Origin of the sequence: Marinobacterium ramblicola, assembly GCF_019084545.1 — a bacterium.
Classification (GTDB): Bacteria; Pseudomonadota; Gammaproteobacteria; order Pseudomonadales; family Balneatricaceae; genus Marinobacterium_D; species Marinobacterium_D ramblicola.
In genome coordinates this window covers 1-57,304 of the sequence record NZ_JAHREP010000016.1, presented here as the reverse complement: position 1 = coordinate 57,304, position 57,304 = coordinate 1, and the positions used below count along the sequence as shown (strand labels likewise).

The 57,304-nt window shown below is 60.0% G+C and carries 51 protein-coding genes (1 of these 51 cut by a window edge); 35 read left to right on the top strand and 16 right to left on the bottom strand.

Annotated features, from left to right (window positions below):
* The 6 genes from KQ940_RS13590 to phbB all read left to right on the top strand — a co-directional run.
* Positions 1-772, top strand: the 3' portion of a protein-coding gene (locus KQ940_RS13590; RefSeq protein WP_217414219.1) for a WD40/YVTN/BNR-like repeat-containing protein. It extends 221 nt beyond the left edge of the window; the window shows 772 of its 993 coding nt (coding positions 222-993); its start codon lies off the left edge, out of view; its stop codon occupies positions 770-772.
* A gap of 83 nt (positions 773-855) precedes the next feature.
* Positions 856-3,372: an efflux RND transporter permease subunit gene (locus tag KQ940_RS13585; protein WP_217414218.1), complete on the top strand. Its 2,517-nt coding sequence runs from the start codon at positions 856-858 to the stop codon at positions 3,370-3,372.
* A gap of 34 nt (positions 3,373-3,406) precedes the next feature.
* Entirely contained in the window at positions 3,407-5,074 is a 1,668-nt protein-coding gene (locus KQ940_RS13580) for a DUF1302 family protein (RefSeq protein WP_217414216.1), read from the top strand.
* 35 nt (positions 5,075-5,109) lie between these two features.
* Complete coding sequence (locus tag KQ940_RS13575; protein ID WP_217414215.1) at positions 5,110-6,426, top strand: DUF1329 domain-containing protein; 1,317 nt, start codon at positions 5,110-5,112, stop codon at positions 6,424-6,426.
* Positions 6,427-6,551: 125 nt separating this feature from the next.
* The gene (locus tag KQ940_RS13570; RefSeq protein WP_246590059.1) at positions 6,552-7,895 is read left to right on the top strand and encodes an MATE family efflux transporter; all 1,344 of its coding nucleotides are present in this window, start codon (positions 6,552-6,554) and stop codon (positions 7,893-7,895) included.
* Between the two features lie 179 nt (positions 7,896-8,074).
* Positions 8,075-8,824, top strand: a complete 750-nt coding sequence (gene phbB / locus KQ940_RS13565; protein ID WP_217414214.1) for an acetoacetyl-CoA reductase — start codon at positions 8,075-8,077, stop codon at positions 8,822-8,824.
* Positions 8,825-8,879: 55 nt separating this feature from the next.
* On the opposite strand, the gene KQ940_RS13560 is transcribed toward phbB, so the two are convergent.
* Positions 8,880-11,462, bottom strand: a complete 2,583-nt coding sequence (locus KQ940_RS13560; protein ID WP_217414213.1) for a DUF349 domain-containing protein — start codon at positions 11,460-11,462, stop codon at positions 8,880-8,882.
* A gap of 232 nt (positions 11,463-11,694) precedes the next feature.
* Positions 11,695-12,123, bottom strand: a complete 429-nt coding sequence (locus tag KQ940_RS13555; protein WP_217414212.1) for a YchJ family protein — start codon at positions 12,121-12,123, stop codon at positions 11,695-11,697.
* Between the two features lie 66 nt (positions 12,124-12,189).
* On the opposite strand from KQ940_RS13555, the gene sbcB reads away from it, so the two are divergent.
* Positions 12,190-13,644 (top strand): exodeoxyribonuclease I, encoded by a 1,455-nt coding sequence (gene sbcB / locus KQ940_RS13550; protein ID WP_217414211.1) that lies wholly within the window; start codon positions 12,190-12,192, stop codon positions 13,642-13,644.
* Positions 13,613-13,996 (top strand): hypothetical protein, encoded by a 384-nt coding sequence (locus KQ940_RS13545; RefSeq protein WP_217414210.1) that lies wholly within the window; start codon positions 13,613-13,615, stop codon positions 13,994-13,996. The genes sbcB and KQ940_RS13545 overlap by 32 nt, the downstream gene beginning before the upstream one ends.
* 17 nt (positions 13,997-14,013) lie before the next feature.
* Here the strand turns inward: KQ940_RS13545 and KQ940_RS13540 are convergent, their stop codons facing one another.
* On the bottom strand, positions 14,014-16,866 hold the full coding sequence (locus KQ940_RS13540; RefSeq protein ID WP_217414209.1) for an insulinase family protein: 2,853 nt from the start codon (positions 16,864-16,866) through the stop codon (positions 14,014-14,016).
* 195 nt (positions 16,867-17,061) lie between these two features.
* On the opposite strand from KQ940_RS13540, the gene KQ940_RS13535 reads away from it, so the two are divergent.
* Genes KQ940_RS13535 through KQ940_RS13520 form a run of 4 tightly spaced genes read left to right on the top strand, consistent with a single transcriptional unit; the run spans position 17,062 to position 20,966 of the window.
* Entirely contained in the window at positions 17,062-17,445 is a 384-nt protein-coding gene (locus KQ940_RS13535; protein WP_217414208.1) for a DUF6394 family protein, read from the top strand.
* Positions 17,446-17,449: 4 nt separating this feature from the next.
* Positions 17,450-19,147, top strand: a complete 1,698-nt coding sequence (locus KQ940_RS13530; protein ID WP_217414207.1) for a potassium channel family protein — start codon at positions 17,450-17,452, stop codon at positions 19,145-19,147.
* A complete protein-coding gene (locus KQ940_RS13525; protein ID WP_217414206.1) occupies positions 19,147-20,046 on the top strand; it encodes a DMT family transporter in 900 nt (299 codons plus the stop codon). The genes KQ940_RS13530 and KQ940_RS13525 overlap by 1 nt, the downstream gene beginning before the upstream one ends.
* A gap of 38 nt (positions 20,047-20,084) precedes the next feature.
* Positions 20,085-20,966: a Tim44 domain-containing protein gene (locus tag KQ940_RS13520; RefSeq protein WP_217414205.1), complete on the top strand. Its 882-nt coding sequence runs from the start codon at positions 20,085-20,087 to the stop codon at positions 20,964-20,966.
* 84 nt (positions 20,967-21,050) lie between these two features.
* Here the strand turns inward: KQ940_RS13520 and glpD are convergent, their stop codons facing one another.
* A complete protein-coding gene (gene glpD / locus KQ940_RS13515) occupies positions 21,051-22,589 on the bottom strand; it encodes a glycerol-3-phosphate dehydrogenase (protein WP_217414204.1) in 1,539 nt (512 codons plus the stop codon).
* A gap of 268 nt (positions 22,590-22,857) precedes the next feature.
* Positions 22,858-23,616 carry a DeoR/GlpR family transcriptional regulator gene (locus KQ940_RS13510; RefSeq protein WP_217414203.1) on the bottom strand — a complete coding sequence of 253 codons (759 nt, stop codon included), beginning with the start codon at positions 23,614-23,616 and terminating at the stop codon, positions 22,858-22,860.
* A gap of 265 nt (positions 23,617-23,881) precedes the next feature.
* Between KQ940_RS13510 and glpK the strand changes: the two genes are divergently transcribed.
* Positions 23,882-25,363 carry a glycerol kinase GlpK gene (glpK, locus tag KQ940_RS13505; RefSeq protein WP_217414202.1) on the top strand — a complete coding sequence of 494 codons (1,482 nt, stop codon included), beginning with the start codon at positions 23,882-23,884 and terminating at the stop codon, positions 25,361-25,363.
* 198 nt (positions 25,364-25,561) lie between these two features.
* Here glpK and KQ940_RS13500 read toward each other — a convergent pair whose 3' ends face one another.
* Complete coding sequence (locus KQ940_RS13500) at positions 25,562-27,466, bottom strand: sigma-54-dependent Fis family transcriptional regulator (RefSeq protein WP_217414201.1); 1,905 nt, start codon at positions 27,464-27,466, stop codon at positions 25,562-25,564.
* 335 nt (positions 27,467-27,801) lie between these two features.
* Here KQ940_RS13500 and KQ940_RS13495 point away from each other — a divergent pair, with 335 nt between their 5' ends.
* The 7 genes from KQ940_RS13495 (at position 27,802) to KQ940_RS13465 (ending at position 35,386) form a co-directional block, all read left to right on the top strand.
* A complete protein-coding gene (locus KQ940_RS13495; protein ID WP_217414200.1) occupies positions 27,802-28,890 on the top strand; it encodes an ABC transporter ATP-binding protein in 1,089 nt (362 codons plus the stop codon).
* Between the two features lie 6 nt (positions 28,891-28,896).
* The gene (locus KQ940_RS13490; RefSeq protein ID WP_217414199.1) at positions 28,897-29,994 is read left to right on the top strand and encodes an ABC transporter ATP-binding protein; all 1,098 of its coding nucleotides are present in this window, start codon (positions 28,897-28,899) and stop codon (positions 29,992-29,994) included.
* Positions 29,994-30,860 (top strand): carbohydrate ABC transporter permease, encoded by an 867-nt coding sequence (locus KQ940_RS13485; protein WP_217414198.1) that lies wholly within the window; start codon positions 29,994-29,996, stop codon positions 30,858-30,860. Before KQ940_RS13490 ends, KQ940_RS13485 begins: the two co-directional genes overlap by 1 nt.
* A gap of 10 nt (positions 30,861-30,870) precedes the next feature.
* Complete coding sequence (locus KQ940_RS13480) at positions 30,871-31,677, top strand: carbohydrate ABC transporter permease (RefSeq protein ID WP_425515639.1); 807 nt, start codon at positions 30,871-30,873, stop codon at positions 31,675-31,677.
* A 24-nt stretch (positions 31,678-31,701) separates the two neighbouring features.
* Positions 31,702-31,974 carry a DUF2160 domain-containing protein gene (locus tag KQ940_RS13475; protein ID WP_217414304.1) on the top strand — a complete coding sequence of 91 codons (273 nt, stop codon included), beginning with the start codon at positions 31,702-31,704 and terminating at the stop codon, positions 31,972-31,974.
* Positions 31,975-32,271: 297 nt separating this feature from the next.
* A complete protein-coding gene (locus tag KQ940_RS13470; protein WP_217414197.1) occupies positions 32,272-34,032 on the top strand; it encodes an ABC transporter substrate-binding protein in 1,761 nt (586 codons plus the stop codon).
* A 130-nt stretch (positions 34,033-34,162) separates the two neighbouring features.
* A complete protein-coding gene (locus tag KQ940_RS13465; RefSeq protein ID WP_217414196.1) occupies positions 34,163-35,386 on the top strand; it encodes an iron-containing alcohol dehydrogenase in 1,224 nt (407 codons plus the stop codon).
* 35 nt (positions 35,387-35,421) lie between these two features.
* Here the strand turns inward: KQ940_RS13465 and KQ940_RS13460 are convergent, their stop codons facing one another.
* Entirely contained in the window at positions 35,422-35,871 is a 450-nt protein-coding gene (locus KQ940_RS13460; RefSeq protein ID WP_217414195.1) for a group II truncated hemoglobin, read from the bottom strand.
* A 118-nt stretch (positions 35,872-35,989) separates the two neighbouring features.
* Here KQ940_RS13460 and KQ940_RS13455 point away from each other — a divergent pair, with 118 nt between their 5' ends.
* The 7 genes from KQ940_RS13455 to KQ940_RS13425 all read left to right on the top strand — a co-directional run bounded on the left by KQ940_RS13455 (position 35,990) and on the right by KQ940_RS13425 (position 40,125).
* The gene (locus KQ940_RS13455; RefSeq protein ID WP_217414194.1) at positions 35,990-36,820 is read left to right on the top strand and encodes a class I SAM-dependent methyltransferase; all 831 of its coding nucleotides are present in this window, start codon (positions 35,990-35,992) and stop codon (positions 36,818-36,820) included.
* Between the two features lie 63 nt (positions 36,821-36,883).
* Positions 36,884-37,444 carry a hypothetical protein gene (locus KQ940_RS13450; protein ID WP_217414193.1) on the top strand — a complete coding sequence of 187 codons (561 nt, stop codon included), beginning with the start codon at positions 36,884-36,886 and terminating at the stop codon, positions 37,442-37,444.
* A gap of 77 nt (positions 37,445-37,521) precedes the next feature.
* On the top strand, positions 37,522-37,920 hold the full coding sequence (locus KQ940_RS13445; protein WP_217414192.1) for a hypothetical protein: 399 nt from the start codon (positions 37,522-37,524) through the stop codon (positions 37,918-37,920).
* Positions 37,921-37,938: 18 nt separating this feature from the next.
* Positions 37,939-38,487, top strand: a complete 549-nt coding sequence (locus tag KQ940_RS13440; RefSeq protein ID WP_217414191.1) for a MerR family transcriptional regulator — start codon at positions 37,939-37,941, stop codon at positions 38,485-38,487.
* Between the two features lie 61 nt (positions 38,488-38,548).
* Entirely contained in the window at positions 38,549-39,091 is a 543-nt protein-coding gene (locus KQ940_RS13435; RefSeq protein ID WP_217414190.1) for an NADPH-dependent FMN reductase, read from the top strand.
* Between the two features lie 127 nt (positions 39,092-39,218).
* Positions 39,219-39,563, top strand: a complete 345-nt coding sequence (locus KQ940_RS13430; protein WP_343222660.1) for a YciI family protein — start codon at positions 39,219-39,221, stop codon at positions 39,561-39,563.
* A gap of 25 nt (positions 39,564-39,588) precedes the next feature.
* On the top strand, positions 39,589-40,125 hold the full coding sequence (locus KQ940_RS13425; protein WP_217414188.1) for a hypothetical protein: 537 nt from the start codon (positions 39,589-39,591) through the stop codon (positions 40,123-40,125).
* A 14-nt stretch (positions 40,126-40,139) separates the two neighbouring features.
* Here KQ940_RS13425 and KQ940_RS13420 read toward each other — a convergent pair whose 3' ends face one another.
* Complete coding sequence (locus KQ940_RS13420; protein WP_217414187.1) at positions 40,140-41,633, bottom strand: carboxypeptidase M32; 1,494 nt, start codon at positions 41,631-41,633, stop codon at positions 40,140-40,142.
* Between the two features lie 368 nt (positions 41,634-42,001).
* Between KQ940_RS13420 and KQ940_RS13415 the strand changes: the two genes are divergently transcribed.
* A complete protein-coding gene (locus KQ940_RS13415; RefSeq protein ID WP_217414186.1) occupies positions 42,002-42,853 on the top strand; it encodes a DMT family transporter in 852 nt (283 codons plus the stop codon).
* A gap of 40 nt (positions 42,854-42,893) precedes the next feature.
* On the opposite strand, the gene KQ940_RS13410 is transcribed toward KQ940_RS13415, so the two are convergent.
* On the bottom strand, positions 42,894-43,799 hold the full coding sequence (locus KQ940_RS13410) for a LysR family transcriptional regulator (protein WP_246590056.1): 906 nt from the start codon (positions 43,797-43,799) through the stop codon (positions 42,894-42,896).
* Positions 43,800-43,957: 158 nt separating this feature from the next.
* Here KQ940_RS13410 and KQ940_RS13405 point away from each other — a divergent pair, with 158 nt between their 5' ends.
* From KQ940_RS13405 to KQ940_RS13390, 4 genes are all read left to right on the top strand, one after another.
* A complete protein-coding gene (locus tag KQ940_RS13405; RefSeq protein WP_217414184.1) occupies positions 43,958-44,560 on the top strand; it encodes a nitroreductase family protein in 603 nt (200 codons plus the stop codon).
* A 141-nt stretch (positions 44,561-44,701) separates the two neighbouring features.
* A complete protein-coding gene (locus KQ940_RS13400) occupies positions 44,702-46,051 on the top strand; it encodes a vWA domain-containing protein (protein ID WP_217414183.1) in 1,350 nt (449 codons plus the stop codon).
* A gap of 78 nt (positions 46,052-46,129) precedes the next feature.
* Positions 46,130-47,941 carry a sensor histidine kinase gene (locus tag KQ940_RS13395; RefSeq protein ID WP_217414182.1) on the top strand — a complete coding sequence of 604 codons (1,812 nt, stop codon included), beginning with the start codon at positions 46,130-46,132 and terminating at the stop codon, positions 47,939-47,941.
* The gene (locus KQ940_RS13390) at positions 47,938-48,639 is read left to right on the top strand and encodes a response regulator transcription factor (protein ID WP_217414181.1); all 702 of its coding nucleotides are present in this window, start codon (positions 47,938-47,940) and stop codon (positions 48,637-48,639) included. Before KQ940_RS13395 ends, KQ940_RS13390 begins: the two co-directional genes overlap by 4 nt.
* 23 nt (positions 48,640-48,662) lie before the next feature.
* Here KQ940_RS13390 and KQ940_RS13385 read toward each other — a convergent pair whose 3' ends face one another.
* From KQ940_RS13385 to KQ940_RS13360, 6 genes are all read right to left on the bottom strand, one after another.
* Positions 48,663-49,076 (bottom strand): PilZ domain-containing protein, encoded by a 414-nt coding sequence (locus tag KQ940_RS13385; RefSeq protein WP_217414180.1) that lies wholly within the window; start codon positions 49,074-49,076, stop codon positions 48,663-48,665.
* Between the two features lie 552 nt (positions 49,077-49,628).
* On the bottom strand, positions 49,629-51,248 hold the full coding sequence (locus KQ940_RS22970) for a diguanylate cyclase domain-containing protein (protein ID WP_217414179.1): 1,620 nt from the start codon (positions 51,246-51,248) through the stop codon (positions 49,629-49,631).
* A gap of 230 nt (positions 51,249-51,478) precedes the next feature.
* Positions 51,479-52,078, bottom strand: a complete 600-nt coding sequence (locus KQ940_RS13375) for a LysE family translocator (protein WP_217414178.1) — start codon at positions 52,076-52,078, stop codon at positions 51,479-51,481.
* Between the two features lie 49 nt (positions 52,079-52,127).
* The gene (locus KQ940_RS13370) at positions 52,128-52,979 is read right to left on the bottom strand and encodes an AraC family transcriptional regulator (protein ID WP_217414177.1); all 852 of its coding nucleotides are present in this window, start codon (positions 52,977-52,979) and stop codon (positions 52,128-52,130) included.
* A gap of 166 nt (positions 52,980-53,145) precedes the next feature.
* The gene (locus KQ940_RS13365; protein WP_217414175.1) at positions 53,146-53,367 is read right to left on the bottom strand and encodes a DUF2798 domain-containing protein; all 222 of its coding nucleotides are present in this window, start codon (positions 53,365-53,367) and stop codon (positions 53,146-53,148) included.
* A 5-nt stretch (positions 53,368-53,372) separates the two neighbouring features.
* Positions 53,373-53,663, bottom strand: coding sequence for a putative quinol monooxygenase (locus tag KQ940_RS13360; protein WP_217414173.1), 291 nt, complete (start codon positions 53,661-53,663; stop codon positions 53,373-53,375).
* A gap of 100 nt (positions 53,664-53,763) precedes the next feature.
* Here KQ940_RS13360 and KQ940_RS13355 point away from each other — a divergent pair, with 100 nt between their 5' ends.
* Complete coding sequence (locus tag KQ940_RS13355; protein WP_217414171.1) at positions 53,764-54,657, top strand: LysR family transcriptional regulator; 894 nt, start codon at positions 53,764-53,766, stop codon at positions 54,655-54,657.
* 56 nt (positions 54,658-54,713) lie between these two features.
* Here KQ940_RS13355 and KQ940_RS13350 read toward each other — a convergent pair whose 3' ends face one another.
* Positions 54,714-55,502, bottom strand: coding sequence for an NAD(P)H-dependent oxidoreductase (locus KQ940_RS13350; protein ID WP_217414170.1), 789 nt, complete (start codon positions 55,500-55,502; stop codon positions 54,714-54,716).
* Positions 55,503-55,592: 90 nt separating this feature from the next.
* Between KQ940_RS13350 and KQ940_RS13345 the strand changes: the two genes are divergently transcribed.
* The gene (locus KQ940_RS13345) at positions 55,593-56,492 is read left to right on the top strand and encodes a LysR family transcriptional regulator (RefSeq protein ID WP_217414169.1); all 900 of its coding nucleotides are present in this window, start codon (positions 55,593-55,595) and stop codon (positions 56,490-56,492) included.
* 107 nt (positions 56,493-56,599) lie between these two features.
* Positions 56,600-57,175 (top strand): DUF2726 domain-containing protein, encoded by a 576-nt coding sequence (locus KQ940_RS13340; protein WP_217414168.1) that lies wholly within the window; start codon positions 56,600-56,602, stop codon positions 57,173-57,175.
* Positions 57,176-57,304: the final 129 nt, after the last annotated feature.

Below are 57,304 nucleotides of genomic sequence, written 5' to 3'. Positions count from 1 at the left end.
TTTGGTACTTACTCGGTCTGAAGAGCCCCGTGCCATCGGCCGCGAGGCCTGGCAGCGCCAGACCCTGCCCGGTGCCCCCGGCCTGATCGATGTCGAGGCTTGTGCCGATAACAGCCTGATCGCGCTGAGCTTTGACAAGCAGCTCTGGCGCAGCGACGACGATGGCGCGAGCTGGCAGGCGTTTGCTATCCCCACCCAGGAGAACCTGCTCGACCTGACCTGTGCCCCCGATGGCCGCTACTGGGCCGTGGGCAGCTTCTCCACGCTGATCTCCAGCGATGACCAGGGCCGGAACTGGTCCGAAGACTCCCTCAACGAAGACGCCATGCTCACCAGCATCCAGTTCATCGATGATTCCCTGGCCTATGCCAGCGGTGAGTTCGGGCTGGTTGCGCGCTCCACCGATGGTGGTGCCAGCTGGGAGGTGCTGCCGCCGATGCTGGATGAGTTCTATCCCCAGAGCACCCTGTTCATCGATGCCGCGTCCGGCTGGTCGGTGGGCCTGGATGGCACCGTGCTACACACCGCGGATGGCGGCGAGAGCTGGCAGCTGAGCCCGACCCCGGTGGCGGCGCCGCTCTATGGCCTGCTCGACACGGCCGACGGCCTCTACGTCCTGGGCGAAAACGCCACGCTGCTCAAGCATGAGGGCACGCAGTGGACGCCGGTGCCGGTGCCGGCCCGGCCGGTCTACCTGCGCGCGGCGCTGGCCACGGCCGAGGGGCTGCTGGTCGCCGGCGGTAACGGCACTCTGCTCAGCCTCAAGCGCTGATCGCGTTTCAGCTCCCGATCCTGGCAACCCTGTCCGGGCGACCCTGCCCGGGCGGCCGATAACAACAACTCGCGGATACGATCATGGATAAACACTCTGCCGAGGCCCACAAGGCCACGCACTGGCTGCACCGGTTCGAACAACGGGTGTTCGACTACCCCAAGACCATTCTCGGGCTGATCCTGCTGGCGACCCTGTTTTTTGCCGCCCAGGTGCCCAACCTGAAGGTCTACTCCGACTTTGCCGATCTGCTGCCGCAGACCCACCCCTATATCCAGCTGCACAACGAGATCAAGGAGTCGTTCGGTGGCGCCAATGTGATCATCGTCGGCGTCGAGTTCACCGAACACGACATCTTCGATAACGCCGCCCTGGCGCGGATCCACCGAATCACCCAGGCGGTGGACTCCCTGCCCGGGGTCAACCACAACCTGGTCGCCAGCGTCACCCACCGCAACTCGCGCAAGGTGTGGCTGACCCCTGAGGGTAACGTCAACTCCGAGTCCTACTACAACCCGGAACACACCGACCTCGGTACCGCACAGCTCGACCAGCTGCGCAAGGATGTGGTCGCCGATGCCCGCGTCTACGGCCCGCTGGTCAGCCCCGATATGCACATGGCGCTGGTCAAGGCGCAGTTGATCGAGGGCCAGCTCGACTACGCCGCCACCTTCGACAAGATCCAGCAGCTGCGTGAGGCGGAAGCCGCCCCCGGGGTCAAGATCCACGTCACCGGCCAGCCGATGCTGGTGGGCTGGGCCTACCAGTACCTGGACCAGATCCTGACCATTTTCCTGTTCACCGCGCTGATCATGGTCTCGCTGCTGATCTTCTACTTCCGCAAGGCCTACGGCATCTTGATCCCGCTGGCCGGGGTGATCGTCTCCTCGATCTGGGGTGTCGGCATCATCTCCCTGTTCGGCTACAACCTGGACCCGCTGAGCTTGGTGATTCCGTTCCTGATCTCGGCGCGGGCCATGTCCCACGGTATCCAGCTGGTCGAGCGCTACTACCAGGAGCTGGCCAGCCATGCCGACCACCACCTGGCCGCGCGGCTGACCTTCGAGAGCCTGTTCCGCCCGGGGAGTCTCGGCGTGGTCTCCGACGCCATCGGCCTGCTGCTGATCGCCATCGGCTCCATCCCGCTGAACACCAAGATGGCCCACTACGCGTCGATCTGGGCGCTATCGATCATCCTCACCGTGCTGCTGGCGGTGCCGCTGCTGCTCTCCATCCTGCCCAAGCCGCGCCGCATCGAGATCAGGCACAACCTGTTCCGCAACGTCGGCTATTTCTGTGCGGATCTGATCAGCGGTGAGCGCGCCGCCAAGCGCGCATTGGCGCTGGCCCTGGTCCTGCTGGCCGGCGGCTTCTACTTCTCCTCCCAGGTGGTGATCGGCGAGTCCGAACCCGGTTCGCCGATCCTGTACCAGGAGCACGACTACAACCTCTCCTCCAAGGCGGTCAACGATGCCTTTCCCGGCTCAGAGGAGATGTACATCGTCGCCGAGACGGCGGAGAAGGGCGGTATCAAGCGGCCTGACGTACTTAAGGCGCTGGCCGATCTGGAGCGCACCATGCTGCTTGACCCCGGTGTCGGCGGCGCCAAGGGCGCACCGGACCTGGTGATGCAGGTCAACCGCCTGCTGCACAACACCGACCCGCGCTGGCTGCAGATCCCGGATGACCAGCTCTACGTCGGCGGCCTGATGTACACCTACATGATGTCCAACCCGATCCCCGGCGCGTTGAACGAGTTCATCGACACTGACGAGCGGATCGCCAACCTGGTGTTCTACTACAAGGACCACCAGGGTGAGACCATCCGCCGCGCTATCCACACCGCCAAACAGTGGATTGCCGAGAACGAGGGCAAGGTCGAGGGCCTGACCATCCGCCTGGCCGGCGGCACCATCGGCGTCATCGCGTCGCAGAACGAGGCCGCATTCGAGACCAACCTCTGGGTGCTGCCGCTGGTGTTCCTGCTGATCTTCCTGTTCGTGACCCTGTTTTACTCCTCGCTGATGGCCGGGGCGATGATGTTCGGCGCCATGCTCTTTGCCACCACGCTGACCTACGCCTACATGGGCCTGGTGGGGATGGGGATCAACTCCAACACCGTGCCGATCATCGCCGTCGGTGTCGGCGTCGGCATCGACTACTCGATCTACATGATGGACCGCATCCGCGCCGAGATGACCAGCCTGGGCGACCTGGCCCAGGCGGTGCGCCGCGCCATCCGCACCACAGGCCTGGCGGTCAGCTTCACCGCCATCACCCTGATCGCCGGCATCGTCATGTGGGTGATCCTGTCCGACCTGCGCTTCCAGGCCGATGCGGCGCTGCTGCTGATCGTCATGGTGGTGCTCAACGGCGCTGCCGCCATGCTGCTGGTGCCGAGCTGGGTGCTGGTGTTCAGACCTAAGTTTATCTGCACCGCCTACGTCGATGAGGACGGCGTGATCCACGCCGACGACAGTCTCTCATCCGATGACGCAGAGGCCGCGCCCGTCGGGAAGGGCGAGCCGGCATACCAGGCGACCGAATCCATCTCTGATGCAACCGTTAAACCCTCGCTAGTCATGACCACCAAGGCATAAAACGCTTTTTAAAACACCAAAGAGGCCAAAAGATATGTCGAAAACAATAACAACGACATCCACCCCCCTGGCAGTGGCGGTCGCCGCCGCCCTGGCCGGAGGGCTCACCGCGCAGCACGTCGCTGCCGCCGATACCACCTGGGCCGGGTTCGTGGAGAACGCCACCTACCACCGCAAGGATGTGGGGATCTCCAAGTTCCGCAACACCGCCCAGGCTGAGTTCGAGACTAAGTTCGACTCCGACAGTTTCCGTTCGCTACGTCTGAACGGTGTGCTGCGCGGCACCTACGACGGGGTCTACGACCTCAACGACGACGAGTTCGGCAAGGATGCGCAGCAGGACTACCTGGGTCAGGACTGGCACTCAGCGGGGACGGCCACGACCACCATCCCCGGCCCCAATGTGCCGATTCTCTCCGCCGGGGTGCCTTTCCCGTGCGAGAACGATCCGACTCTGTGCGACAACCTGGACGGCTACATGGACCAGAAGGAGCGTGACGCCAGGTTCCCCGAGTTCAACGACCGGCTGGACTTCATCCGCGAGCTGTATGTCAGCGCCGACAAGGAGCTGACCAACGGCGACGTACTCAGCTTCCGTCTCGGCAAGCAGCAGGTGGTCTGGGGCAAGACCGACCTGTTCCGTGTGCTCGACGTGATCAACCCGGTGGACTACTCGCGCCACAACATCTACGACGAGCTGGAAGATATCCGTATCCCGCAGTGGATGCTGACCGCCGAGTGGCGGATGGGGCCGAACCAGGTGCTGGACGACTCCAACCTGTCGCTGGTGTGGAACTTCGACAAGTTCCGCCCGAGCAACCTGGGCACCTGCGGCCAGTCCTACAAGATCCTCGATGCCGGTTGCTTCTTCAGCTCCTACATCAACGTCGACAAGCTGGTGGGCGGCCCCTACACGGCACCGGTGCCGATCATCCACGACGTGGAGGAGCCGGAGTGGAGCCTGGCCAACACCCAGTTGGGCATGAAGTGGGAGGGCGTCTACGGCGATGCCACCTTCTCCGTCAACGCGCTGACCTACCGCCAGCAGCTGCCGTCATTGCATTTCCGTGAGCTGGCCCCGGGCACCGGCGCTCCGGCTACCGACGGCGTGTTCGACATCAAGTTCCCGCGGGTCAACCTGCTCGGCGGTGCCATCGACTACTACTCCATGGACATGGATGCGGTCTGGCGCGTGGAGCTGGCCTACACCGAGGGCGAAGAGCTGCCGCGTGACCTGGACGGTCACAAGGAGACCGACATGCTGCGTTACGTGATCGGTCTGGACAAGAACCTGGTGATCCCGGCGCTGGGTACCTCCAGTGCGTTCCTGATCTCCGGTCAGCTGTTCGGAGAACACATCCTCGACCACGAAGCGGACATGCCCAACGACGAGGACAACTGGATCGCCACCGGTCTGTTCAAGGGCTGGTACATGAACAACCGTCTGAGCCCGCAGATCATCGTCGCCCATGACTTCGCCGCCAAGGCGACCGCAGTGGCGCCGAGCATCTCCTGGACCCCGGATAACCACTGGATGTTCAACCTGGGGCTGAACGTGAAGTTCGGCGGTGACGAGCAGTTCCCCTGGTCGGTGGCCGGTTTTGCGGACACCTACGAGCCGCTGGCGCGCTTCACCAACGGCCCGATCGGTGTCGCCAACCAGGAAGACGAAATTCAATTCACCATTCGCTACAGCTTCTGACCCTGAGTGGATAACAAGAATCAAAGGTGTTAACTATGTTGAAGAAAACCTTTCTAGCTCTGTCGCTGAGTGCTGCCCTGGCCGGCGGGGTGCAGGCTGCTGCGGTCTCCGAAGAGGTGATCCAGAACTCCTTTTTTCCGTACAAGAACGGTATGCCTGGTTTTTCCGGGCTTAGCGCAGGATTGACCATCAACCAGGCCAACGTGGAGCAGTTCAGGGAGGTGTTGGATCCCGGTCTGTACATGTTCATCAAGAATGGCGCTACCGAGATCAAGGTCGGCGAAACCACCGATTTCGCGCTGCACCAGAGCTATATCGATGCCACCCGCCAGTACTCGGGCGACGTCACCCTGGGCGAGGGCTATGGCGAGCTGTCCAAGACCGTGGCCGGTCGTCCCTTCCCGCAGGAGCCGTCGATGGAAGACCCGCGTGCCGGCGAGAAGCTGGCGTGGAACTACAAGTACGGTTACAACTGGGGCGACTCCGCCACCATCTCACCGTTCTACTGGACCATGCGCGATATGGAGAGCGGCAAGAAGGAGCGGACGATCAAGTTCGACTTCAACTTCCTGAACTTCACCCACCGTACCCAGCAGACGCCGTTCCCGGAGATCACGCCGAACCCGTCGGAGCTGTTCCGCGGTATTTACGTGAAGGTGTTGGAGCCGTTCGACGTCAAGAACACCCAGTTGCTGATCCACCGCTTCGAGGACGACACCAAGGTGGATAACGCTTATCTCTACCTCGGCTTCCAGCGTCGCGTGCGCCGTCTCTCCTCCGGGCAGACCACCGATGCGTTCCTCGGCACCGATGTCATGATCGAGGACTTCGAGGGTTACAACGGCCGTATCTCCGATATGAAGTGGGTGTATAAAGGCACGCGCAATATGCTGATGCCGTTCTATAACCACAACGAGATGGTGCTGGACAGCGAAACTCACCAGGATGAGGATGGTTATCAGGTCGTCGCGTTCGGTGGCAAGGGTGGCTGTTTCCCCAACATCACCTGGCAGCTGCGCAAGGTGTATGAGGTGGAGTCGATACCTCAGGATGAAAACCACCCGATCAGCAAGCGTACCCATTTCATGGATGCTCAGACCTTCACCATCCCGCGTACTGTGGTGTACGACCGCAAGGGCGATATGTGGAAGAACTGGATCATCGGTCAGGCCCATCCCGACCACCACCTGCCGGTGAACAAGGGCACCGGGGTGTCGATCGACGATGCCTTCAGCATGATCGATATCCAGGCGCAGCACTGTACTACCGGACAGTTCAAGGGAATCGTCGATCCGTCGAGGAGTCCGGCGGACAAGTTCACGGTGCAGAACATGCGCGCATCGGGTAACTGATACCCGCGCGGCCCCTTCCGCGATTTGCCCGGGCAGAGCCCGGGCTTTTTCGTATCCCGGTTGTGCGTTAACCCGGCCTCAGGTGGTGTGGTACACTGCCGCTCCGTTTGTGAACCGGCCCTGGCATGTCCCAATCTCTCGATATTCTGGCTGCACCCATCAGATCGACTCTGGTGCGCATGACGCTGCCGATGATGCTCGGGATCATCAGCCTGATGCTGTTCAATATCGTCGACATCTGGTTTGTCGGGCAGTTGGGTACCGAGCCGATGGCAGCGCTGGCCTTCACCTTCCCGGTCACTTTTTCCATCACCAGCCTGGCGATCGGGCTGGGGGTCGGCAGTTCGGCCACCCTGGCGCGTCTGATCGGTGCCGGCAGTCCAACCGATGCTGCGCGTATGGCCACCGATAACCTGATCATGACGGTGCTGTTGATGGTGATCATCGGCAGTGCCGGACACCTGATTATCGACCCCGTGTTCTCGCTGATGGGCGCCGAAGCCCACCTGATGCCCTATATCCATGACTACATGTCGGTCTGGTTCTCGGGTTCGGTGTTCCTGGTGCTGAACATGGTCTGCAACAGCATCTTCAGGGCGGCGGGGGATACCCGCTTTTCCGCGGCGATCATGCTGGTTTCGTCGCTGATCAACCTGCTACTCGATCCGCTGCTGATCTTCGGCATAGGTCCTTTTCCACAGTTGGGCATTCAAGGGGCGGCATTGGCCAGTGTGCTGGCCTGGGCGACGACCACGGCGATGGCGCTCTACCTGCTGCAGCGGCGACAGATGCTGCTGTTGAGCCGACCGGAGCCGAGGCAGATGATTGAGCACTGGCGTACGGTGCTGAAGATCTCCCTGCCGGCGGCACTCTCCAACATGATGACGCCGCTGGCGAACGGTGTGTTGACCGCTGTGGTTGCACGGCATGGCGCCGAAGCGGTAGCGGCCTATGGTGTGGGCAACAGGGTAGAGTCGCTCTCCCTGCTGGTCTGTCTGGCGCTGTCGATGACACTGCCGCCGTTCATCAGTCAGAACTATGGCGCGGGGCAGATGGAGCGTGTGCGCCACGCCTATATCGGTGCTGCACGTTTCGCGTTGATCTGGCAGGGGCTGATATTCCTTGCCCTGTTCGTATTCTCTGGCACCCTGTCGACGCTGTTCAGCGATGATGCGGAGGTGTCGCGCTGGTTGGGGCTATGGATGGTGCTGGTGCCTGCCGGCTTCGGCTTCCAGGCGATCACCTTCCTCAGCGCCTCCTCGTTCAATGCCCTGCATCAGCCGATGCGTGCCATGCGTATCAGCCTGTTCCGTCTATTCATCATGTATGTGCCCCTGGGCTGGCTGGGCAGTGAACTGTTCGGCTTGCCGGGCATGTTCGCTGCGCTGGTGCTGGCCAACGGCATCACCGCATTTATCGCCTACTCCTGGATGAACGGCTATCTGCGACGCCTCTGTGCCCGCGTGTAACCTGTACGTCAAATCTATCTCTTAACCTGTCCTCAGCAAAAACGACCCTGGCGGTTGTGGTCCCTGCGCGCATCGTACTATGATCAAGCGATAGGGATAGACGCACGAATTTAATCAAAGAATTAAAAAAAGCCGGTGTTTTGCCGGTATTCAAATGGAAACCAGAGGGGTGCGATATTATGAGTCAGAAAGTAGCAATGGTGACTGGCGGTACCGGTGGTTTGGGTACAGCGATCTGCCGCAAACTGGCGGATGCCGGTTACAAGGTGGTTGCCGGGTATAACAGCGGCGGTAATCACGAGAAGGCCAAGGCCTGGCAGGCGGAGCAGAAAGCCGACGGTTACGAGATCGAAGTGGCGTATGGCGATGTGACCGATGCCGAATCCTGTGCCAAGTGCGTGGCGACCGTTAAAGAGCTGACCGGCAGCGAGATCAGCGTACTGGTCAACAACGCCGGTATCACCCGCGACGGTACCTTCAAGAAGATGAGCTGGGAACAGTGGGATGAGGTACTGAGTGCCAACCTGGATTCGATGTTCCATATGACCCGCCTGGTGATCAACCCGATGCTGGAACAGGGCTTCGGACGCGTTATCAACATCTCCTCCATCAACGCGCAGAAAGGTCAGTTCGGTCAGTGCAACTACTCCGCTGCCAAGGCCGGTATCCACGGCTTCACCAAGGCGCTGGCACAGGAGGTCGCATCCAAGGGCGTCACCGTCAACACCGTATCGCCGGGTTACATCATGACCGCGATGGTAGCGAAGATCGATCAGGCCGTGCTGGACAAGATCGCCTCCAACATCCCGGTTGGACGTCTGGGTACACCGGATGAGATCGGCCGCATCGTGGCTTTCCTGGCCGATGAAGAGTCCGGTTACATCACCGGCGCTGACTTCTCCATCAACGGTGGTCAGCACATGCACTGATCCTTTCGGGGACAAAAAAAACCGGCGCGCGCGCCGGTTTTTTTGTCGTTTCCGTTTAGCAGCCTGTGCGTTGTTTCAGCTGGTCAAAGCGTTGGCGCAACTCGGGGAATACACCGCTGTAAGGCTGTGTTTTCCACTCCAGGTCGAGTTCGATCACATCGCCGGTGGCCGGATTCTGGTTCTGCTCGGCAAGGGCTTGTTGCAGGCGGCGCATCTGATACTCCATACGCTTGGCCTGGTCTTCGTCCGGTGTCGGTTGTCCGAGCAGGATCTCTAGACGGATACAGAGTTCACGCAGCTGCTGCTCGCTGTCGGCCAGCTGCAGCTCGAGTTCATCGGTCGACTCGAAAGTGCGCTCGATGATGTCGATACGTTGCAACAGTGCCGCACGCCAGGGGTTTGACAGCGACTTGACCGAGCTGCGCACGGTTTCCAGCATCCTGTCGAGCGGGTCGGTCTCGCCGTCCAGTACCGCGGACTCCGCTTTGCTCAGCATCTCGGCGCAGGAGTGGAACTGGCTCAGCTCGGCCTCCTTCATCGGCGCCGGTGTTTCATCGAGCTGGATCTGGGGCGCCGGTGCTGAGTGCTCTTTCAGCCGCTCGAAGATGGTATCGCAGTGGCTACGGAACTCCTGCCAGAGCGCGCGCTCCTCGCTGCGGAAGGCAGGTCCTATCGCTTTCCACTGGCGTTGCAGGCCCTTGGCTTCATCGGCCGCCGCTCGGAAATCCTCGGCTTCGGCCAGCTCCGCTGCCCGTGAAATCAGTTGCCGCTTGGCTTCGGCACACTGTTGATGCCAGTTACGCAGGCGCTGGTCCAGGTTGCGAATCAACTGGTTGAAGCTGTTTTGAACCGCTTTTCCGGGCGCACGGTCGACCGGGGAGAACAGCTTCCATTCCCGTTTTGCCGTGTGGCAGATATTCTCGATGGCGGGCCAGTCGGCCTTGTCCCAGTCGATGCTGTCGAGTAACTGACTCAGTTGACGGCAGATCTCTTCGCGCTGCTTGAGGTTCTGCTCGCGCAGCTGGCGTTGCGCGGAAAAGTGTGCGTCACAGGGGCTGTACGCGGTCTCGGCCGCACTGCGGAAGCGTTGCCACAGCTTGTGCGAATGTACACTGGCGCCGGCATCCAGGGATTTCCACTCCTGTTGCAGCGTGCGGATCTGGTCGGCAAGTTGCTGGGGCGGGATCTCGGCATCGATCAGCGCTTCCATACGCTCGCACAGCTCCTCCTTCTTGCCGTTAATGGCAAAACCCTGCCAGTCCTTCATCTCCTGGAGTTGCGCGATCAGAGACTTGTAGCGCTTCTCCAACTGCGGGTTGGCCGTGCCGTTGAGGCGTTGCAGTTGATCCTGAGCCTGATCCTGATAGCGCACGGCGATGCGGATCTCGCCTTGGGAGATCGCCTGTTCCAGTGAGTTGAGATTCAGCTCCAGTTGGGAGGCGATCTTCTCGGAGTGCTCGCGCTTCTCCTGTTTACGTTTGTCGATCGCTTTCAGCAGTTGCTCTGCCTGAGTGAGCAGGCTGGGCTTGGCCAGGGTTCCCGGCCAGCGGATCGCAGCAAGCAGCTTCTCGATCGGGCCTTTTTCAACCTGTTCCAGCGGTTGTTCCAGCAGTGACAGAAGTTGATCCCGGTGCAGTTCCAGCTGCTCCAGCGCGGATCGGCTCTGCTGTGCCTGCTTGAATCGCTTGCTGAGGCTGTCGCTCAGGCTAGCCTGCTGTGCCAGCTCATGGATCCGGTCGCAAAGTGACTGCAGAGCATCGAGCTGGATATCTTGCGCGAACAGGTCGTCGGCCTCCTGTTCCAGCAACCGGCAGGCCTCTCGATGTGCTTCAGCGGCGCGGGTTTCGGCCTCCTGCTGCTCACGTTCAGCCTGTTGTTGGGCGATGAAGGCGCGCGCGCGTTGGGTCAGGGTTTGAAACTCGGACTCAAGGGTCGCGCTGCGTGGAAGCTGTTCCCACTCGCGGCTGATGACATCGAAGCGGGCCTGGAAATACTGATGGTCCAAGCCATTGACCAAGCTATCCAAGGTAGCGAGCAGCTCCCGCTGTTTCTGCTCCAGCGCCTGCTGTTCCCGCTCTCGATCCTTGTAGGCCTGGAGCATATCGCGGGCAATACGGTGTACCGTCTTGTCGCTGCCGCGACTTTCTCGGCAGAGGGTATCGAGCAACTCGAGCCGGGTGATGCGCTCCGCTGCCGTTCGCCGCAGCTGGGCGGTGGAGCCGCGCAGCGCCAGGGAGAGCAGGGTGGTCTGATCCTCGATCAGGGACAGCGCCAGATGCTGAATCTGCCTACCCGCATCGCAGAGTACCAGTGCGGCAAGCCCGGTGGTTTCCGGCAGCCGTTCCAGCCAGCTGCGTTGCTGCGGTTCGGGCAGCGGGTCCAGGTGCCTGGCGATCACAGTGGCAGCATGGATGCGCAGCTCCTGATCCTGCTCGGAGACCAGTGCCTGAATCAGCAGCTCGGGATCGTCGACACGATCCAGTGCGGCGCGACGAACTTCGCTGCTGTTGTCGTCCAGCAGTAGCCGGCGCAGGATGTCGATGTGACCGGGACGGTCAGCGCGCAGACGAGCAACGGCATTAGCACGGACGCTTGCACTGGAGTGACGCCACTTGGGTTTGAACAGATTTACAAACATCAATCACCACAGACCGGCGCTTTGCGCTCGGTTACTCAATCGGAGAACCAGACAGCAGAGAGGGCGTAACTGCCTACTTACCATGTGCTTACCATGCGCGTAGGCGGCTCCTTGCTCCGGCGTACTGACAATATCAGCGTGTCCCTGTTAGGCGGGTCGCTATTCTACCGGGCTCGGGTCGCACAGGAAAAGCCTTGACAAGGCGCTTAAAAGCGGGCGCTCACTTTGTCACTCAGACTCGCTTCAGTTGAACATCACCATCCACATAGAGCCAGCGGCCGTTTTCCCGTCGGAAACGGGAGCGCTCATGCAGCACTCCATGATCGGGGCCTGAGTCGAAGCGTGCCTCGAACTCGACCACACCGATGCTATCTTGCGGTCCGCCGGCCTGAGTATCGAGAATCGTCAAGCCGGTCCAGGTGGTGACCTGGGTCTGCTCGGCCAGCAGCTCGGCCTCGCCCGGCTGACGCTTTTCCGGGGCCAGTGTGTCGATCAGGTAATCCACAGCACCCAGAGCGAAAGCGCTGTAGCGCGAGCGCATCAGCGCTTCCGCCGTGGCGGCAGGTGTTACGCCGCTCAAGGCCGGTTCGCAGCAGGCGTTGAACGTACGGCCTGAGCCACAGGGGCAGGGCTGGTCACTGTTCAGTGTATCGTGAAGCATGCGTGCGATCCCTTTCGATGGTAGTGTGTGCGGCTAGTATACATGAAGCACCGAAACGGATCCGAGATGGCAGCCAACGCTACCGAAACCTTTTTCTGGCACGACTACGAAACCTTCGGCACCGACCCCAAGCGCGATCGGCCTGTCCAGTTCGCCGGTGTGCGTACCGACGCCGAGTTCAACATCATCGAAGAGCCGCTGGTGATCTACGCCGCGCCGTCCGAGGATCTGCTGCCGCACCCTCAGGCCTGTCTGATCACCGGTATCACACCACAGAAGGCGCTGGAGGAGGGAGTGTGCGAGGCGGAGTTCATCCGCGCCATCCACGCCGAGCTGTCGCGTCCCGGTACCTGTGCCGTCGGCTACAACAGCATCCGCTTCGACGACGAGGTGACGCGCTATACCCTCTACCGCAACTTCTACGATCCCTATGCTCGCGAGTGGCAGAACGGTTGCTCGCGCTGGGACATCATCGACATGCTGCGCCTGACCCGCGCACTGCGCCCAGAGGGGATCAACTGGCCCGAGTATGAGGATGGCACGCCGAGCCTGCGTCTGGAGGACCTGAGCCGGGCCAATGGCCTGTCTCACGAACAGGCGCACGATGCCCTGTCCGATGTCTACGCCACCATCGAGGTGGCCAAGCTGGTGCGCGATCGTCAGCCCAAGCTGTTCAGCTATGTGTTGAACAATCGCGGCAAGCGCGCAATACAGGCGCTGCTCGATGTGCCGGCGATGAAGCCGGTGCTGCACATCTCCTCCAAGTATCCGGTGCAGTGGGGTAACGCCGCGGTGGTGGCACCGCTGTGCTGGCACCCGGTCAATCGCAACGCGGCGGTGGTCTGGGATCTGCGCGTGGATCCGACACCGCTGTTCGAGCTCAGCGTCGAGCAGATCCGCGAGCTGCTCTATACCCGGCATGACCAGCGTCCGGCGGGTGCGCCGGAGATCGCACTGAAACTGCTGCACAGCAACCGTTGCCCGATCGTCGCGCCTGCCGGTATGCTGAACGCTGCCGAGGCCGCCCGGCTCAATATCGACGGCGATACCTGTCGTCGCCATCTGGCGCTGCTGCGCGCGGAGCCTGGCCTGCAGGCGAAACTGGCGGCGCTGTATACCGAGGATCATCCACCGGCGGATGGAGATCCGGACCATATGCTCTACAGTGGCGGCTTTTTCAGCGACAGCGACCGTGGGCTGATGGAGCAGGTGCGCAGTGCCGCGCCCGAGGAGCTGGGTATGCTGGAACTGCCGTTCCAGGATCCGCGTCTGGAGGAGATGCTGCTGCGTTACAAGGCACGCAACTACCCGCAGGCGCTGCATGAAGAGGAGCATCAGCGTTGGGAGGAGTACCGCTCACGCAAGCTGCTTGATGAGGACAACAACGGTTACCTGACCATTCCGAAGTTCTATGACGAGCTCAACCGTCTGGCGCAGCTGCCGACAACTTCGGAACGGGACCGGCAGATACTGGAAGAACTGGCTTACTATGCTGAATCGATCTACCCGATGGAGTTTTAGCCTCGCAGCGCTGCTTTGTGCTGTAACCACGTCGGGCATGGTGCAGGCGGCGGGGCAACAACCGTCGTCAAAGTATTCAGAGGAACTGGATTACCTGGTGATCGAGGTGGGGGCCCCTGCGCCACTGCCCGAGGTCACCGTCATCGAGCCCTCCGCGCCACTGCCGGTTCATGAGATCGTCGTGGAGCCGGTCAAGGTTAAGCCGCTGACCGGTGAAGACCTGGTATTCGCTCAGATCGAGCGCGACGCCAAACTGCCGACCGAGCTTGATCTCCTGCCGGAGGGGGCGCCGGGTCCGGAACTGACCCCGCCGCCGCCTTTCGGTACCCATCGTAACGTAATCGAGCTTTAACCCACCCTTACCTTCGATCAGGGCAGTGCCGCGCTGCCTGGTACATAGCGCTGGTCAGCCTTGAGCGTGTCCAGCAGCGCGCGATCGTCGCTGCCGCTATCCCCATGATTGTTTTCATTGCCGAAGCTGCGCACCGCCAGCTGGCGAGAGCGAAGCTGTTTCAACCGCTCGCCAAGCTGCTCCCGCGTCACCTGCTGCACCGCCGCGATCATCTTTTCCGGGGTGTCGAACGCGGTGTTCTCTCGATCCAGTTCGCGCCAGAAGCGAGAGGTGCGCTCCTTCAACGAGTTGTCACGCTGATCGATGCGGGAGATCAGGCTGCGACGGAACCCCTCCAGTGCCTGCTCGGGTAGCTCGGCGAGCGCGCTCTGCATCTGTTCGAGGAACAGGTTGTAGGCTCGCTCCAGCTGGATCGGGTCGGCCACCGGGGACTGCACCACCAGGGTCAGACCGGGCACTTCGCTCAGCGGCAGGTAGTTGGCGAACACGATGTAACCCAGCTGTTGCTCGGTGCGTAACTGATTGTAGAACGGGGTGGCGAGGATCTCGTTGAGCAGCGCCACCTCGGCGCGGGTCTCCAGCTCCGTGTTTTGACCCTGCATGTACAGGGTTAGTGCCGAATCGTTGTGATCGATCTGCAGGGTGGTATGCAGTGTCCGTCCCGCGGGCAGCTGTACCACCGGCAGCCGCGGCGTCGCGGCGGCTGGACGATCGTTGAGCAGGGTATCGTAGACCTGCTGTGCCATCTGCCGGGCGGCTTCTTCGGTCAGGTTACCGTGGGCCAAACCGCGCAGATGCACGTCGTTGAACAGCGCCGGCCAGTAGGCTTGCAGGTCGGCCAGGGTCAGCGGCGCCAACGCGTCCAACTGCTCCTCCTCGGTCCACTGCGGCATCAGTGAACGGTAAAGCGTACTGAAGGTCTGGGTGTAGGGCTTCTCCTTGCGGGCGTTCTCCAGCTCTTCACTCAGCGCCTGCTTGATGCGGGCAAAGCGGGCTTCGGAGCTGGGCGACTGTTTGGCGGCGTCCAGGATCGCGTCGAGCAGCAGCGGCATACGATCGTTGTAGCCGGCCAGGCGCAGACTGATGCCGCGGGCATGGTCGTAGATATCGGCGGACAGACCGGCCAGGCTGGCATCGTACAGCACCTCGTTCAACCGGTCCTTGAGCATGCGGCTAGAGAGTTCATTCAACACCGCGGTTTTCGGGCTGGCGTTGGCCGAGCCGGAGAGCAGGGCCAGGTAGAGATTGGCGCGCGGTACGCCGAAACTGGTATCGCGCAGGAACCAAAGCTCACCGCCTTCGCGTTGCCAGATCCGCTGCGGTTGCTGATCGGCTGAGTCGCTGGCGGCGAGCAGCTCCAGATTCTGGGCGACAAAGGGGTTCGGTCCGCGCGCATAGAGCTGCTGATCCGGCTTCGGTGTGTGCCAGCGTGTCAGTGCCTGGCGGTCGGGCTTGCCGAGCCGGTAGTCGATCTCGTAGAGCGGGGTGCGCTGGTCGGTCGGCAGATTCTGCGCTGCACGCAGCAGTACCAGACGGTCCGGCGTCAGCTGCTCCAGGTAGCTCTCGATCAACTCGGGATCGAAGTCGCTGTAGCGATAGGGCGCGTCCAGCAGATGGGTGCTGGGGTAGCGTGCCAGGCTGAGCGAGAGGTTGGTGACCTCATGAATCGGTTCGCGCGGTTCACGGAAGCGGAAGTCGGTGGCGGCCAGCTGCGCCTCCTCCTGATACAGCTCCCGGCGCACTCCGGCGTCCTTCAATGCATCGACATAGCTGAAGAAGAGCTCGACTACCTCGTTGTAGTGCTCAAGACCCGCTTTCGTCAGTTCGATGCCGACATCGAAGCTGGCTTGGTGGTCCAGGTCGATCCCTGCCGATGCGCCCAGTGCCTGGGCCCAGCCTTTCTGCTTGAGCAGGCTCAACAGACTGCCCTTGCCCTCGTAGCCGATCAGGCTGGCGATGTAGTTGACCGGTTTTTTGTCCCAGTACTGGCGTATCGGCTTGATCGGGAAACTGAGCTCGAGCTGACGGGTCTGCATCAGCGTCACCACGTCCAGCTGAATCGGCAGCTGGGCCGTTTTGTACAGCGAGGCTTTGATATCAAGGGCTTCGAGGTTGCGGTCAGCAACCGCGGAAAAGCGCTCTTCGACCAGGCGGCGCAGCTCGGCCGTTGACTGACGACCGACCACCGCCAGCGTCATCAGGTTGGCGGAGTAGTGGCTGTTGTAGAACTTGATCAGATCGTCGCGCACCGGACTGTCCGGGCGGTCGGCAAGGGTGTCGAGACTGCCGACGGCAAACCGGCTGTAGGGGTGGTCCGGGTTCATCGCCAGCTTGCCGGCCACGTACAGACGGCGGCCGTCATCGCGAATCTTGGCCTTGAACTCAGAGTGCACCGCATGGCGTTCGCGATCCACGTATTCGGGGGTAAACAGCGGGGCGATGAAAAACTGGGCGAACCGATCCAGGGCGTCGGGCAGGGCATCCGCCTTTACATCGAAGAAGTAGTTGGTGTGGTCGAAGGCGGTGTAGGCGTTGTGGCTGCCGCCATTGGCGCTGATGAACTGCTGATAGGCATCCGCCTCCGGGTATTTCTCGGTACCCAGGAACAGCATGTGTTCAAGAAAATGGGCCAGGCCTTCTCTGCCTTTGGGGTCGTCTCCGCTGCCGGCCTGAACGGCGAGCGACGCCGCGCCCTTGTCTGTGTTGGGATCGGACACCACCACCACCTGCAGCCGGTTGGGCAGGCTGAACACCTCGTACTGTCGGCTGTCGTTAGGGCTCTGGATCGGCAGCGCTGCGCGTACCGGCAGCGCCAGTACGATGAAAATCAGCAGGGTGAATTGTACCAGTCTTGAACTAAGTCTCTGCATTCGCACGTGTTTCCCGATCCTGTTGGGTGGTTTGCTGCCGCCCGGGCAGCCCCGGACGCGATGTTCAGATACACTGCTGTGACTCTAGCAGTTGCCCCGGGGTTCCGCTGGTATGCGTTGGGTGACTGCCTATACAATCGATGAAAGTAATCGATGAAAGTAATCGGCGAGAGTGTACCTAAGGAGTTTGCACGGATGAATCGCGAAAAGGTGATCTTCGCTTTCTTTATTGTTCTGGCACTGACGTTGAACTTCGGTTTCTTCATCGGTGATATAGATAATCCCGACCACCACGATGTGTTCGAGCTGTTCCTGGCCCTGGTGGTCAGCCTGATCTGTACCGTCCTCAAGTTTGGTGACCGCAGCCATCTCGGTGCGTTGATGCTGGCCACCAGTCTGGTGGCCGACCTGCAGTTGATCGTTGCCGCCGGAATCTGGGGATACGGCGAGCATATTGCCGCGTCCGGTTTGGAAGCGGAGGTGATGGCCAGCGTGGTCTCCTTTGCCGGCGGGGCTCTGGTCGCCAACATTACCTCGGTGATACTGCTGATGGTCGAGACGGTCCTGATCCGGCGCTGATTCGATGAACGATATCCTGTATGTGCTGCTGCGCCGCCTGCGTACGCCGCTGATCACGCTGATCGTGGTCTACGCGGTCTCAGTGCTGGGTTTCACGCTGATACCGGGGCGTGACGACGCCGGTAATGTCTGGCACATGGATTTTTTCCACGCCTTCTACTTCGTGTCGTTCATGGGCTCGACCATCGGTTTTGGCGAGATCCCCTACGCGTTCACCAGTGCTCAGAGGATGTGGACGCTGGTGACCATCTACTCCTCCGTGGTGGCCTGGCTGTACAGTATCGGTACCACGCTGACCGTGTTTCAGGATTCCAGCTTTATCCGCCTGCGCCGCCTGCGCAGCTTCGTGCGCGAAGTGCGTGGCCTGCATGAACGCTTCTACCTGGTCTGCGGCTATGGTGTGACCGGCAGCCATGTGGTCAAGGAGTTGATCGACCACGGCGTGCGGGCGGTGGTGGTGGATATCGACCAGGAACGGATCGACTCGCTGGAGCTCGATGGTCTGGTGCTGCCGGTGCCGGCGCTCTGTGCCGATGCGTCGTTGCCCGATATCCTTGATTTCGCCGGTTTGCAGAACAAGCACTGCGTCGGCGTGTTGGCGCTGACCAACAGCGATAATGTGAATCTGGCCATCTCTATAGCCAGCAAGGTGCTGTCGCCCAAACGGATGGTGATCAGCCGTTCGGAGAACGATATCACCAGTGCTAACCTGGCCTCCTTCGGTACCGACATGATTGTCGATCCGTTCCGCACCTATGCCGAGTATGTTGCGCTGGCCGCCCACAGTCCCCATCGGCATCTGGTATACGACTGGCTGATGAACCCCGAGCATCGCAGTCTTGCCAGTATTTATCGCCGTGAAAAGGGGCGCTGGATCATCTGCGGTTATGGTCGCTTCGGTCGCAATATCATCCGCAACATGCAGCAGGAAGGAACGGAGATCACCGTTATCGATCCTGTTCCGGACAACATCCGCGGCATGAGCGGTGCGGTGCTCGGTATCGGCACCGAGGCGATCACCCTGCAGCAGGCCGGGGTGGAGGATGCGGTGGGCATTGTTGCCGGCACCGCCAACGATGCCGACAACCTGTCGATCATCATGACCGCACGGCAGCTTAACCCCAGGCTGACCACCGTGGTGCGCCAGAACCTGAGCGCCAATGAGCTGGTGTTCGCCAACTCCCGCTGTGACTTCATCATGCAGCCGGGCAAGATCATCTCCGCGCAGATTCTGGCTCAGCTGAAGACGCCGCTGTTGTCCGTATTCCTGGATCATCTGATGCAGCAGGATGAGGTGTGGGCTCACACCCTTATCAATCGAATGAGTGCGACCGTAGGGGATGAGGCACTGGAAAGTCGCTCGATCCGGATAGATGAAATCTCCGCACCGGCGATCAAGTGCAAGCTCGATGAGGGCGCACAGGTTAAGCTGATTTCACTGCTGAAGAACCCGCATGACCGGCGCGAGATGTTGGACTGCTTCCCGCTGATGCTGCGTCGAAATGGTGAGGTGAAAGCACTGCCAGGCGAGTTGACGCTGCTGGAGCCGGGTGACGAGATTTTGTTATGCGGCCGCAAGCGAGCAATGCAGAAGTTCGAGTGGACCACGCATAACTACAACACCTTGCACTTTATTCTGACCGGCGAGGATGCCACGCAAAGCGCTATCCAGCGCTGGGTCGGCGGTCGAGCAAAGAACTGATGGCCTACCTGTTGCTCTCGCTGACGATACTGTTCTGGGCCGGAAACCTGGTCAGCGCCCGCGCCATTCATGCCGATATAGAGCCGGTGACGCTGGCGCTGCTGCGCTGGTCTCTGGTACTGCTGTTGATCCTGCCCTGGGCGCTGCCGCGTCTGTGGCGGCAGAGGTCCGTGCTGCTAAGACACCTGCCGATTCTGCTGGTACTGTCGATTCTCGGCGTCGCCAACTTCAACACCTTTCTCTACATCGGCCTGCAGGACACTACCGCCTCCAACGGCGCCCTGATGCAGTCGGCGATTCCGGTGGTGATACTGCTGCTCAGCGCGGTTCTGCTGCGAGAACCCACGACCGGGCGCCAGTGGTTGGGTGTGTTGATCTCGATTCTGGGAGTGGCTGTCCTGATAACCAGGGCGGACCCGGAGATGCTGCTGAACCTGAGCTTCAACCCTGGCGATATCTGGATCGGTGCCGCGGTGCTGACCTGGTCGCTCTACTCACTGGCCCTGCGTTGGCGACCGGCTGAGCTGGATGGATTTACCCTGTTTGCCTGCAATGTGCTGATCGGCGTGCTGGCACTGCTGCCCTTTGCGCTGAACGAGCAACACAGCGCGACCGCACTGCAGTGGTCGCCCTCGGTGCTGTCGGCCGTGGCCTATATGGCGATCTTCCCGTCGATCCTCGCTTACCTGTTCTGGAACCGCGGCGTCGCTGAACTGGGCGCCGCCCGCGCCGGTCTATTCATCCACCTGATGCCACTGTTCGGTGTGCTGCTGTCGGTGCTGTTTCTCGGTGAGACGCTGCATCTCTATCATGCGCTGGGCATGCTGCTTATTTTCACCGGCATCTATTTGGCGACTTTGTCGAAAACAACCGGTAAGCTGCAATCCAAACGCTCATGAGGGCGTGACGGACACAAAGAAACTCTAAAGGAGCTTCAATGCGAACCCTGACTACCAGCATCTTCGTTATCCTGCTCAGCTTCCTGATCCCGATGGAGGAGGCCCAGGCCAAACGCCTTGGCGGCGGCTTTTCCCTCGGCAAGAGCTATACCGCACCGAAAAAGGTGTCGCCGACCCCCACCTATACCAAGCAGCAGGATGCTCAGTCGCCCACATCTCCGACGCAGACGACCGCCACGGCGCCGCGTCGTAGCGGTTTCGGTGGGTTGATGGGTGGACTGCTGGCCGGCGGTCTGCTGGGCGCGCTGTTCTTTGGCGGCGCGTTCGAAGGGATCCAACTGATGGATATCCTGATCTTCGGTTTGATCGGCTTTGTGCTGTTCAAGCTGTTTGCCGGGCGGCGTCAGTCGCAACAACCCGCCTATGCTGGCATGGGTAGTTCGAATCAGCAGCAGAATACGCAGTGGCGCGCGCAGAGCGAGCAGCCCCAGCCGCCGATCTACGATGGCGGTATCGGCAGTGCACTGGCCGAGCCGGAGCTGAAGCTGCCGGAGTGGTTCAACAAAAAGGCGTTTCTCGACCAGGCCTGCAACCACTTCAGCAGCCTGCAGAAGGCCTGGGACGAGAGCAACTGGGATGAGATCCGCAGCTACACCTCGCCCGAGCTGTTCGAGGAGCTGAAGGCGCAGCGCGCCCGTTTCCCTGAGCGTCAGCACACCGAAGTGGTGTCGGTGATGGCGGATCTGATCAACTTCATCGACGAGCAGAGCCAGGTGATCGTCAGCCTGCACTTCTACGGCTGGTTGCGTGAAGATGAGCAGGGCGGTACCGCCGAGTTCAGCGAGATCTGGCACCTCAGCCGCGACATGACGGTGGAGAGCGCCGACTGGTTTATCGTCGGTATCGAGCAGCCCAAATAGGTCGGAGTCTCGTACCGAACGTTCCAAGGTAGGGTGGGGTGTTGCTTTCCGGGACCGTCGCCGGCAGGGATGCCGGCGCCGAGCTTACAGGGATGTATTCACAGCGTGTCCCGGAAAGCAACACCCCTCCCTACCTAACACTCTGTCCAGATAGCGCTCGAGCTTTTCGCACTCACCGGTTTGTAGGTAAAGTCCCAGGCGGGTGCGGCGCCAGATGATGTCGTCCACCGACTGCGCCCATTCATGCTCCACCAGGTAATCCACTTCACGCTGATGCAGACCGGCACCGAAAGAGGGACCGAGGTCCTCCATCGAGCGGCAACCATCAAGAATCTGGTGGTTGAGGGTTCCGTAAGTGCGTGTGAAGCGGCGTGCCAGCGCCAGTGGTAGCCAGGGGAACTGACGCTCCAGGGCCGCTTGCAGGCTTTGCTGGGTTTCGAAGTTGCCGCCGGGCAGTGTGGCGCTCTTGGTCCAGGCGGCACCCGCCTCCGGGAAATATTTGCAGATGGCGTCAGTGGCCGCCTGCGCCAGCTTGCGGTAGGTGGTGATCTTGCCGCCGAACACCGACAGCAGCGGGGCCCTGCCGGGACCGGTATCCACCTCGAAGGTGTAGTCGCGGGATGCCTTCTGCGCCGCGCCACCCTCCTCATCCATCAACGGCCGGACACCGGAGTAGCTGTAGACGATGTCGCTATGACTAATCTGGTGCTTGAAGTGGTCATTGACCACCGAGATCAGATAATCGATCTCTTCCGGCGAGATCTCGGCTTGGCGGGGATCCCCGCTGTAGTCGACATCGGTGGTACCGATCAGCGAGAAGTTGTCTTCGTAGGGGATCACGAACACGATGCGGCTATCTTCGTTCTGCAGGATGTAGGCGTCGGGTTCGTCATGAATGCGGGGTACCACGATATGGCTGCCCTTGACCATGCGGATCTGTTTCGGCGGCGGGGTCACCATGGTCTCTTCAAACAGTTTGCTGACCCAGGGGCCGGTGGCGTTGACCAGCGCGCGGCAATACCGGGTTTCCTGACGGCCGGTGTTTTCGTCGCGCAGCGTAACCGCCCAGAGTTCGTTTTCACGCCGGGCTTTGATACAGCGGCAGCGGGTACGGATCTCGGCACCTTTCTCCACAGCGGCTTTTGCCAGCAACACCACCAGGCGGGCATCGTCGACCCAGCCGTCGGAGTATTCGAAGCCACGGGTGATATGGCCGGCCAGCGGCGAGTTTGAATCGAAGCGAATACCGTGGGAGCCGGGCAGTAGTTCCCGTTTCGCCAGGTGATCGTACAGGAACAGACCAGCACGGATCATCCAGGCCGGGCGCAGATGGGGGCGGTGCGGCAGACGGAAACGCAGCGGCCACATGATATGGGGGGCGTTGCGCAGCAGTGCCTCGCGCTCGGCCAGCGCCTCCCGGACCAGGCGGAACTCATAGTGCTCAAGATAGCGCAGGCCGCCATGGATCAGCTTGCTGCTGTTGGATGAGGTGGCGGAGGCCAGGTCATCCATCTCGCACAAAGTCACCTTGAGGCCGCGTCCGGCGGCATCCATCGCTATGCCGGCGCCGTTAACGCCGCCGCCGATAACGATAAGGTCCTGAACCGCTGTTTTCGACGTCATGCCTTGAAGTCTCCACCCCAGACCGCGGGTCTGGATCTATAGCTGATTTGAAAGAGTGCATTGCGTTGCTGTCATTACTATAGTGTTCGAATACGAAAATTATCAATCAAAAACGAATATTTTTTGATGAAATTATGTTTACACACAGATGTACGGTCGTTTAAGCAGACGGTTGGTGGAAGAGTGTGGGGCGGTCGCTTTCAGGCGCCCGCAGAGGCGGATCCGGGCTGGCGTATACCCAGCCCGGGGGCGAAGCTGAGGGTAGGGGTCAGACGATATGCAGTTCGACCTGGTGTTCGGTCAGCAGCTTGCAGATCCCGTTGGGCGGGCGCTGGTCGGTGAACAGGTGGTCGGCCTGGGTGATATTGCCGAGGCGTACCATGGCGTTGCGGCCAAACTTGGTATGGTCCGCCGCCAGCAGCACCTGGCGCGAATTGGCGATGATCGCCTGAGCCACGCGAACCTCGCGGTAGTCGTAATCGAGCAGGGTGCCGTCGCTGTGTATGCCGCTGATGCCGATGATGCCGAAGTCCATCTGGAACTGGTTGATGAAATCCCGGGTCGCCTCGCCGACGATACCGCCGTCGCGGCTGCGCACTTCGCCGCTGGCGATAATGACCGTAAAGTCCTCCTTGGGGCTCAATATCGACGCGACATGGAGATTGTTGGTGACCACGCGCAGGTCGCGGTGGTTGAGCAGCGCGCGGGCGATCGTCTCCGTGGTGGTACCGATGTTGATGAACAGCGAGGCGCCGTTCGGAATCATCTTCACCAGTTCGGTGGCGATCTTCTCCTTGGCCTCCAGGGTCATGATCTTGCGTGTCTGGTAGGCCAGGTTCTGGGTGCTGGATTCGGCACTGGCGCCGCCGTGGTGGCGCTGTATCCGGTTCTCTTTGGCCAGTTGGTTGAGGTCGCGGCGGATGGTCTGCGGGGTAACCTGGAAACACTCGACCAACTCGTCGATGGTGACGAAACCGGCCTGTTGGACCTTTTCGAATATCTGATCCTGCCTGTGCCTTTGTGCCATGATGGACGGGTGACTCCTTGTTTACATAAACGAAACTGCATAGAGGATAGTTTCGTGTGTGCGCTGCAAAGCCGGTAGTAACCGGCCTTTCCGGAAGTTGGCTAATTATCGCACGGAATCAGTAAGTTGGCATAAGAAATAGGGGCTTTGCCTGCTCCTGGGCGAGAGCTTCGACGTAGTGAAGGGAAATTTTCGCTTGGTTTTCATGTGTAATCCGGTAAGAATGCGAAAAAAAAAGAACATATTGGAATAGGCAGGTCGGATCATGACTGAGTATCTACTGGCGATCGATCAGGGCACCACCAGCTCCCGTGCCATTCTCTTCACCACCTCCGGGCAGATCTTCCACACCAGCCAGCGGGAGTTTCCCCAACACTTTCCGCAGGATGGCTGGGTCGAGCACGATCCCGACGATATCCTGCAGACGGTCATCGACACCTGCCGCGACGTTATCGACAAGTCCGGGGTCGAACCGGGGCAGATCCGGGCGGCCGGTATCACCAATCAGCGCGAGACGACGCTGGTGTGGGATCGGTGCACCGGCAAGCCGATCTGCAACGCCATCGTCTGGCAGGATCGGCGTACGTCGAAGTATTGTGAAAGCCTGAAAGCGCAAGGTCTGGAGTCGATGATCAACACCAAGACCGGACTGTTGATCGATCCCTACTTCTCCGCCACCAAGGTGCGCTGGATCCTCAACGAGGTGCCGGGGGCACGAGAGCGGGCCGAGAGGGGCGAGTTGGCCTTCGGCACGGTGGACAGCTTTCTGCTCTGGCATCTGACCAAGGGCAGAGCGCACCGCACCGACGCCACCAATGCATCGCGCACCCTGCTGTTCAATATCCATACCCAACAGTGGGACCCGGAGCTGCTGGAGCTGTTCGATATACCGGCCAACATGCTGCCGGAGGTGATGGACTCGTCGGATGATTTCGGCATGATCGATGCCGACCTGCTGGGGCAGGCGATTCCGGTCTATGGCGTCGCCGGCGATCAGCAGGCGGCATTGTTCGGCCAGACCTGCTTCCGGGAAGGGATGGCGAAGAGTACCTACGGCACCGGCTGCTTCCTGGTGCTCAATACCGGCCCGCGGGCGCTGAAGTCAGAACACCGTCTGTTGACCACCGTTGCCTATCGGCTGGATGGACGGCCGACCTATGCACTCGAGGGCAGTATCTTTATCGCCGGCGCGACCATCCAATGGCTGCGCGACGGTCTGCAGCTGATCCAGGGCGCCGGGGAGACCGAACAGCTGGCTCAGCAGACCTCGATCGATCATGGCGTCTATCTGGTGCCGGCATTTACCGGCCTTGGTGCGCCCTATTGGGATCCCGATGCCCGCGGTGCCATCTTCGGCCTGACCCGCGATACCGGCATCAAGGAGATTGTCACCGCCGGTCTGCAGTCGGTCTGTTACCAGACCAAGGATCTGCAGAAGGCGATGGAGAGTGACGGCGTGCGCCCGGTGGCGCTGCGTGTCGATGGAGGTATGGTGGCCAACAACTGGGTATTGCAGAACCTGTCCGATATCCTCGGTGCCACCGTCGACCGGCCGCGGATAATCGAAACCACGGCACTGGGCGCCGCTTACTTGGCGGGGCTGAAGGCGGGGGTGTTCGAGTCGCTGGAGGCGCTGGAGAAGCTCTGGCAGTGCGAGCGACGGTTTGAGCCGAAGATGTCCAAGGAGCAGCGCGATCGGCTGTACGAGGGTTGGATGCAGGCGGTATCGAAGGTGCAGAGTCGGTAGTCTGCGCTTAAGAGTCTGTTTTGAATCTTCTGGAATGCGGTGCCCGGCAGGAAGGGGTGTTGCTTTCCGGGACACGTTGTGAATACATCCATGTAAACTCGCTGCCGCCCTCCCTGGCGGCAGACGGTCCCGGAAAGCAACACCCCTTCCTACCTTGGAGAGTTCGGTGTGAACTTCCAAGCTGGCCCTAAAAGGCTGTTAACGGATACCCAACTCCCTGAGCCGTTTATACAGTGTGTTGCGACTGATCCCCAACTGCTTGGCGGTGCGGGAGATGTTGCCGTCGAAGCGGTTGTATACCGCAAGTGTTTCGGCCGGCAGGTTGTCGTGGTCGTTATTGTTGTCGGAGCTGTCTGAATCGCCGCCGGACACCGGCTTGGCTTCCGGTTCAACTGTTGTCTCCTCTCGGTTCATCTGTTCCCGAATATCGTGAAAGAAATCGTCGGGCAGGTGCCAACTCTCGATCGGCTCGTCGTCGGCCATCGCCAGGGCGATCTGCAGCACGCTGATCAACTGGCGGATATTGCCGGGCCAGGGGTGTTGTTCGAACAGGTTCAGGATCTCGTCGGATAGTTCGGCCTGCTGGTGCGGCTCGCGGTGCATGCGGTGTACCTGCCGGAACAGGGTGCGGCGGTCGCTGCGCTCGCGCAGCGGCGGCAGATCGATGTTAAGGCCGCTGACGCGATAGTACAGGTCCTGGCGAAAGCCTCCCTCCTGCACCTGAGCACGCAGGCAGCGGTTGGTGGCGGAGACCAGCTTGATATCCACCGGATAGGATTCGGTGGAGCCCAGCGGCGTTACCTTGCGCTCCTGCAGCACGCGCAGCAGCCGCGCCTGTGCCTTCAGCGGCATCTCGCCGATCTCGTCGAGAAACAGCGTACCCTTGTGAGCTTTGCGGATCAGGCCGATGGCGCCCTTGCTGCTGGCGCCGGTGAAGGCGCCTTTCTCATAGCCGAACAGCTCCGACTCCACCAGTTCGCTGGGGATGGCGGCGCAGTTGACCGCGACCAGCGCGTGCGGACGGCGGCTGCTGCGCTGGTGCAGCGCCTTGACGAACACCTCCTTGCCGACGCCGGTCTCGCCGTGGATCAGGATCGGGATATCCTTCTCTATCAACCGCTCAGCCTGACGCACGCAGCGCTCCACCCGCTTGTCGCCATAGCCGATACGGTCCAGGGTGATCTCGTCGGGCGACTCCGATGCAGCTGAACGCCGCTTGCGGAAATCCACCGCCTGAATCGGTTTCTCGGCAGGCCGCTTGATCACCGCGTGCATGTTGTGGCGGTGCCGTGTCTGCAGCTTAAGCGGCAGCAGTTCCGGGTGGTTCTTCAGCTCCCTGAGCGGGCAGTCGAAAATCTGCGCGATATTGGCCAGCGCCAGATCGTAGCCGAGCAGCAGTTCGGCCCGCCGGTTGGCCGAGATGATGGTGCCCTCTTCGGTAAACACGATCAGGCCGGACCATTGGCTGTCGATGTTGTCCAGGTTGGTGTTGAAGGTGAGCATGAAGTGTTCACTGCTGAACGTATTCATGATCAGCCGGTTTTCGATCGACTGCGACATCAGTTTGACCATGCCCAGGGTATGGGCCTGTGGCAGGTAGGCGTCGCTGGAGATGTCGAGTACGCCGAGCAGGTCGCGGTTGGTGTCGAAGATCGGTGCCGCGGAGCCGATCATGAAGCGGTTGGCCTTCAGAAAGTGTTCGTCACGCTGGATCTGCACCGGCTGACCCGAGGCGATCGCGGTGCCGATCGCATTGGTACCGTTGCAGCGCTCGTCCCAACTGCTGCCCTCCTGGAAGAAGGATTTCTGCTGCGGCGCCACGAAGCGCTGGTCGCCCCAGCCGTTCAGCACCTGGCCGCGGCTGTCCGCGAGCAGGATCATGCACTTGCTGTTGGAGAGGATATTCTCGTAGAAGGGCAGGACCTCGGTGTCGGTGGTGCGCACCAGGTAGCGGTGCTCCTCCTTCAGGTCGCGCCGCTCGCCGCTGCCGAGTTGAATCAGCGTCGGCGTGCTGTTGTGGTCGAGGCCGAACGAGCGGCAGCGATCCCAGGAGTTCTCGACCACCTCGGTATGGTTTTGCTCTTGCTGTGGCCGATCGGTCATGTTGGCTTTTCTTGTTATTGGGGCCTGGTTCGAGTCCGTTGACCAGACTTTTCTGACTGAGTGTTCAACTGTTCAAGGTGTTCAATAGTGTGTTCAAGCGAACATGAAGTCAACAGTGTTCTGAACACTGATTGATCGAAATGGAAAATAAACGAACATTATTGCAAGTAAATATGTGCGAATAAGCGCCTTATAAAGCAAGAGGATAGGTATTTTCTGATTCTGTGTCAGAAATGTTGGCATGAGGTTCGCAGTAGAAACAGCCGTTATCCGAAGCCTCGGGTTGAACGCAATCAGCGTGAACAACCCGGAGAATAATAATAAGGAACGGCAATATGTCGCTAACGTTGGAAAACGTCACGCGTGTAGTGGATGGTGTGCCATTCATTGCCGACGCAAACATCACCTTCGAGCCGGGCTCCTTCAACGTCCTGCTCGGACGTACCCTGGCCGGCAAGACTTCATTGATGCGTCTGATGGCCGGTCTGGACAAGCCCACCAGCGGTCGGATTCTGATGGACGGTGGCGATGTGACCGGGGTTCCGGTCCAGCAGCGCAACATCTCCATGGTCTATCAACAGTTCATCAACTATCCCAGCATGACGGTCAGGGAGAACATCGCCTCGCCGTTGCGCCTGGCGAAGATGCCGGAGAGTCAGATCGAGAAGCGGGTCAGGGAAACCGCGGCAATGCTGCATATCGAACCCTATCTGGATCGCCACCCGTTGGCGCTGTCGGGCGGTCAGCAGCAGCGCACGGCGATGGCGCGGGCGCTGGTCAAGGATGCCGGCCTGATCCTGTTCGACGAGCCGCTGGTCAACCTGGACTACAAGCTGCGCGAAGAGCTGCGCTTCGAGATGCGCGAGCTGTTCAAGGAGCGCCGTTCGATCGCGGTCTATGCCACCACCGAACCGCATGAGGCGCTGGCGCTCGGCGGTACCACTACCCTGCTGCACGAGGGGCGGATTGTTCAATCCGGTCCGGTGAACACTGTGTACAGCACGCCGGTCGATATCACCGCGGCCGAACTGTTCAGCGAGCCGCCGATCAACCTGATCCGCGGTCGCGTGTCAGACACCGAGGTGACCTTCGACGAGTATGCCCACTTTCCTCTGAATCAGGACTTGCGGACGCTGGCACCCGGCGAGTACTGGTTCGGTGTGCGTCCCAGCCATGTCGGGTTGGTGCCGCACAACGATGACGATCTGGAGCTTTCGACACTGGTCGAACTTGCCGAGATCAGCGGCTCGGAGACCTTCATGCATGTGCGCAATGAGCACTTCGGGCTGGTGCTGCAACTGTCGGGCGTTCACGAATACCACACCGACACGGCGATCAAGGTCTACCTGCCGACGCACAAGCTGTTTGTGTTCGGTATGGACGGCAAGCTGATTCAGGCGCCGGTCAAGCGGGTCAGGGGGTGATTGAACATGGCTGAAATACATCTGAAGTCGCTGGCGCACAGCTATTTTCCCAATCCGGCCACCAGTGCCGATTATGCGATCCGCGAGATGGATCATGTCTGGCATCAGGGTGGTGCCTATGCGCTGCTCGGACCCTCCGGCTGCGGCAAGAGCACGCTGTTGAACATCATCTCCGGGCTGCTGCAGCCCTCGGAAGGCGAGGTGCTGTTCGACAAGGTTCGCGTCAACGAGATGCCGCCGAAGGAGCGCAACATCGCCCAGGTGTTCCAGTTTCCGGTGGTCTACGACTCGATGACCGTGTACGACAACCTGGCGTTCCCGCTGCGCAATGCCAAGGTGCCGGAGGCACGGGTTCGGGCCAAGGTCAACGAGGTGGCGGAGATCCTCGAACTGCATGAGGTGCTGCACAACAAGGCGCGCAACCTGTCCGCCGACGAGAAGCAGAAGGTATCGATGGGGCGCGGTCTGGTGCGCGACGACGTATCGGCGATCCTGTTCGACGAGCCGCTGACGGTGATCGATCCGCACCTGAAATGGAAACTGCGCCGCAAGCTGAAGCAGATCCATGAGCAGTTCAATATCACCATGATCTACGTGACCCACGATCAGCTCGAGGCATCGACCTTTGCCGACAAGATCGCGGTGATGTACGGCGGCCAGATCGTCCAGTTCGGCACCCCGCGCGAACTGTTCGAAAGCCCCAACCACACCTTCGTCGGCTTCTTCATCGGTAGCCCCGGCATGAACCTGATCGAAGTGCGCCGCAGCGAGGGAGGAGTCAGTTTCGACGATATTCAGATACCGCTCTCCGACGAACTCAACGCCTACCTGGCCGATATCCCCAGCTACAACCTCAAGATCGGTATCCGTCCCGAGTTCGTGCATGTCTGGGACAAGCCGGTGGATGATGCCTATGCCACCGAGCTGATATCGCACGAGGACCTGGGCACCCACAAGATCCTCACGCTCAGGCTCGGCAATCAGTCGATCAAGGCGCGCCTGGACGAAGACCGCGAACTGCCTGAAGGCAAGGTCTATATCAGCTTCCCGCAACAGTGGGTGAAGCTCTATGTGGATGAATTCCTGATCGAGGAGCGAAGCTGATGAACAAGACCGAAAACAACAAAGCCTGGTTCCTGGTACTGCCGGTTTTTGTGCTGGTGGCCTTCTCCGCCGTGATTCCATTGATGACGGTGGTGAACTACTCGGTACAGGATATCTTCGACCAGAACAACGCCTACTTCGTCGGCGCCGAGTGGTTCCGCGAGGTGCTGCGCGATCCGCGCCTGCACGATTCGCTGCTGCGGCAGTTTATCTACTCGTTCGCGGTGCTGGCGATCGAGATTCCGCTCGGCATCGGTGTGGCGCTGATGATGCCGACGAAAGGGAGGATGGCGTCGCTGTGCCTGATTCTGTTGGCGATTCCGCTGCTGATTCCCTGGAACGTGGTCGGCACTATCTGGCAGATCTTCGGCCGTGGCGATATCGGCCTGTTCGGCGCCGCCCTCAACGGCCTGGGGATCGACTACAACTATGCCTCCAACCCCGCCGACGCCTGGGCCACGGTGCTGCTGATCGATGTCTGGCACTGGACCTCGCTGGTGGCACTACTCTGCTACTCCGGCCTGCGCGCCATTCCTGAGGCCTTCTACCAGGCGGCGGAGATCGACCGCGCCTCGAAATGGGCGGTGTTCCGTTATATTCAGCTGCCGCGGTTGAAGAGCGTGCTGGTGATCGGCGTGCTGCTGCGCTTCATGGACAGTTTCATGATCTATACCGAACCGTTCGTGTTGACCGGTGGCGGCCCCGGCAACTCCACCACCTTCCTGAGCCAGACCCTGACCAAGATGGCGGTAGGGCAGTTCGACCTGGGCCCGGCGGCCGCGTTCTCGCTGGTCTACTTCCTGATCGTGCTGCTGGTGTCCTGGCTGTTCTTCACCACCATCACCCATATGGACAAGGCGAAGTGAGGAGTGAGTCATGAAAATGAGTAAGCGCAAAACACTGGGAATCTCGCTCTACATACTCTTCGTGCTGGTGCCGATCTACTGGCTGCTGAACATGTCGTTCAAGACCAACGAGGAGATCCTGAGTTCGCTGACACTCTGGCCGCAGCACTTCACGCTGGCCAACTACGAGGTGATCTTCAGCGATCCGAGCTGGTATTCCGGCTATATCAACTCGATGCTGTACGTCTCCATGAACGTGGTGATCACACTGCTGGTGGCACTGCCTGCGGCCTACGCCTTCAGCCGCTACCGCTTCGTCGGCGACAAGCACCTGTTCTTCTGGTTGCTGACCAACCGTATGGCGCCGCCTGCGGTGTTCCTGCTGCCGTTCTTCCAGCTCTACTCCTCGGTGGGCCTGTTCGACACCCACATCGCCGTGGCGCTGGCGCACTGCCTGTTCAACGTGCCGCTGGCGGTGTGGATCCTGGAGGGGTTCATGTCCGGCGTGCCACGGGAGATCGACGAGACCGCCTATATCGACGGCTACAGTTTCCCGCGCTTCTTCGTGCGGATCTTCCTGCCGATGATCCGCTCGGGAATCGGCGTGACCGCCTTCTTCACCTTCATGTTCTCCTGGGTCGAACTGCTGCTGGCGCGCACCCTGACCTCGGTGGAGGCGAAACCGATCGCGGCGATCATGACCCGAACCGTGGGCGCCGCCGGTATCGACTGGGGCGTGCTGTCGGCGGCGGGAGCGCTGACCATCATTCCGGGACTGCTGGTGATCTGGTTTGTCCGTAACCATGTTGCCAAGGGCTTTGCCCTGGGCCGTGTCTAATCGATAAGAAGGAGTCTCACCATGATCAGTTGGATGGCCTGGACCCTCCCGGTCGCCGTGTTCTTCTCCGTGATCGCCTGCATTCTGATCTGCATGACGGTGTACGAGGTGCGCTCGCCCTGCGTCGAGCGCAGGGGCTTTCTGCCCATCGCTACCACCCGGGGCGATCGCCTGTTCATCGGCCTGCTGAGCAGTGCCTATGTGCATCTGGTCTTCCTCGGGCTTACCGACCTCAACCTGTGGATCCCGCTGGCCCTTTCGGTGATCTGGCTGGCTGTGATACTGCGTTGGGGATGATAAATTTTCGTTATACGTGATTTTTGTCTTTTTTCGAAAATTCATATTTGAATATTTTTCGAATTGGAACTAGTTTTATTCGTCATATGCGCAAAAAGGAAATAAATCGAAAAGGTTCACGGCTTCGGCCAGGTGAAAGCGAAAGCTACAGCAACAGGACCGGTATCCCGACGGAGCGTCGGTCTACCAAAAACGGAAAAGCACAAAAAATTGCCGGGAGCAATTTTTAACGTCGCGCAGCGACAGCCCGAAGGGGGGCCGCCATGGATGGTGGCCATAATAAAAACGAGGTAGAAGATGAACAAAAATAAAAAGATGCCAAAGGTTATACTGCTTAGCGCTGCGATCGGCGCCGCCACTCTGGGGATCAGTGTTCAGGCGTACGCGGATCAGTATCTCGACGCGGCCAACAAGTGGATTGCCGAGGAGTTCGACAAGTCCACCCTGAGCAAGGAGGAGCAGCTGAAGGAGCTGCAGTGGTTCACCAAGGCGGCCGAGCCGTTCCGCGGTATGACCATCAACGTCGCCTCCGAAACCATCGCCACCCACGAATATGAAGCCAAGGTACTGACCAAGGCGTTCGAGGAGATCACCGGCATCAAGGTCAACCACGACCTGATTCAGGAGGGCGACGTGGTCGAGAAGCTGCAGACCCAGATGCAGTCCGACCGCAACATCTACGACGCCTACATCAACGACTCCGATCTGATCGGTACCCATTTCCGCTACGGCAAGGTGGTGCCGATCTCCGACATGATCGAAGGTGACGGCAAGGACTACACCCTGCCGACGCTGGATCTGCAGGACTTTATCGGTCTCTCTTTCACCACCGGCCCGGACGGCAAGATCTACCAGTTGCCGGACCAGCAGTTCGCCAACCTCTATTGGTTCCGCGCCGACTGGTTCGCCCGCGATGACCTGAAGAAACAGTTCAAGGAGATCTATGGCTATGAGCTGGGGGTTCCGAAGAACTGGTCCGCCTACGAAGATATCGCCGACTTCTTCAGCAACAAGGTGAAGAACATCGATGGCCAGCGCGTCTACGGCCATATGGATTACGGCAAGAAGGATCCGTCTCTGGGCTGGCGCTTCACCGATGCCTGGTTCTCCATGGCGGGTGAGGGCGACAAGGGGCGTCCGAACGGTCTGCCGGTGGATGAGTGGGGGATCCGCGTCGACGGCTGTCGCCCGGTGGGCTCCAGCGTGTCACGCGGCGGTGCCACCAACGGACCGGCTGCGGTCTACGCCACCACCAAGTATGTCGACTGGTTGCGTCAGTACGCGCCGCCCGAAGCTCAGGGCATGACCTTCTCCGAGGCGGGCCCGGTTCCGGCCCAGGGCAACATCGCCCAGCAGATCTTCTGGTACACCGCCTTCACCTCCAGCATGACCCAGCCGGGGCTGCCGGTGGTGAACGAGGATGGCACGCCGAAGTGGCGCATGGCACCGTCGCCGAAAGGACCCTACTGGGAGGAGGGGATGAAGCTGGGTTACCAGGACGCCGGTTCCTGGACCTTCCTCAACTCCACCCCGGACAAGCAGCGTCTGGCGGCCTGGCTCTATGCCCAGTTCACCGTGGCCAAGACCGTATCGCTGAAGAAGACGCTGGTCGGTCTGACGCCGATCCGCGAGTCCGACATCAACTCCGACGTGATGACCCAGGAAGCGCCGAAGCTGGGCGGTCTGGTCGAGTTCTACCGCAGCCCGGCCCGTGTGCAGTGGTCGCCGACCGGTACCAACGTACCGGACTACCCGAAACTGGCGCAGCTCTGGTGGCAGTATATCGCCGAAGCCGCCAGCGGCGAGAAGACCCCGCAGGAAGCGCTGGACGGTCTGGCCGAAGCACAGGACAAGGTGATGCAGCGTCTTGAACGTGCCGGTGTGCAGGGCGAGTGCGGTCCGAAACTGAACGAACCGCGCGATCCGGAATACTGGCTCAGCCAGCCGGGTTCGCCGAAGGCCAAGCTGGCCAACGAGAAGCCGCAGGGTGAAACCATCGCCTACGAAGAGCTGCTCAAGAGCTGGCAGGCGGTCAACAAGGTCGCCGATAGCAACTGATAGCACCGCTATCTAACCCTGAAAGCCCTATTGGCCGGACAGCGGTAACGTTGCCCGGTCTTTTTATGTACAGGATGTACGGTATGCCGCGGGCGCAGGAGTGGGGTATTACAGTTTTATAGGAGGAATCATGTTGCTGAGTAACGAGAGTCCGGCCGCGATACCACCGTTTTCCGTAGCGGCCCTGCCGCGCATCCTGTTTGGCGAGGGGAGCATCGAGCGGCTGCCCGCCGAGCTTGTTCCCTTCGGTCGCCGCCTGTTGCTGATCACCGGTGGGCAATCGTTCCTCGCCGGAGCGCACTGGCCGCGGCTAGTGCGGGCGCTGGAAGAGCGGGGGCTGGAGTGGGAGCAGGTCGGCATTGGCGGAGAGCCCAGTCCCGATCAGGTCGACGCTGTCGTCAGCCGTTTTACGCACAGCTCGATCGACATGGTGGTGGCGATTGGGGGCGGAAGCGTGCTGGATGCCGGCAAGGCTATCGCTGGATTGCTGCCGAGCGGTCGCTCGGTGCTGGATCATCTCGAAGGTGTCGGGCCACAACTGCCTTACGAGGGGCCTTCACTGCCGTTTATCGCCGTATCGACCACGGCCGGTACCGGCAGTGAGATGACCAAAAATGCAGTGCTGACGCAGGCAGGTGCGGGCGGGTTTAAAAAATCGTTTCGCGACGAACGTCTACTGGCGCGTCTGGCTATTGTCGATCCACAGTTGCTGCACAGCTGTCCGCCTCCGGTGATGCTCGGCAACGCCATGGACGCACTGACGCAACTGCTGGAAGCCTATGTTTCCACCGGCGCCAGTGCCTTCACCGATGCTCTGGCCGAGAGCGGCATCAAAGCCTTTGCCGCCGGGTTCAGCGCCGATCCCGAACAACCGGTTCGGGACTACGGCTGTATCGCCTACGCCGCGATGCTGTCCGGTATCTGTCTGGCGCAGGCTGGACTGGGAGCGGTACACGGTATCGCTTCGCTACTGGGCGCCTGGTTCTCGGTCCCCCATGGCGTGGCCTGCGGTACCCTGGTTGCGGCGGTGACCAGGGAAAATATTGAGGCGCTGCGCCAGCGTGCGCCGGATAGCCCGGCACTGCATAAATATGCACGGGCCGCGCGCTTGCTTAAAGGTGGGGAGTTTAAAGGTGAGGAGCTGAGCGGTGATGAATCAAGCGATGCCGATACCCTGGTCGAGTTGCTGGAGAGTTGGGTCGGGCGTTGCCGGTTGCCAAGACTTGCCTCGTTCGGCGTGACGGTCAGTGATCTGGCGCAGATCGCGGCCGCGTCGGGCGGCAACAGCATGAAAACCAATCCGGTGGTCCTCACCCGTCACGAGTTCAGGTCGATATTGGCGCAGCGGCTCTGATACTCAGACAGCTTTAAAGCCCAGATCGAGTCGCTCTACTGCTGCCTCGATTGTGCCTCCATCTGAGCCCGTGCGCGGATCACCTCGGCCGGAATGGCCAACTGCTTCATCAGGTAGAGGCGGAAATCCTCCGGGTAATCCAGCTCGATCAGCGCCTGTTCCATACAGCGCAGCCATGCGTTTTTGCTCTCCATATCCACCGGGAAATGCTTATGTGCCTCGGGGATGATGATCGAGCCATAGTGCTGGCTGAACAGCCTCGGGCCTCCCATCCAGCCGGACAGGAAATAGGCCAGCTTCTGCCTTGATTCGGTGAGATCCCTGGGGTGCATTTCACGCAGCGTTCTGGCTTCCGGCAGGCTGTCCATCAGCTCGTAGAAGCGGTCTACCAGGGCTGTAATGCCCTCGATACCGCCGGCGGCTCGGTAGGTGGCATCACCGGTGCCATAGGGGAGCGGGTTGTGCGTGTCTGTCTTGTCGCTCATTATCTTGTCCACACAAAGGTTCATTTGCGGCATTAATAGCTGATACTGGCGCGAACACCCTGGCGCATCAATAGCGGCAGGTCATAAGATGCTTTTTATCTGCACGCAGGGAGAGAGGATGAGCAGAAGCGAATCGAGCACTGAACACTGGGGCCAGGCGGATCTGTATCAGCAGATCCTGGCGCAGCTAAGTGCGCTGGCAAAACCGCTCGACAAGCTGACTGTGGAAGATCTGGCGCCGATGGATCATTTTCATGCTCGCGGATATCCGGCTACGGTCGAGCTGGCCGACAGGCTGCCCATCGGTACGGGGCAGTGGTTGCTCGATATCGGCTGCGGCGTCGGTGGTCCGGCACGCTATCTTGCCCAGCGATTTGGGTGCAGTGTCAGTGGTATCGACATAACCGAGTCGTTTGTTGAAACTGCCAACAGGCTCACCGCGCTGGTTGGACTTGAAACACAGGTGCGGGTCGAACTCGGCGATGGCCAGCGTCTGCCCTATGCGGACGAACAGTTCGATGGGGCCTATAGCCAACACGTGACGATGAACGTGGCCGACCGCGCCGCGTTTTTTACCGAGGCCTGTCGAGTGCTTAAACCCGGTGGCTTTTTTGCACTCACCGAGCATGGCTTGGGTGCCGCGGGTGCACCCTTTTATCCCGTGCCATGGTCTATGGATGGCAGTGGCTCCTACCTGATCCCTATCGACGAGACGAAGGCACTGCTCGAGGAGAGCGGCTTCGAGGCGATCCAGATAGAGGAGACCGGAGCGCGCTACCTGTCGGGTTACCGAACCGCTGTCGCCAAAGCCGAGGCCGGCACGTTGCCAAGTTTCGGCGTGCACCTGTTGATGGGCGAAAGCGCCGTGGAACAGATGCGTAATGCCGGGCGTAATATCGAAGAGGGCAGAACCTGTCCGATTCAGCTGATCTGTCGCAAACGACGCTAGCCGCCTGCTGCAGGGCATTAATATCGTTTTGCGCTTAGGGATAGAAAGAAAGGAGAGGGATCGATGAACAGAACACTGCTGCTATTCGCAATCTTGTCGGTCGGCGGCTGCGCCTATCAGCCGGTCGCCGAGCAATCCGCGCCAGTCACGTCAACCTGTGTCGGCGATACCGCGCTACCGGAAAATCTAACAGACAAGTTCGTCGCCACTGAGGATCAGGCACTGCTCGATAAGGCGCTCGGCGCGCCCAACCAGGGTGGGTTGTGCCAGGGACAGGTCTATCAAAGCAAAGAGCGCGCCGAGATCACCCTGTATCGGGCCTGGAACAGCACCAATCCCAACAGCCGCCTTGGCAACTGGTGGGCGTTTGATATGCCGGCCGGCAAGGTGGCGACCTACCGATCCGATTACGAGATCTGTTACCAGTGGTCGCCGCTGGACAAGCTGGAAACCTGTACCCTGCAACCCGGCACCAGGGTGGTGGTCGGGACCGGTCAGAGCGCGGAATGTTCGCAGTATCTGAGTTATCCGGTTTCCAAGGCGCAGCAGGTGTTTATACCGGACGCCGAATATGCGTTGATCGACTGCCGGTCTTTCGATGGTGTGTTCAGTTGGAAAGAGTAACGGCTGACAGAATAGCGTTGACCCGTCTACCGCTTCACACCTCATACTCGCCCCTTTTAACGAATCGGGGGACGAAGATGCTCGACGATAAGAGCTATCTGGAGCTGTTTGCAGCAAGGGCGCTGGGGCCGGAACACTTTGATCATCGCGGTCATCTCTACATCGCCTGGCTGCATCTGGTTCATTTCGACGAGGATGAGGCCCGGCAGCGGGTATGCAGCGGTATCCGCGAGCTGGCGGCGAGGTTCGGTGCGCAGGAAAAGTACAACCATACACTGACCGAGGCGCTGGTGCGGATTATGGCACGTCGTCTCTCGGGCGTGAGTCGGCAGAGCTTCGATACTTTCCTTGAAACCAATCCGGATCTGCTGTGCGATGCACACACAGTGTTGGCGAGGCACTATAGTGATGCCTGCCTCAATTCGGTGCGGGCCAAAGTGAGTTGGGTGGAACCGGATCGAGACGCGATAGAGTAGGGGGATGCGATGCAACCGATGACGATAACTGCGTTCGCCAGGCGTTTCGGTCTATCCAGGGCGACACTGCTCTATTACGACCGTATAGGTCTGCTCACACCCGGCCAGCATTCAACCGCCGGCTATCGTCTCTATGGCGAGCGCGAAGTGATGCGGATGTCGCGCATCGCGGCCTTTCGCGAGGCCGGCATCCCGCTCAAATCGGTACGGGCGATCCTCGAAGGCGAGGATCCCGGGCTGTTGGAAACAGCACTGGAAAAGCGGCTGACCGTATTGAACCGGGAGATCGCCCAGCTACGCAGCCAGCAGGCCCTAGTCGCCGAGCTGCTGCAACGCAAAAGCGGCGATAGCGGCGAGCGGCAAGTGGACGTGCAGCAGTGGGTCGCGATGCTGGAGGAGGCCGGGGTCGATGCTGCCGGCCGACTGCGCTGGCATCAGGCGTTCGAGCGTGATGCCCCCGAAGCACACCAGGCGTTTTTGCAGTCGCTGGGGTTGGATGAGGCCGAGATCAGAGAGATACGCCAGCGTTCCGGACAACAGACGCTGCCTGCGGTCCCCCGCCGTTGATTGCACCCCGTTTAAGCTCTAGGCTTGGACTCTTCATGGATCGGAGATTTCAGGAGGGAGTTTGAAACTATTGGCCCTATCGGGAAGCCTGCGTAAGGTCTCTTACAATACCGCTGCACTGGAAGCGCTGAGCGCGCTCGCCCCGGATGATATCGAGGTTGTAATCGGTGATATCAGCCAGTTGCCGCTGTTCAATCCGGATCTCGAAGAGGCGCCAATAGCGGTGCTGGAATCTTTGAAGTCCGCGCTGGCAGAGGCGTCAGGCCTGATCATCGCCAGCCCGGAATATGCGCATGGTATCAGCGGACCGATGAAAAACGCGCTGGACTGGCTGGTCAGCGGCGAGGAGTTCCCCTACAAGCCGATTATGCTGATCAACACCTCGCCCCGCGCTTCCCATGCGCAGGAGGCGCTGAAAGAGGTGCTGACCACCATGTCCGGGATTCTCGTTGACTCTGCCTATGTGTCTTTGCCGCTATTGAGTAGCGGGCTGGACCGGGATGGCATATTGGCTGATACGGCGCTGTGCAAAAGCTTAACAACGGGGCTCGATAACTTCAGGAACGAGATTGAGGTTCTATCGCGTAACGTACTGACGGATTAACGCAGTAGACACCTCGTTTAGGTGTAATGGTCGACTGGTCAAAATCGTTTATGGAAATCGATCATATCTTTTAATGTTTAGAACCCGGTGCGCCCGAGACGGAATTCGATATCCTTTCAAGCGGACAATGCCGGGATTTCAGACCTGTGCTTCCATTGGTATTCAGATGGTAAAGGAAAACTGTGTGTTTATAGTGTCGTTGACCTACAAGTGTGAATTAAGCGAAATCGATACATATTTGAACGACCACGTCGAATATCTGGATCGACAGTATGCCGCCGGCGTTTTTCTGGCCTCGGGCCGAAAGGTACCTCGCACCGGGGGTGTGATCTTGGCGCGGGCGGACAGTCGGCAACAGCTGGAGCAGATATTGGCGGAAGATCCGTTCAGTGTTCACAACCTGGCCGAATACGACGTTATCGAGTTTGTGCCGAGTAAAACCTCAAAGGAGCTGGAGTTCCTCTGTCAGTAACGATCATCTACTCAGCGAGAGCAGCATGCCAACACCCGCCGATGCCATTACGGCCTATCTGCACGCCAAAGACGGCAACCGTCCCCATTTGATGCAGCGTGCGTTTAGCGCCGATGCGAAGCTGGAGATGCAGGTCAACACCGGCAGTATCTCGTTTCCACCTCTGTCCGAGGGGCGCGGGGCGATCAGCGAGGTGCTGGTGCGCCGCTTCGGCCAGACCTATGAAAATGTGTACACCTTCTGCCTGGCCGAACCACCTGCGGCAGATGCCGCAGAGTTCGCGTGCGACTGGCTGGTGGTGATGACAGAGAAGGAGAGTCGCGCGGTGCGTGTCGGCTGTGGTCGGTATGACTGGTGCTTCTCCGCCGAGTCGGGCCTGGTGGAACAGCTGCGCATTACCATCGATGTGATGCAGACTCTGTCGCCGGAGTTTAGCGACAGCCTGACCAGCTGGGCCTCCGCTCTGCCTTATCCCTGGTGCTCTGCCGAGATGGCGAAGGCTGCAGCCCCCGAGCTGGACGGGCTGGGGGCTGTGTTCGAGCGTCTACTACCTGACGCCTGATCGGCACCTTGCTCCTACTTGTCCAGATAGCGGTTGCGGATATGGCGGATAAAGTGCTCCGGGTTGGTCGGCTCGCCGGTGGCCTGGGTGATCAGCTCCTCTGAGCTGAGGAAGGAGCCCTTGCTCCAGATCCGCTCGCCCAGCCACTGGCGCAGCTGCGTGACATCGCCCGCGCGCAGTTGAATATCCAGGGCGGGGATATCCCGGCGCAGGGCGGCAAACAGTTGCGCTGCGTTCAATGCGCCCAGGGTGTAGGAGGGGAAGTAGCCGAAGGCGCCCGAGGGCCAGTGAATATCCTGCAGACAGCCATCCTTATAGTTGCCGTGGGTATTCAACCCCAGGTAGGCCTTCATCTTCTCGGCCCAGGCGTCGGGAATATCCTCCGCCTCCATCTCGCCGTTGATCAGCGCGGACTCGATCTCGTAGCGCAGCACGATATGCATCGGATAGGTGACCTCGTCCGCCTCTACCCGGATAAAGCCGCGATTGACCCGGGCCATCGCCTGCCAGAACTGGTCGCTGTCCACATCCTTCAATGACGGGAAGTGCTGGTGGATCAGCGGCGTCAGGAACTGCACGAACGGCTTGGACAGCAGCAGTTGCTTCTCGAACAGCAGGCTCTGGCTCTCATGGATGCTCATGCTGCGCGCATCGCCCACCGGCTGGCCGCTCCACGCCTCGGGTAGTCCCGCCTCGTAGCTGGCGTGGCCGGTTTCATGCACCGTGCCCATCAGCGCCTCGATGAAATCGTGCTCCTTGTAACGGGTGGTGATGCGGTGGTCGCCGCGTACCCCGGTACTGAACGGGTGGCTGCTGATATCCAGCCGCCCGCGGCCAAAATCGAACCCCAGCACCTCCATCACCCGACGGCTCAGCTGCTGCTGCACACCGATATCGTAGTGGCCGCTCAGGTCGATATGGGGTGCGCGGCGCTGGCGATCGATCACCTCGTCGATCAAACTCGGCAGCTGCGCCTTCAGTCCGTCGAACACCTGGGCGATCGAGGCGCTGCAGTCGCCGCTGGAGTAGAGATCGAGCAGGGCGTCATAGGGGGTGGCGAAGCGATCAGGCTCCGCCGCCTGACGCGCCTTGGCCTCTTCCCGGGTCAGGCGTACCAGCTCCTTGAAATTGCCGAGGAACCCCTGCCAGTCATTTTCGCCACGCTGTACCCGCCATGCGTGCTCGCAGCGTGAGGCGGCCAGCGATTGCGCCTGCACCAGGTCGGCGGGCAGACAGGTCGCCTGCTGCCATATCCGGTGCATCTCGCGCAGGTTGGCCTGCTGCTCGGCTGTTTCGCCCTCCTGCAGGGCCTCTTCGAACCAGGCGCCCATCTGCTCGGCGGTCAGCAGTTCATGGCGGATCTGGTGCAGCTCCGCCAGCGCCTGGGCGCGGGCCTCGGCGCCACCCGGCGGCATCATCACCTGCTGGTCCCAACCGAGGAAGGTGCTGGCGTGGGCGAGCTTGTCCAGGCGGTCAAACTGTTGAACGAGAGATCTATAGGCACTCATCTGGCGCTCCTTTTTGAAATAGTCCGGGGCCAATTAACTTTTGCATACACCGCTACACCCTCCTATATTACTTACTCTCGTCATTCAACAAAGCTGACATCATGTTTATTTCAACACACCAAAAAGTCGAATCTACCTGTGCAGGTTGTGCCGATGGCATGATGTGGTCCTCGAGTGTGTCAGCTCCGATCTCTAAAGTCGCTCCGCCTGTAGCGCTGCCACCCGGCGCCCCCCTGGCTTCAGCGCCACCGCCAACACTGTCGGCAGCGCGCTAAGCATTATTTCCGGTTTCCGTCGTTCAGCGATCCGCTTGCTCTCCAGGTTCGTCTGGCGGAAGCCTGTTTAGGTTCAATTACAGGCGATTAATCATGTTGTGGACATCTATAAACTGGGCCGCTCTAGGCTCGACCTCGCTCTTTGTCCTGCTTTGGGGCAGCGGCGCGATCTTCTCCAGACAGGGGTTGGACTACTCAACCCCCTTTGCTTTTCTGATCCTGCGTTTTGTGCTGGCGGCATCGGTTCTGCTGATGCTGGGCGTTTTGCAGCGGCAGTGGCGACCCCAGCCAGGTACCGCCCCCCGGGTTGTACTGACCGGCGTTCTGCTGATCGGAAGTTACTCGGCCTGCTACTTTCTGGCGCTGGATCACGGCATAACCCCTGGCGTGTTGGCCACGGTGCTCGGTGCACAACCGGTATTAACCCTGGCGCTGCTGGAGCGTGGCTATCAGCCGGTCCGGCTCCTGGGTTTGTTGCTGGCTATTGCGGGGCTGGTGCTGGTGGTTTGGCAAAGTATTACCCAGGCCCACATTTCGGTTCTGGGGATGCTGTTTGCCCTGGGCGCTCTGGGATGCATGACGGCCGGTGCCATTCTGCAAAAGGGGATCAGTCAGTCACCGCTGCAGGTGCTGCCGCTTCAGTACGGTGTGAGTCTGCTGTTGTGTCTGTTGATCAGCCCCTGGCAGCCGCTGGAGGTGAACTGGAGCTGGGGCTTTCTGATCCCCTGGCTCTGGTTGGGGCTGGTGATCTCCGTGGTGGCGCAGTTGCTGCTCTACCGGCTGATCAGTCAGGGCAACCTGGTTAATGTCACCAGCCTGTTTTATCTGGTGCCGGTGGTCACTGCGCTGATGGACTTCCTTTTCCTGGGTAACATCTTGCCGCTGAGCGTGGTGGTGGGGATGGTGGCGATCCTGCTGGGCGTGATGCTGGTCTATCGCGGCTGAGGTTCATAACCGTCGGGCGGGTATGGTGCCCGAAAAGTGCTCATCGGGAGGGCCTCTTGTAGGGGAGGCTCTCCAGACGTCCCGTCAGGAAGTCGATCATGGCGCGCACCACGGGTTTATGCGCACTGCCGGGTTTCCACAGCATCTGGATCCGGGTGTCTTCGGAGTCGGTCAGGTTGGCCTCCCACTCGGGCATCACCTCCACCAGTTCGCCGGTTTCGAGCAGACTGTCCACAAACCAGTGCGGTAAGAGTGTAAGCCCTATGCCTTCTCTGACCCACTGCAGTAGTGGAGCTCCTCCACAGGAGGAGAGTGGACTGTCGATTCGCACTTTTCTGTATTGATCGCCGTTGCGAAAGTACCAATAGACATGTTGACGCTGTTTTAGCAGGGTCAGGCATCTGTGTTCCTTGAGCGCTTCCGGTTGTGCAGGGGGGCCGTGCTTATCCAGGTATGCCGGGCTTGCGACCAGCACTCCGGTGTTATGTACCAGGGTTTTACCGATCAGGTTGGAGTCCGTCGGACGGCCGTAGCGTATCGCCAGATCGAAAGGACTCGCGTGCAGGTCGATCAGGGCATTATCCAGGCTGATTGCGACCCGGGTGTTGGGGTAGAGCTGTTGAAACTCCGGTAGCAGAGGTACTACCTTGGCCTGTCCGTAGGTGTCGAAGACACTGATCATCACCTCTCCGTGAATATCGGAGCCGATATCCAGAAAAGACTGCCGTGCGTCGCGCACCGATTGCAGGATATCCACACATTGGTGGTAAAAGCTTTCGCCGTCGAGCGTTAGTTCCAACCGCCGAGTAGAGCGGATAAACAGCCGGGTTTGCAGCTCCTGCTCCAGCCGGTCTACCTGTCGGGCGACGGAGGAGGCGTTCTTGCGGAGTCGTTCGGCCGCCTTGCTGAAGGAACCACTGTCCACCACTGTTACAAAATGTTCCATCGCCTCAAACATTTGAATCTGTCTCTTGGGTCGTCGGTCAGAGCGGGAGTATAGCGAATCATCTATGCGTTTAGTGCATGAATGCTCCTGCATGGGGCTCTATTTTTGTGCTTCTGAGCGAGTGACAGGATATAGAAAAACCACACGGAGGAGCACATATGAACCTACACCAAGTCATTACCGAACGCCGTTCCATCAAGCAGTTCGATCCGGAATACCGTATCGGGGAGCAGGCGTTTCAGCAGATAATGGAACACGCCATCCTGGCCCCGACCTCGTTCAATATCCAGCACTGGCGCTTTGTGCGCGTGCAGGACCCCGAACTGCGTCACGCGATCAAGGAGGCAGCCTGGGGGCAGGCGCAGGTGACCGACGCCTCCGAGCTGTTGATCGTTGCGGCGGATATCAAGGCATGGGAGAAGCAGCCGGAACGCTACTGGCGTAATGTGGACGACGAGAAGCGCGATGTGCTGGTGCCGATGCTCAAGTCGTTCTATCAGGATAGGGACTGGTTGCAGCGGGACGAAGCGATACGCTCAGGCGCCTTTGCCGCACAGAATATCATGCTCTCGGCCCAGGCCTTGGGATACGCTTGTTGCCCGATGATCGGTTTCGACCCGGATCGGGTGGCACAACTGATCGGTTTGCCGGAGGATCATCTGATCGTCGTGATGCTGGCGATGGGCAAGGCGGTGGTCGAGCCCTGGCCGAGGGGCGGTCAACTACCGCTGGATGAAGTGCTGGTTGCCAACCGTTTTTGATCGTCGCGGAGCGGACGGCCAGCACGATTTACAAACCTTTTACAAACCCCATACAACCATCTGACCACTGTTCGGCCCGCTCCACCTAGAGTGCAGCTCAGAAGCTGATTGCTTACTATCAACTGCACAAGGAGTCGGGTTATGAACAGATACTTTCCCATCCAGCGCTGGATCAGCGCGCTACTGCTGCTGTTAACCTGCGTGTCGTTAACGGCCAAAGCGCAGGCACCCAAGACACAGGAGGTGAGACTCGATCTGAGTCTCGCCACTCCGGTGATGGAGGCGGGGGCGCCTCAGAAAGCCTTTATCAAGATCTCGCTGGACGGCTTCGAGCTGCCCGGTCGTGCCGAACGCACACCAGCTAATGTGGCGATCGTGTTGGACCGTTCCGGCTCCATGGGCGGGGAGAAGATCCGGCATGCCCGCGAGGCGGCGATCATGGCGATCGGCCGTCTCGATGCGCGCGATATCGTCTCGATGGTCGCCTACGACTCCCAGGTCGAGGTGGTGGTACCGGCCACCCGGTTGACCGATCGCCAGCCGATCTACAGCGCCATCCGCAGCATCCGTGCCGGGGGCAATACGGCGCTGTTCGCCGGGGTCAGCAAGGGCGCGGCGGAGCTGCGCAAATTCATCGACCGCAACAGGGTCAACCGCGTCATCCTGCTCTCCGACGGCCTGGCCAATGTGGGGCCGCAAACGCCCGCCGCACTGGGACGCCTGGGTCAGTCGCTGGCCAAGGAGGGGATCAGTGTCACCACCATTGGCTTGGGGCTTGGATACAATGAGGATCTGATGACCCAGCTGGCGGGTATGAGCGATGGCAACCACGCCTTCGTCGAGAATGCCGCCGACCTGGCGCGGATCTTCCAGTACGAGTTCGGCGACGTACTGTCGGTGGTGGCGCAGGATCTGATCATCGAGATCCGCTGCCTGAACGGCGTGCGTCCGCTGCGCCTGCTTGGCCGTGAGGGCGAGGTGTTTGGCGATCGGGTGCGTACCCGCCTGAACCAGCTATACAGCGAACAGGAGAAGTACCTGGTGCTGGAAGTGGAGGTGCCCGCGCAGGAGGCCGGCAGCGAGCTGGAGCTGGCCGGCGTGCAGGTCGACTATGCCAACCTGGCCACGCGCCAATCCGCTCGCCTCGAGGGGCGCATACAGGCACGGTTCAGCGCCTCGAAAGAGGAGGTGCAGCAGGCGGTGGACAAGCCGGCACTGGAATCGGCGGTGGAGCAGGTCGCCAACGAGTACAGTCGTGAGGCGGTGGAGCTGCGCGACCAGGGAGACGTGGAGGGGGCCAAGAGCCTGCTGCAGAAGAGTGCCGAGTTCCTTGGCGCCCAGGCGGAAGCACTGGCATCGCCGGAGCTGAAAGCACAGGAGGAGGAGGCGCTGCAGGATGCCGATAAGTTATCCTCCGATGAGGAGTGGAACCGCCAGCGTAAGGAGCTGCGTGAGAAACAGTACAAACGCGCTACGCAGCAAACCTACTGATTGACTGACGAGCTGCCCGGTGTGAGTGTTTAGCCACACCGGGCATCCCCGCGTTAAATAGTCGCGTTAAGGAGAGAGATGAAATACCGTGCAGCGCTGCTGCTGATCCTGCTGGTACTGGTGCCGTTGCTGCTGCTCGGCTGGCTCGGCTTTCGGCTGCAGCAGAACGAGCAGCAACTGGTGGGACTGCAACTGCAGAAGCTGATCGAACAGCAGCTCGAATCGGTGGACAGTGAGCTGCAGACCCACTTCCAGCAGCTGGAGCGTCTGCTGCAGCGCCAGGCCGGTGCGCTTTACCACCTGGCCGATACCGACTACCCCGTCGACCCGCTGCGTCGCTTTATCAAGGACTCGGCCCAGGTGCAGCAGCTGTTCGTGCTCGATTCCGACGACCAGCGTCAGTTCCCGCCGCGAAACCAGGCGCTGAGCCTGGATGAACAGCGCCTGGTGGAGCGACTGCAACCGCTCTGGCAATCCCCTGGTCTGTTTCATCCCAACGCATCCGATCCGTCAGCCCCCGCTGTACAACTGCAGGCTCCGGTCTCCGCCAAGACCAGCGACTACTTTGCCAGCGGTCAACTGGCGCAGCGTGCGCCGGCTGACTTACCGAGTGACTTTCCGAGTGAATTGTCGAGCGATCTATCGGCCGAGCTTGCCGAAGCGCCGTCAGCCTCGGCGAAAATGGCCGAGTCTGTGGCCGAACCCGAGGCAGCGTTGTCCGACCGGGCCCAGGGGCTCAGTACCCAGGCGGAATCCAAACCTGTCGAAACGGCAACCGCCGCCTCCGGTTGGATCGCCTGGTACGCCGATGCCCGGCTGATGCATATCTACTGGTGGCGTGATCCACAGGGGCGCACCCTCGGTTTCGTGCTCAACGACGCGCGGCTGCTGTCGGACCTGATCAATCGCCTGCCGGATGCGGGGCAGGGCGCTCAGGCGCTGGGTGACGCGCAGATCCGCCTGCTCGACAGCCAGAGGGTGACGCTCTATAGCTGGGGTGATTACCAGAGCAACGGCCAGGCCCTGCGCAGTCTGGGGCTCAGCCATCCGCTGGGCAGCTGGCGGCTGGAGTATCACGCCCCGGCGCTGCAACGGGCCGCATCGCCGGGATGGCTGGCAGTGGTTGCGCCGCTGCTGTCGCTTGGCCTGGGGCTGGTTGGCCTTGGCTATCTGCTCTATCGCGAACACGGCCGCGAACTGCGGCTGGCCCAACAGCGCGTCAACTTCGTCAACCAGGTCTCGCACGAACTGAAAACGCCGTTGACCAACGTGCGCCTCTACGCCGAGATGCTGCAGCAGCGTCTCGACGACGATGCAGATCCAGCCGTTAGCCGCTACCTTGGGGTGATAACCGACGAGAGCCAACGCCTGTCGCGGCTGATCGACAACGTGCTCAGTTTCTCCCGGATGCAGCGCAAGCAACTGAAGCTGGCACCGGAACGGCTTGAGCCGGATCAGCAGATCGAGCGCATCCTGCACACCTTTGCACCGCTGCTGCGTCAGCGCGGTATCGAACCGGTATTTGCACCCGGCATCGGCCAGAGCCTGAACTACGATCCGGCGACACTGGAGCAGATCCTCAACAACCTGCTCAGCAACTGCGAGAAGTACGCGCCCGACAGTGGTGAGCTGAGGCTGCACTCTTGGCTCGACGGCACCGCGCTCTGCGTCGAGCTGCGGGACAACGGCCCCGGTATCGATCCCGCTGACAGGCAACGCATCTTCGAACCCTTCTACCGCAGCAGCAGTCGGCTTACCGATGGTGTGGCCGGTACCGGTATCGGCCTCGGCCTGGCGCGGGATCTGGCCCGCGCCCACGGCGGAGACCTGCGCCTGGAGCCGGGTGAGGGCGGTGCCGCATTCACGATTCGTCTGGAGACCACAAGATGAAGATCCTGATCGCCGAAGACGATCTCAATATCCGCCTCGGCCTGCGCGACCTGCTCGAAGCTGAAGGTTACGACTGCCTCGAAGCGGCCGACGGTGAACAGGCCTGGACGCTCTACAGCGAACGGATCGCGGGCAGCGACGGCCCGGCACTGGTACTGCTCGATATCATGATGCCCAAGCTCGATGGCTACAGCCTCTGCCGTCGCATCCGCCAGCAGGACCAGCAGTTGCCGGTGATCTTCATCACCGCCAAGTCGGAGGAGATCGACCAAGTGCTGGGGCTGGAGCTGGGTGCCGACGACTACATCAAGAAGCCCTTCGGCAGCCGCGAAGTGATCGCTCGCATCCACGCCGTTACCCGCCGCTGCCTGGCGCGCCGTCAGTCCGAGCCGGAACAGCAGAGCTTCCAGATGGCCGACCTGCAGGTCTATCCCGCCCAGCTGCGTGCCGAGCGCGACGGCCAGAAGATCGACCTGAGCCTGCGCGATATGCGCATCCTGCAGACGCTGCACCGCAACCGCGGCAGGGTGTTAAGCCGGGACGAGTTGTTCGATGAGTGCTGGGGCCGTCAGTACCTGCCCAGCAGCCGCACCCTGGACCAGCACATCTCCAAGCTGCGCAAGGCGGTGGAGCGCGATGCGCAGGCACCCGAGATCATCGTTACGGTGCACGGAGTAGGGTACAGGTTCGACGGCTAGCGGGGCGATTCCTGCGGTGACAGTCAGATGCAGGGAAAGCTCGCTGCATGCCGGGTAATCCACTCCATTGCCGCCTGCTCGGTACTGAGACGTCGGCGCTGCTTATGTTCCACCCGGCGGCGATAATCCTCGATATGACAGATCTGCTCGACCATGCGTACCGAATAGGCGGTATCGGCATCATTGAAACTGATACCGATCAGAAACTGCCCTTGCTTCCGTCGGCACCATACCACTCGGCCTCGGGCCTGAAAGGTAGGGTCGATAACGCTGATCGATAGATCCACATGGGTACCGGGCTCAACATAATGGTGAGTCAAGCAACACAGGCCGCTGGCGCTGACGTCCTGGGTGGTACCCGTTTCATGTTCCGCAAAGTCGGGGTAGTCGAGTTCGATCGGAATGCCCATCGGGTGGCGGATATAGTTCCGTCCCATCTTTTGATCTCTCTTGCTGCAACCGGGTGTACAGCCTGCTCTTGTGTTGAATGGTCCTGATGTGTTCCAACTGCGAGCAGTCCACTTGCTGCCTCCCTCCCACATGGGAGTGATCAGCCAGTCCCTGGATGCCGATATTGTCGAGATGCTTTTTGGGCATTACTTCCAGAAGGGTTAGTAATATCTCGAAAGCGAGCAGGCTGATTACAGCCTGCTTGAAAAGTCACGTAATAACACGGCACATAAAAATAGTAGCAAATAAATATGCGTAAGGATTATACGGATTTGTAATAAAACCTTGATCGAAAGAGTTATAAAGGTGTATTTGGCTGGGGTTTTTCGTGTTAAGTGTTTGATTATAATTTATTTTTATTTTATTTTTGTCGAAGTGGTTTGATGGTTTTATTAATTGCGCTGTTAAAATTTACGTATTTTCTCAATGCGGTGTAGGAATTTTCCTATATTAAATTAAGACTATCCCTATAAATAAATCTTTATTTAAAAGAAAACCATTTTTAATCGATATCGACCCTGATCTCAAACCGGTCGATTTCAATCGAAGTGTTCGTGATTCAGGTTGGCCTGAAGCATCGGCAGATTTTCGGCTTCGGCGACGCTCCTGCGGATCTCGCCACAACCCGATAGCTTGGACTCGTACATCGCCTGATCGGCCGAGATCAACAGCTTATCCGGCGCGCAATCGCCATCGCCCAGCGCGATACCGATGGAGGTGCCGAGCCGACAGGGCTCGCCTTTGATAGTGAACTCCTGGTCGAAGGTATCCAGGCATTTTTGCGCCACCGCCTGAGTGGCTGTTTTCGCATCCTGACCGAGATCGGTCAGCAGAATGACGAATTCGTCGCCGCCGACACGCGCCAGGGTATCGACCCGGCGTAGCGCGCCCTGCAGCCGGGCGGCAACCTGCTGCAATGCCTGGTCACCGGCATCGTGACCCAACCGGTCGTTGATCGGTTTGAAGCGGTCAAGATCGAGGAACAACACCGCCACCCAGGTCTGGTTGCGTTGTGCCCTTGCCAGGGCCTGGGTCATGCGGTCGGCCAGCAGGTGGCGGTTGGGCAGTCCGGTCAACGGATCGCGATGCGCCATATGCTGCAGTTCGGCCTGGCTCTCAATCAGTTTGTCCAGCACGCGATTGAACGCCTGGGTCAGGTGTCCCACCTCATCGTCTCGTACGACCGGCAGCGGCGCGAGGGGAATTTCGTTGAGTGTCATCTTGTCGGCATGCTCGGCGGCATGGCGTAGCGGTCCGAGCAGATAACGTATGCCCAGCGTAAGGAGCACCAGGGCGATGAGGGCCAGAAATCCGGTATTGTGCAGGATAAAGCGTCGCAGCTCGGTTTGTGGGCGGTAAACCTCGACGGTCGGTAAGCGAGCGATCAGTTCCCAGCGGCTGCCGGGGACGGGAACCGCCACATCCAGGGTTTCGGCCTCCGTGTTTGTGTTGGATCGATCTGTCCCCGATTCCGGGAGGGGCGTGAGGGTGAGGCTGCCGCCATCGGCACCGAGCGACAGATTATCTCCTGGCAGTATCAGTATCAGTTCGGCGGCCGACGCGGCATGAGTGGAATACAGCGGATTCAGAAAGCCTGAGCGATCCAAGGCACTAAGGCCGACCAAGTAGGCCAGGTGCTGCCCGTTGGCGTCCCGCACGGTTGCTGTCATCGGCAGCAGCAGGGCGCCACTGCTTGGATCGACGAAGGGTTTGCCTATGACGGTTTCGCTGGCCGAACCGACACTGCCGCTACCCGCATTTGCCCAAAGCAGCGGAAGATACTCCACTTCCGTGTCCGGTCCTGTCAGTGGTACACCCTGGGGGGAGAGCAGCATCAATCCAAGTGAAAAGACCGGATCGATCGTGCCGTGTTCCGACAGCCAACTGTGCAGCCTCGCGGGATTGTCGAGCAGCTCCGTCGGAACGCGGCCCGACAGCTGGCCGAGCAGCGTCTCGCGCAACGCCAGATTCTGTGCAATATCCTGGGCTGCATAAGTGGCCAGCGTTTCAAGCTGCGCCGAACTGGCCTTGATCAAATCGCCGCGAAGATACTCGCTGAGCACCAGGACACGGCCGGTCGCGCCAAGCAGCAGAAGCGTCAGACCAAAGGCGATCAGGCGAGTGGTGATGCTGTTGAGTTTCGGACGTAGCCTGAACACATTGAGTCCTGTCAGTTCAGCGCAGGAGCGCTGAATGGGGCGGCAGCGTATTGTGACGAAAAATCCCGACGAGTCTAGCGTGCCGACCGCTCACCCGACAAGGGATTACGCCCGCCCGGCGGGATATTCCGGAACCCTGCGCCTACCGTCCCCAACTGCCGACAGCATCGTGCGGGCGGGCGATGAACTGAGCGTTACGCTGGCCGAGTGAGTGGGGTCAGGCAGCGCGATTAGCTCAGCAACGCAAACCACACCGATACTACCAGCAACACCGCCAGCACCCGGTTCAACTGCTGTTGCTGCGCTTCGGTTCTCAACAGCCGGCCGCTGCCTTCGCCGAGCCAGGCCCAGGCGGCGATGCAGGGCAGGGTGACGACGAAGAAGATCAGCGCCAGCAACAGGTTGTGGCTCAGGGCTGAACTATCCACAGGGGCGAACAGACTGCTGGCGGTCAGCGCCATTATCCAGGTTTTCGGATTGACCAGCTGCATCAGCGCGCCCTGGTACCAGCGGGCCTGAGCCTTGGCACAGTGCGCCTCGCGATCGATGGCGGGAGCCTGGTATAGCTTCCACGCCATCCAGCTCAGCCAGAGCGTGCCCAGCCAGGCCGGCAACCGACTCAGCAGCGGATAACCCTGCAATGCTGCCGTCAGTCCGCTGGCGGTCAGCAGCAGAATCGCCGATGCGCCGAAGGAGGCGCCGATCACGAAGGGCAGGGTACCCAGGGTGCCGAAGCGGCTGCCGTTGCTCAGAGCCAGCACGTTGGTCGGCCCCGGTGTAGCGGAGGCGATCAAAGCAAACAGGGAAAAGCTCAAAACCAGACTGGACATGAAGACTCCTCGATAGGTGGTCTTCACCATTCTCCGCAGCGGGCAGGGTTCAGTCTGGAACGCTGGTGCAGAAGCTTCGGTAAGCGGCGGGCGTCAGGTTATAGGCGCGCCGGAACCAGCGCCCCAGGTGGCTCTGGTCCGAGAAGCAGAGCAGACTTGCCACCTCGGCAGGCTTGCGGCCGTTGGCCAGCAGTTGGCGTGCCTGTACCAGCCGTAACTGAATCAGATAGGTGTGGGGCGCCACGCCGAACGCGGCCTTGAACGCCCGGTTGACCCGGAAACGGTCGCTGCCCAGCGCCGTCGCCATCTCCTCAAGCCCGATATCCTGGTATAGATGTGCATGCAGGTAGTCGCGCCCCTCGCGGGCCAGATGCGGCAGCAGCAGTTCATGCGCCTGCTGTTTGCGCCAACTCAGGTGCGCCGTCATCCGCTCAATCATCTGATCCAGGCAGGCGCTGCGCACGATACGCGGCTCCTGCTCACGCAGCGCGATATAGGCCGAGGCGATACTGCCCATCAGCAGCCGATCCTCCGACAGCGTGGACTCCACATGCAGCTCGTACCGGTCGGGCAGGTCTTCGAAGATGCCGCGCAACTGCTGGTGCAGCCAGTGCGCCGGCAGATAGAGCGCACGATAGGTAAACCCCTCCGGGTGCGGCGCCTCGCCATCATGTATCTCGCCGGGCTCAAGCAGGAAACTGTTCCCGGGCGTCAGCTGCTGCACCTGATGACGGCAGTGGAACTGCTGAAACCCCTGCTCGTTGTAGCCGATCAGGTAATCGTCATGCCAGTGCGGATCGTACGCCTGGGTGTGGCCTGTAAAGTGGGTGCGCAACAGCTCGATACCGGTATCGGCATCGCGCGAGAAGTGAGCCCAGTTACCCTGTGTAGATGCTGCCATATCAGTAGACGTGAAGTTCGGTGCAGAAAACGTTATTCACAGCGTCCTAGCGTAAACCCTCACGACAGAGTTGTCTGGAAGATTTGTGCTAGATGCCGATGGTCGCCTCAATCGCGATCTTCAACTCCGGCCAGTTCCTTCCCGAATCGCCACTGAATGTGTCTCCCTATGCATTGTTGACTACCCAACTGGTGAGCCGATGGATCCTGGGGCCAAACAGGAAGGAGATGATGGCCGCCGCGGGCCAGGCGGTGAAAAACGCGGTGCTCCATTTAAAGAGGAACCCGTCGACCACTCCGAGATTGATCCAGGTGACCCAGGCCGTCATCAGAAACGAGAGGATCAGGGACATGAACAGCGAAAAAAAGATGCGATATTTAAAGGACATCAGAACTAAGCCTCCAGTGCGTTCAACTCGGTGAATTCGACCACTTCCGTCAGATTCAGGGCCAGGTATCGCTGGGTATGCGCCTGCGCGAAATGCGCGTCCAAACCCGCCTTTCCCTCCCAGGATTCCCACAGCAGGAATTCTCCTTCCCGCTTCTGGTCTTCAAAAATACTGAACATCAGGCACTTCGCCTCTTGCCGGGTCAGGCGCTGCAACTGCGCCATCTCCTTTCTTGCCAGCGCCCGGCGCTGAGGATCTGTGACTCTGATTCTGGCCGTTAGGTTGTAGACTTCCATCGCTTGTCTCCTGTTTACAAGTTCACAGGAAACAGGCTATCAAATAGCAAAAATCGTAAGTATAGTGATTTAATCAATCTTAAATTACGTATTTGCAAAGATGCTGAATGAGCTGAAGCTATTCGTCATTACCGTGGAGGAGGGGAGTCTTACGGCTGCCGCCGAGCGTTTAAGCACCACCGTGGCCACCGTTTCCCGTCGTATCAATGCGCTGGAAGAACACCTGGGATGCAAGTTGCTACACCGCTCCCCCAGGGGGCTCACGCTAACCCGGGAAGGACAGATCTACTTTGACGAGTGTGCTGAGTTCGTCCACTCACTGGACCAGCGGCTCGACAATCTCAATGCAACCCTGAACAGCCTGGCAGGTCCGCTCAAGATACTGGCCCCGACCAATTTCGCGGTGGGTCCCCTGGATCAGTTCTGGGAGGCGTTCATTCAGCGTTACCCGCAGATCGAGGTATCGATCGAGCTGAGCAACGACGTTGTGGACATGCTCCACGCCCAGGCGGACATCGCGATCCGCATAGGCCCCCAGCCCAGCTCATCGTTGATCCAGAAAAAACTGGGATATGTCAGAACCATTCTGGTCGCCAGTCCGGATCTGCTAGCCAAGACAACACCGCCGGCCAGCGTGGATGATCTTCGCCACTATCCCAGCGTCTCCAGCCACCTCCTCGGTCAATGGGAACTGAGTAACCGGCTCAACGACAAAGTATCGATCCAAAAGCAGCACCAATATGTATCCACCGATCTTCAAATGATGATCAACATCGTCAAATCCCAGGGTGGAATTGCGTTGATGCCGATCAGCACCGTCTACAGAGAGCTGGAACTGCAGCAACTGGTCAGGGTGCTGCCGGATTGGGAAGGACAGGAGCGCCATCTATACCTGGTCTGGCCCAACCGGCGGGCCCTGTCGGTCAGGGCCAAAACCTTTGCGTCATTATTGGAGGAGTATTTGAGGCAGCAGGAGTGGTGTCAGACGAATTAGGCAGGTCACCCATGCTGCCACTCAACTGCTGATTCAGCTATCTTTCGGCACCGCTGCTAGTCCCTATGCAGCGCCTTATGCACGGCAAACCCGACCAGTTCCGGTGCAATATCCGGCCGTAGGGTCATCTCCGGGATCTTGTAATCACCGCCGTTCTGTTTGCGGAAGGGGATAGGTTCCGTCGTCCACAAGTCATCGAGACGTTGTCCAAGCTCCTCTCTGATCGATGTATAGCGCGCATCGTCAACACGGCTAGTGCGATAGACCAGAAACGGCGGCAATACATCGAATCCGGGGTAGTACAGAATCCCGTGCTGAATCGGAAACAGGATATCCTCGATCGGGCCGTTGATCCCGCGTGGACCGTAGTGTGAATCCCAGCCTCCGGTAGTGACCATCAGCATGGCGCGCTTGCCCGCCATCCTGCCCTCGCCATAGCGGTCGCCCCAGCGCGTATCGGAGTGTTCGCCGACACCGTAGGCGAAGCCATAGGCATAGACCCGGTCTACCCAGCCTTTCATGATCGCCGGCATCGAGAACCACCAGAGCGGGAACTGCAGGATCACCGCATCCGCCCACAACAGCTTCTCCTGTTCCCGAACGATATCCGGGCTTTGCCAGCCATTGTCGAATGCATATTGAGAGTCGAGCGAGGGGTGGAAGAAGCTGGCGTCCCGCCGTTTTTCACTGTCGTCGGCATCGAGTGTGGTTTTCCACTGCATGGCATACAGATCTGACACCTGAACACAGTGCCCGGCGTTTTCGAGATGCTGGACGGTAAACGCCTTCAGCGAGCCATTCAACGACTTGGGTTCAGGGTGGGCATAGACGATAAGAACATTCATAGCGGCGTATCCTGTGATGTTTGACGTGAGAACAGGATAGGAATGTGCTAGGTATAGAAGAAATGAATTACTGAAATAACAGGTATTAACATGGATAATCTCAGGCGGCTGGATCTCAACCTGCTGGTCACGCTCGATACCCTGCTGACGGAGCATAACGTGACCCGTGCCGCCCAACGCCTGCATATGTCTCAGCCCACGGTCAGCGTCCATCTAGCCAAGCTGAGAGAGTTCTTTGACGATCCGCTGCTGATACCCGGCCCTCGCGGCGTCCTCCCGACCCAGAGGGCCAACGAGTTGCGTGAGCCCTTGCGGCAGGCATTGGAAGCGCTCGAATACACGGTGTCGCCCGCTAGCCCCTTCGATCCAGGTACAGCCGACAACACCTGGTGTATTGCCGCGACCGACTACGGCGAATCGGCGGTGGTGCAGCCGACACTGAAAGGGCTGCGTTCAGCAGCCCCGGGCACCCGGCTGGCGGTTGTGGAAATGGCGCCGTCCCGCATCGCCAAGCAGGCGGCACAGGGCGAGATCGATATCGCCTTCCATATCAGCCACGAGGCGCCACCGGGTCTACGCCACCGCGTGTTGTTTCAAGAGCGCTATGTGCTGGTGGGCCGTGCCGGTCATCCGAGTTTAAAAAAACCTCCAACCCTTCAGCAGTTCTGTGACCTGGAACACGTCATCGTGTCGCCGGACGGCGGTGGATTCAGCGGTGTTGCGGATAAAGTACTTCTGGAGGCGGGGCTGACACGACGGGTGGTGTTGTCTGTCCCCCACTTTCTGTTCGTCGTATCGGTTGTAACCAGTACCGATCTGGTCGCGATGCTGCCGGAGCGTCTGGTTATCCACAACCCGCTGGTCAAAATCGTCGATTCTCCAATCGAGATCCCTGGTTTTGAGATGTGCATGCTCTGGCACGAGCGTTCACACCGTGACCCCGCCCATCAATGGCTGCGAGAACAGATTGTTTCCGCAAGCAGACAATAGGTGACACTGGTACTTGCCAACCGAAGCGCTCAGATCCAAACTGTTATCCCGCGCACACCATAGGGCTGTAGGTGTGATATATCGACACGGAATCAGGGAGTATGTCGATGGAATGGATCATTCCGCTTGTAGTGGTGCTGTTCGTTTTTGTGCTGATCGCACAGAAGCTCAATTCAGGCGCTTCCAGCCAAAGCGAAGGCGACCACCGCTACCGCCGCCGTCAAACCCTCTTCACCGCCGCCGAACGCTCCTTTCTCGGCGTGCTCGATTCCATCATCGACCCGCAGCAACACCGTATCTTCGGCATGGTCCGCGTTGCCGACCTGATCGAGCCCGAACCAAGCCGTAACCGCAGCCAGTGGCAGAAGGCGTTCAACCGTATCCAATCCAAACACTTCGACTTCGTTATCTGCAAAGCGGATGACCTGACGCCTGTCTGCGCCATAGAGCTGGACGATGCCAGCCACAAGCAGAGCAAACGCCAGCAGCGGGACGAGATGCTGGAGGCTATCTGCAAGCAGGTCGGAATGCCGCTGGTGAGGGTGCCGGCTAAGCGGGGATATCAAAAGGCGGAGGTAGAGAACTTGATTCTGGCGGCGCTGGGCGACGTGGATCGAAAGGAAATATTACCAGCCGAATCCGAGTCGAATTCTGAGATTGAGCTTGGTGCGGCCACTCGTTGAATGCGGCCTAGTAATGAACTAAATGGCATGCAGCCTAGTTGGGTGAAATAGAGCATGCCGACTAATACACTGTTGAACTAAACCGCTTCGCGGTAGCTCTCCTCCGATCCGCCACCGCAGGTTGATCGT

Excerpts from the sequence above, each read along its gene's own strand:
- KQ940_RS13585 (WP_217414218.1), top strand. The coding sequence starts at position 856 with ATGGATAAACACTCTGCCGAGGCCCACAAGGCCACGCACTGGCTGCAC.
- KQ940_RS13580 (WP_217414216.1), top strand. The coding sequence starts at position 3,407 with ATGTCGAAAACAATAACAACGACATCCACCCCCCTGGCAGTGGCGGTC.
- KQ940_RS13575 (WP_217414215.1), top strand. The coding sequence starts at position 5,110 with ATGTTGAAGAAAACCTTTCTAGCTCTGTCGCTGAGTGCTGCCCTGGCC.
- KQ940_RS13570 (WP_246590059.1), top strand. The coding sequence starts at position 6,552 with ATGTCCCAATCTCTCGATATTCTGGCTGCACCCATCAGATCGACTCTG.
- phbB (WP_217414214.1), top strand. The coding sequence starts at position 8,075 with ATGAGTCAGAAAGTAGCAATGGTGACTGGCGGTACCGGTGGTTTGGGT.
- KQ940_RS13560 (WP_217414213.1), bottom strand. The coding sequence starts at position 11,462 with ATGTTTGTAAATCTGTTCAAACCCAAGTGGCGTCACTCCAGTGCAAGC.
- KQ940_RS13555 (WP_217414212.1), bottom strand. The coding sequence starts at position 12,123 with ATGCTTCACGATACACTGAACAGTGACCAGCCCTGCCCCTGTGGCTCA.
- sbcB (WP_217414211.1), top strand. The coding sequence starts at position 12,190 with ATGGCAGCCAACGCTACCGAAACCTTTTTCTGGCACGACTACGAAACC.
- KQ940_RS13545 (WP_217414210.1), top strand. The coding sequence starts at position 13,613 with ATGCTGAATCGATCTACCCGATGGAGTTTTAGCCTCGCAGCGCTGCTT.
- KQ940_RS13540 (WP_217414209.1), bottom strand. The coding sequence starts at position 16,866 with ATGCAGAGACTTAGTTCAAGACTGGTACAATTCACCCTGCTGATTTTC.
- KQ940_RS13535 (WP_217414208.1), top strand. The coding sequence starts at position 17,062 with ATGAATCGCGAAAAGGTGATCTTCGCTTTCTTTATTGTTCTGGCACTG.
- KQ940_RS13530 (WP_217414207.1), top strand. The coding sequence starts at position 17,450 with ATGAACGATATCCTGTATGTGCTGCTGCGCCGCCTGCGTACGCCGCTG.
- KQ940_RS13525 (WP_217414206.1), top strand. The coding sequence starts at position 19,147 with ATGGCCTACCTGTTGCTCTCGCTGACGATACTGTTCTGGGCCGGAAAC.
- KQ940_RS13520 (WP_217414205.1), top strand. The coding sequence starts at position 20,085 with ATGCGAACCCTGACTACCAGCATCTTCGTTATCCTGCTCAGCTTCCTG.
- glpD (WP_217414204.1), bottom strand. The coding sequence starts at position 22,589 with ATGACGTCGAAAACAGCGGTTCAGGACCTTATCGTTATCGGCGGCGGC.
- KQ940_RS13510 (WP_217414203.1), bottom strand. The coding sequence starts at position 23,616 with ATGGCACAAAGGCACAGGCAGGATCAGATATTCGAAAAGGTCCAACAG.
- glpK (WP_217414202.1), top strand. The coding sequence starts at position 23,882 with ATGACTGAGTATCTACTGGCGATCGATCAGGGCACCACCAGCTCCCGT.
- KQ940_RS13500 (WP_217414201.1), bottom strand. The coding sequence starts at position 27,466 with ATGACCGATCGGCCACAGCAAGAGCAAAACCATACCGAGGTGGTCGAG.
- KQ940_RS13495 (WP_217414200.1), top strand. The coding sequence starts at position 27,802 with ATGTCGCTAACGTTGGAAAACGTCACGCGTGTAGTGGATGGTGTGCCA.
- KQ940_RS13490 (WP_217414199.1), top strand. The coding sequence starts at position 28,897 with ATGGCTGAAATACATCTGAAGTCGCTGGCGCACAGCTATTTTCCCAAT.
- KQ940_RS13485 (WP_217414198.1), top strand. The coding sequence starts at position 29,994 with ATGAACAAGACCGAAAACAACAAAGCCTGGTTCCTGGTACTGCCGGTT.
- KQ940_RS13480 (WP_425515639.1), top strand. The coding sequence starts at position 30,871 with ATGAAAATGAGTAAGCGCAAAACACTGGGAATCTCGCTCTACATACTC.
- KQ940_RS13470 (WP_217414197.1), top strand. The coding sequence starts at position 32,272 with ATGAACAAAAATAAAAAGATGCCAAAGGTTATACTGCTTAGCGCTGCG.
- KQ940_RS13465 (WP_217414196.1), top strand. The coding sequence starts at position 34,163 with ATGTTGCTGAGTAACGAGAGTCCGGCCGCGATACCACCGTTTTCCGTA.
- KQ940_RS13460 (WP_217414195.1), bottom strand. The coding sequence starts at position 35,871 with ATGAGCGACAAGACAGACACGCACAACCCGCTCCCCTATGGCACCGGT.
- KQ940_RS13455 (WP_217414194.1), top strand. The coding sequence starts at position 35,990 with ATGAGCAGAAGCGAATCGAGCACTGAACACTGGGGCCAGGCGGATCTG.
- KQ940_RS13450 (WP_217414193.1), top strand. The coding sequence starts at position 36,884 with ATGAACAGAACACTGCTGCTATTCGCAATCTTGTCGGTCGGCGGCTGC.
- KQ940_RS13445 (WP_217414192.1), top strand. The coding sequence starts at position 37,522 with ATGCTCGACGATAAGAGCTATCTGGAGCTGTTTGCAGCAAGGGCGCTG.
- KQ940_RS13440 (WP_217414191.1), top strand. The coding sequence starts at position 37,939 with ATGACGATAACTGCGTTCGCCAGGCGTTTCGGTCTATCCAGGGCGACA.
- KQ940_RS13430 (WP_343222660.1), top strand. The coding sequence starts at position 39,219 with ATGCCGGGATTTCAGACCTGTGCTTCCATTGGTATTCAGATGGTAAAG.
- KQ940_RS13425 (WP_217414188.1), top strand. The coding sequence starts at position 39,589 with ATGCCAACACCCGCCGATGCCATTACGGCCTATCTGCACGCCAAAGAC.
- KQ940_RS13420 (WP_217414187.1), bottom strand. The coding sequence starts at position 41,633 with ATGAGTGCCTATAGATCTCTCGTTCAACAGTTTGACCGCCTGGACAAG.
- KQ940_RS13415 (WP_217414186.1), top strand. The coding sequence starts at position 42,002 with ATGTTGTGGACATCTATAAACTGGGCCGCTCTAGGCTCGACCTCGCTC.
- KQ940_RS13410 (WP_246590056.1), bottom strand. The coding sequence starts at position 43,799 with ATGGAACATTTTGTAACAGTGGTGGACAGTGGTTCCTTCAGCAAGGCG.
- KQ940_RS13405 (WP_217414184.1), top strand. The coding sequence starts at position 43,958 with ATGAACCTACACCAAGTCATTACCGAACGCCGTTCCATCAAGCAGTTC.
- KQ940_RS13400 (WP_217414183.1), top strand. The coding sequence starts at position 44,702 with ATGAACAGATACTTTCCCATCCAGCGCTGGATCAGCGCGCTACTGCTG.
- KQ940_RS13395 (WP_217414182.1), top strand. The coding sequence starts at position 46,130 with ATGAAATACCGTGCAGCGCTGCTGCTGATCCTGCTGGTACTGGTGCCG.
- KQ940_RS13390 (WP_217414181.1), top strand. The coding sequence starts at position 47,938 with ATGAAGATCCTGATCGCCGAAGACGATCTCAATATCCGCCTCGGCCTG.
- KQ940_RS13385 (WP_217414180.1), bottom strand. The coding sequence starts at position 49,076 with ATGGGACGGAACTATATCCGCCACCCGATGGGCATTCCGATCGAACTC.
- KQ940_RS13375 (WP_217414178.1), bottom strand. The coding sequence starts at position 52,078 with ATGTCCAGTCTGGTTTTGAGCTTTTCCCTGTTTGCTTTGATCGCCTCC.
- KQ940_RS13370 (WP_217414177.1), bottom strand. The coding sequence starts at position 52,979 with ATGGCAGCATCTACACAGGGTAACTGGGCTCACTTCTCGCGCGATGCC.
- KQ940_RS13365 (WP_217414175.1), bottom strand. The coding sequence starts at position 53,367 with ATGTCCTTTAAATATCGCATCTTTTTTTCGCTGTTCATGTCCCTGATC.
- KQ940_RS13360 (WP_217414173.1), bottom strand. The coding sequence starts at position 53,663 with ATGGAAGTCTACAACCTAACGGCCAGAATCAGAGTCACAGATCCTCAG.
- KQ940_RS13355 (WP_217414171.1), top strand. The coding sequence starts at position 53,764 with ATGCTGAATGAGCTGAAGCTATTCGTCATTACCGTGGAGGAGGGGAGT.
- KQ940_RS13350 (WP_217414170.1), bottom strand. The coding sequence starts at position 55,502 with ATGAATGTTCTTATCGTCTATGCCCACCCTGAACCCAAGTCGTTGAAT.
- KQ940_RS13345 (WP_217414169.1), top strand. The coding sequence starts at position 55,593 with ATGGATAATCTCAGGCGGCTGGATCTCAACCTGCTGGTCACGCTCGAT.
- KQ940_RS13340 (WP_217414168.1), top strand. The coding sequence starts at position 56,600 with ATGGAATGGATCATTCCGCTTGTAGTGGTGCTGTTCGTTTTTGTGCTG.